This window comes from Meiothermus sp. (assembly GCF_026004075.1).
Classification (GTDB): Bacteria; Deinococcota; Deinococci; order Deinococcales; family Thermaceae; genus Meiothermus.
The window spans coordinates 2387622-2438930 of record NZ_BPIK01000001.1; the positions used below are offsets into that span (position 1 = coordinate 2387622).

At 62.9% G+C, this 51309-nt stretch carries 74 protein-coding genes (2 of these 74 running past the window's edge); 13 read left to right on the forward strand and 61 right to left on the reverse strand.

The window, feature by feature from the left end; translation table 11 throughout:
- From Q0X18_RS11545 to Q0X18_RS11605, 13 genes are all read right to left on the reverse strand, one after another.
- Positions 1-255, reverse strand: the 5' portion of a protein-coding gene (locus Q0X18_RS11545) for a hypothetical protein (protein ID WP_036198178.1). 30 nt of this gene lie to the left of the window's left edge; 255 of the gene's 285 nt are visible here — the first part of the coding sequence; its start codon is at positions 253-255; its stop codon lies off the left edge, out of view.
- A gap of 10 nt (positions 256-265) precedes the next feature.
- Positions 266-592, reverse strand: a complete 327-nt coding sequence (locus Q0X18_RS11550; protein ID WP_049626888.1) for a hypothetical protein — start codon at positions 590-592, stop codon at positions 266-268.
- Between the two features lie 2 nt (positions 593-594).
- A complete protein-coding gene (locus Q0X18_RS11555; protein WP_147075234.1) occupies positions 595-1032 on the reverse strand; it encodes a hypothetical protein in 438 nt (145 codons plus the stop codon).
- A 9-nt stretch (positions 1033-1041) separates the two neighbouring features.
- Positions 1042-1398, reverse strand: a complete 357-nt coding sequence (locus tag Q0X18_RS11560; protein WP_297562599.1) for a hypothetical protein — start codon at positions 1396-1398, stop codon at positions 1042-1044.
- A gap of 11 nt (positions 1399-1409) precedes the next feature.
- A complete protein-coding gene (locus tag Q0X18_RS11565) occupies positions 1410-1640 on the reverse strand; it encodes a hypothetical protein (protein WP_024049851.1) in 231 nt (76 codons plus the stop codon).
- 58 nt (positions 1641-1698) lie between these two features.
- Positions 1699-2169, reverse strand: coding sequence for a hypothetical protein (locus tag Q0X18_RS11570; RefSeq protein WP_297562604.1), 471 nt, complete (start codon positions 2167-2169; stop codon positions 1699-1701).
- Positions 2156-2554 (reverse strand): DUF6788 family protein, encoded by a 399-nt coding sequence (locus Q0X18_RS11575; protein WP_297562606.1) that lies wholly within the window; start codon positions 2552-2554, stop codon positions 2156-2158. The genes Q0X18_RS11570 and Q0X18_RS11575 overlap by 14 nt, the downstream gene beginning before the upstream one ends.
- Before the next feature lie 23 nt (positions 2555-2577).
- The gene (locus Q0X18_RS11580) at positions 2578-2757 is read right to left on the reverse strand and encodes a peptidylprolyl isomerase (protein WP_297562608.1); all 180 of its coding nucleotides are present in this window, start codon (positions 2755-2757) and stop codon (positions 2578-2580) included.
- 52 nt (positions 2758-2809) lie between these two features.
- Entirely contained in the window at positions 2810-2944 is a 135-nt protein-coding gene (locus Q0X18_RS11585) for a hypothetical protein (protein WP_268766464.1), read from the reverse strand.
- 49 nt (positions 2945-2993) lie between these two features.
- A complete protein-coding gene (locus tag Q0X18_RS11590; protein WP_297562612.1) occupies positions 2994-3200 on the reverse strand; it encodes a peptidylprolyl isomerase in 207 nt (68 codons plus the stop codon).
- Between the two features lie 438 nt (positions 3201-3638).
- Positions 3639-4307 carry an IS630 family transposase gene (locus Q0X18_RS11595; RefSeq protein ID WP_297563079.1) on the reverse strand — a complete coding sequence of 223 codons (669 nt, stop codon included), beginning with the start codon at positions 4305-4307 and terminating at the stop codon, positions 3639-3641.
- Positions 4277-4579 carry a helix-turn-helix domain-containing protein gene (locus Q0X18_RS11600; protein ID WP_297562614.1) on the reverse strand — a complete coding sequence of 101 codons (303 nt, stop codon included), beginning with the start codon at positions 4577-4579 and terminating at the stop codon, positions 4277-4279. Before Q0X18_RS11600 ends, Q0X18_RS11595 begins: the two co-directional genes overlap by 31 nt.
- Entirely contained in the window at positions 4524-4796 is a 273-nt protein-coding gene (locus tag Q0X18_RS11605; protein WP_297562617.1) for a hypothetical protein, read from the reverse strand. Before Q0X18_RS11605 ends, Q0X18_RS11600 begins: the two co-directional genes overlap by 56 nt.
- A gap of 1083 nt (positions 4797-5879) precedes the next feature.
- Here Q0X18_RS11605 and Q0X18_RS11610 point away from each other — a divergent pair.
- From Q0X18_RS11610 to Q0X18_RS11650, 9 genes are all read left to right on the forward strand, one after another.
- Entirely contained in the window at positions 5880-6239 is a 360-nt protein-coding gene (locus Q0X18_RS11610) for a hypothetical protein (RefSeq protein ID WP_297562619.1), read from the forward strand.
- A gap of 35 nt (positions 6240-6274) precedes the next feature.
- Positions 6275-7213 (forward strand): transposase, encoded by a 939-nt coding sequence (locus tag Q0X18_RS11615; protein ID WP_297557551.1) that lies wholly within the window; start codon positions 6275-6277, stop codon positions 7211-7213.
- Positions 7214-7410: 197 nt separating this feature from the next.
- A complete protein-coding gene (locus Q0X18_RS11620; protein WP_297562622.1) occupies positions 7411-7620 on the forward strand; it encodes a hypothetical protein in 210 nt (69 codons plus the stop codon).
- Positions 7621-7648: 28 nt separating this feature from the next.
- Entirely contained in the window at positions 7649-7786 is a 138-nt protein-coding gene (locus Q0X18_RS11625) for a hypothetical protein (protein WP_297562624.1), read from the forward strand.
- Positions 7787-8166: 380 nt separating this feature from the next.
- Complete coding sequence (locus Q0X18_RS11630) at positions 8167-8406, forward strand: hypothetical protein (RefSeq protein WP_211247175.1); 240 nt, start codon at positions 8167-8169, stop codon at positions 8404-8406.
- Complete coding sequence (locus tag Q0X18_RS11635; RefSeq protein WP_297557391.1) at positions 8375-9439, forward strand: hypothetical protein; 1065 nt, start codon at positions 8375-8377, stop codon at positions 9437-9439. The genes Q0X18_RS11630 and Q0X18_RS11635 overlap by 32 nt, the downstream gene beginning before the upstream one ends.
- Positions 9440-9928: 489 nt before the next feature.
- Positions 9929-11530, forward strand: a complete 1602-nt coding sequence (locus Q0X18_RS11640; RefSeq protein WP_297562626.1) for a lipopolysaccharide assembly protein LapB — start codon at positions 9929-9931, stop codon at positions 11528-11530.
- Entirely contained in the window at positions 11527-12546 is a 1020-nt protein-coding gene (locus Q0X18_RS11645; RefSeq protein WP_297562629.1) for a hypothetical protein, read from the forward strand. The genes Q0X18_RS11640 and Q0X18_RS11645 overlap by 4 nt, the downstream gene beginning before the upstream one ends.
- Before the next feature lie 44 nt (positions 12547-12590).
- Complete coding sequence (locus tag Q0X18_RS11650) at positions 12591-13769, forward strand: MFS transporter (RefSeq protein ID WP_297562631.1); 1179 nt, start codon at positions 12591-12593, stop codon at positions 13767-13769.
- Between the two features lie 395 nt (positions 13770-14164).
- On the opposite strand, the gene Q0X18_RS11655 is transcribed toward Q0X18_RS11650, so the two are convergent.
- The 26 genes from Q0X18_RS11655 to Q0X18_RS16195 all read right to left on the reverse strand — a co-directional run bounded on the left by Q0X18_RS11655 (position 14165) and on the right by Q0X18_RS16195 (position 33129).
- On the reverse strand, positions 14165-14383 hold the full coding sequence (locus Q0X18_RS11655) for a hypothetical protein (protein ID WP_297562633.1): 219 nt from the start codon (positions 14381-14383) through the stop codon (positions 14165-14167).
- An 82-nt stretch (positions 14384-14465) separates the two neighbouring features.
- Positions 14466-16229: a DUF262 domain-containing protein gene (locus Q0X18_RS11660; protein ID WP_297562635.1), complete on the reverse strand. Its 1764-nt coding sequence runs from the start codon at positions 16227-16229 to the stop codon at positions 14466-14468.
- Between the two features lie 631 nt (positions 16230-16860).
- Entirely contained in the window at positions 16861-17166 is a 306-nt protein-coding gene (locus Q0X18_RS11665) for a hypothetical protein (protein WP_297562637.1), read from the reverse strand.
- 23 nt (positions 17167-17189) lie between these two features.
- Positions 17190-17336: a hypothetical protein gene (locus Q0X18_RS11670; protein WP_297562639.1), complete on the reverse strand. Its 147-nt coding sequence runs from the start codon at positions 17334-17336 to the stop codon at positions 17190-17192.
- Positions 17337-17341: 5 nt separating this feature from the next.
- Positions 17342-18199, reverse strand: coding sequence for an ArdC-like ssDNA-binding domain-containing protein (locus Q0X18_RS11675; RefSeq protein WP_297562641.1), 858 nt, complete (start codon positions 18197-18199; stop codon positions 17342-17344).
- Between the two features lie 67 nt (positions 18200-18266).
- On the reverse strand, positions 18267-18716 hold the full coding sequence (locus Q0X18_RS11680) for a hypothetical protein (protein WP_129865573.1): 450 nt from the start codon (positions 18714-18716) through the stop codon (positions 18267-18269).
- A 69-nt stretch (positions 18717-18785) separates the two neighbouring features.
- Positions 18786-19961, reverse strand: coding sequence for a hypothetical protein (locus Q0X18_RS11685; RefSeq protein WP_297562645.1), 1176 nt, complete (start codon positions 19959-19961; stop codon positions 18786-18788).
- A 97-nt stretch (positions 19962-20058) separates the two neighbouring features.
- On the reverse strand, positions 20059-20472 hold the full coding sequence (locus Q0X18_RS11690; RefSeq protein ID WP_297562647.1) for a type II toxin-antitoxin system VapC family toxin: 414 nt from the start codon (positions 20470-20472) through the stop codon (positions 20059-20061).
- Positions 20469-20690 carry a CopG family transcriptional regulator gene (locus tag Q0X18_RS11695; protein ID WP_297562650.1) on the reverse strand — a complete coding sequence of 74 codons (222 nt, stop codon included), beginning with the start codon at positions 20688-20690 and terminating at the stop codon, positions 20469-20471. The genes Q0X18_RS11690 and Q0X18_RS11695 overlap by 4 nt, the downstream gene beginning before the upstream one ends.
- 22 nt (positions 20691-20712) lie before the next feature.
- Positions 20713-20934 (reverse strand): hypothetical protein, encoded by a 222-nt coding sequence (locus Q0X18_RS11700; protein ID WP_297562652.1) that lies wholly within the window; start codon positions 20932-20934, stop codon positions 20713-20715.
- Positions 20935-20971: 37 nt separating this feature from the next.
- Positions 20972-21499 (reverse strand): hypothetical protein, encoded by a 528-nt coding sequence (locus tag Q0X18_RS11705; protein ID WP_013012852.1) that lies wholly within the window; start codon positions 21497-21499, stop codon positions 20972-20974.
- Between the two features lie 318 nt (positions 21500-21817).
- Positions 21818-22633, reverse strand: coding sequence for a transposase (locus tag Q0X18_RS11710; RefSeq protein ID WP_015586370.1), 816 nt, complete (start codon positions 22631-22633; stop codon positions 21818-21820).
- Between the two features lie 148 nt (positions 22634-22781).
- Complete coding sequence (locus tag Q0X18_RS11715) at positions 22782-22919, reverse strand: hypothetical protein (RefSeq protein WP_156941926.1); 138 nt, start codon at positions 22917-22919, stop codon at positions 22782-22784.
- A 52-nt stretch (positions 22920-22971) separates the two neighbouring features.
- Entirely contained in the window at positions 22972-23382 is a 411-nt protein-coding gene (locus Q0X18_RS11720; protein ID WP_018465403.1) for an IS5/IS1182 family transposase, read from the reverse strand.
- 217 nt (positions 23383-23599) lie between these two features.
- Entirely contained in the window at positions 23600-24025 is a 426-nt protein-coding gene (locus Q0X18_RS16190; RefSeq protein WP_015586368.1) for an IS5 family transposase, read from the reverse strand.
- Positions 24026-24150: 125 nt separating this feature from the next.
- The gene (locus tag Q0X18_RS11725; RefSeq protein ID WP_157413565.1) at positions 24151-24948 is read right to left on the reverse strand and encodes a cytochrome P450; all 798 of its coding nucleotides are present in this window, start codon (positions 24946-24948) and stop codon (positions 24151-24153) included.
- A gap of 453 nt (positions 24949-25401) precedes the next feature.
- Positions 25402-25896, reverse strand: a complete 495-nt coding sequence (locus Q0X18_RS11730) for a hypothetical protein (protein WP_013012849.1) — start codon at positions 25894-25896, stop codon at positions 25402-25404.
- Between the two features lie 18 nt (positions 25897-25914).
- Complete coding sequence (locus tag Q0X18_RS11735; RefSeq protein ID WP_013012848.1) at positions 25915-26742, reverse strand: kanamycin nucleotidyltransferase C-terminal domain-containing protein; 828 nt, start codon at positions 26740-26742, stop codon at positions 25915-25917.
- A gap of 33 nt (positions 26743-26775) precedes the next feature.
- Complete coding sequence (locus tag Q0X18_RS11740) at positions 26776-27750, reverse strand: aldo/keto reductase (RefSeq protein ID WP_013012847.1); 975 nt, start codon at positions 27748-27750, stop codon at positions 26776-26778.
- A gap of 35 nt (positions 27751-27785) precedes the next feature.
- Positions 27786-28583 carry an ABC transporter permease gene (locus tag Q0X18_RS11745; protein ID WP_013012846.1) on the reverse strand — a complete coding sequence of 266 codons (798 nt, stop codon included), beginning with the start codon at positions 28581-28583 and terminating at the stop codon, positions 27786-27788.
- Complete coding sequence (locus Q0X18_RS11750) at positions 28584-29375, reverse strand: ABC-2 family transporter protein (RefSeq protein WP_013012845.1); 792 nt, start codon at positions 29373-29375, stop codon at positions 28584-28586.
- Between the two features lie 2 nt (positions 29376-29377).
- Positions 29378-30364, reverse strand: a complete 987-nt coding sequence (locus Q0X18_RS11755) for an ATP-binding cassette domain-containing protein (RefSeq protein ID WP_013012844.1) — start codon at positions 30362-30364, stop codon at positions 29378-29380.
- Between the two features lie 63 nt (positions 30365-30427).
- On the reverse strand, positions 30428-31060 hold the full coding sequence (locus Q0X18_RS11760) for a DUF6423 family protein (protein WP_244403988.1): 633 nt from the start codon (positions 31058-31060) through the stop codon (positions 30428-30430).
- Between the two features lie 70 nt (positions 31061-31130).
- Positions 31131-31526, reverse strand: a complete 396-nt coding sequence (locus Q0X18_RS11765) for a hypothetical protein (protein WP_297562679.1) — start codon at positions 31524-31526, stop codon at positions 31131-31133.
- Between the two features lie 62 nt (positions 31527-31588).
- Positions 31589-32989, reverse strand: a complete 1401-nt coding sequence (locus Q0X18_RS11770; RefSeq protein WP_013012841.1) for an FAD-dependent oxidoreductase — start codon at positions 32987-32989, stop codon at positions 31589-31591.
- Complete coding sequence (locus tag Q0X18_RS16195; protein WP_374707531.1) at positions 32893-33129, reverse strand: RRXRR domain-containing protein; 237 nt, start codon at positions 33127-33129, stop codon at positions 32893-32895. The genes Q0X18_RS11770 and Q0X18_RS16195 overlap by 97 nt, the downstream gene beginning before the upstream one ends.
- Positions 33130-33412: 283 nt before the next feature.
- Here Q0X18_RS16195 and Q0X18_RS11775 point away from each other — a divergent pair, with 283 nt between their 5' ends.
- Genes Q0X18_RS11775 through Q0X18_RS11785 form a run of 3 tightly spaced genes read left to right on the forward strand, consistent with a single transcriptional unit; the run spans position 33413 to position 34574 of the window.
- The gene (locus Q0X18_RS11775; protein WP_013012840.1) at positions 33413-33646 is read left to right on the forward strand and encodes a hypothetical protein; all 234 of its coding nucleotides are present in this window, start codon (positions 33413-33415) and stop codon (positions 33644-33646) included.
- Between the two features lie 23 nt (positions 33647-33669).
- Entirely contained in the window at positions 33670-34077 is a 408-nt protein-coding gene (locus Q0X18_RS11780) for an antitoxin Xre/MbcA/ParS toxin-binding domain-containing protein (RefSeq protein WP_013012839.1), read from the forward strand.
- Entirely contained in the window at positions 34074-34574 is a 501-nt protein-coding gene (locus tag Q0X18_RS11785; RefSeq protein ID WP_297562685.1) for an RES family NAD+ phosphorylase, read from the forward strand. The genes Q0X18_RS11780 and Q0X18_RS11785 overlap by 4 nt, the downstream gene beginning before the upstream one ends.
- A gap of 60 nt (positions 34575-34634) precedes the next feature.
- Here the strand turns inward: Q0X18_RS11785 and Q0X18_RS11790 are convergent, their stop codons facing one another.
- Positions 34635-34850, reverse strand: a complete 216-nt coding sequence (locus tag Q0X18_RS11790) for a hypothetical protein (RefSeq protein WP_110528498.1) — start codon at positions 34848-34850, stop codon at positions 34635-34637.
- Between the two features lie 148 nt (positions 34851-34998).
- On the opposite strand from Q0X18_RS11790, the gene Q0X18_RS11795 reads away from it, so the two are divergent.
- Positions 34999-35259, forward strand: a complete 261-nt coding sequence (locus Q0X18_RS11795) for a hypothetical protein (RefSeq protein ID WP_013012836.1) — start codon at positions 34999-35001, stop codon at positions 35257-35259.
- 66 nt (positions 35260-35325) lie between these two features.
- Here Q0X18_RS11795 and Q0X18_RS11800 read toward each other — a convergent pair whose 3' ends face one another.
- The 21 genes from Q0X18_RS11800 to Q0X18_RS11900 form a co-directional block, all read right to left on the reverse strand.
- Positions 35326-36045, reverse strand: coding sequence for a sigma-70 domain-containing protein (locus Q0X18_RS11800; RefSeq protein WP_297562692.1), 720 nt, complete (start codon positions 36043-36045; stop codon positions 35326-35328).
- Positions 36046-36244: 199 nt separating this feature from the next.
- Entirely contained in the window at positions 36245-36382 is a 138-nt protein-coding gene (locus Q0X18_RS11805; protein WP_297562694.1) for a hypothetical protein, read from the reverse strand.
- Positions 36379-36810, reverse strand: coding sequence for a hypothetical protein (locus tag Q0X18_RS11810; RefSeq protein WP_297562697.1), 432 nt, complete (start codon positions 36808-36810; stop codon positions 36379-36381). The genes Q0X18_RS11805 and Q0X18_RS11810 overlap by 4 nt, the downstream gene beginning before the upstream one ends.
- Positions 36807-38120 (reverse strand): hypothetical protein, encoded by a 1314-nt coding sequence (locus tag Q0X18_RS11815; RefSeq protein ID WP_297562699.1) that lies wholly within the window; start codon positions 38118-38120, stop codon positions 36807-36809. The genes Q0X18_RS11810 and Q0X18_RS11815 overlap by 4 nt, the downstream gene beginning before the upstream one ends.
- A 164-nt stretch (positions 38121-38284) precedes the next feature.
- Entirely contained in the window at positions 38285-38680 is a 396-nt protein-coding gene (locus Q0X18_RS11820; protein WP_013012830.1) for a hypothetical protein, read from the reverse strand.
- Complete coding sequence (locus Q0X18_RS11825; protein WP_013012829.1) at positions 38677-39303, reverse strand: hypothetical protein; 627 nt, start codon at positions 39301-39303, stop codon at positions 38677-38679. Before Q0X18_RS11825 ends, Q0X18_RS11820 begins: the two co-directional genes overlap by 4 nt.
- 9 nt (positions 39304-39312) lie before the next feature.
- Positions 39313-40713, reverse strand: a complete 1401-nt coding sequence (locus Q0X18_RS11830; RefSeq protein ID WP_013012828.1) for an S-layer homology domain-containing protein — start codon at positions 40711-40713, stop codon at positions 39313-39315.
- 12 nt (positions 40714-40725) lie between these two features.
- Complete coding sequence (locus tag Q0X18_RS11835; protein ID WP_013012827.1) at positions 40726-41940, reverse strand: hypothetical protein; 1215 nt, start codon at positions 41938-41940, stop codon at positions 40726-40728.
- Positions 41937-42812 carry a hypothetical protein gene (locus Q0X18_RS11840; RefSeq protein WP_013012826.1) on the reverse strand — a complete coding sequence of 292 codons (876 nt, stop codon included), beginning with the start codon at positions 42810-42812 and terminating at the stop codon, positions 41937-41939. Before Q0X18_RS11840 ends, Q0X18_RS11835 begins: the two co-directional genes overlap by 4 nt.
- Entirely contained in the window at positions 42809-43210 is a 402-nt protein-coding gene (locus tag Q0X18_RS11845; protein WP_013012825.1) for a hypothetical protein, read from the reverse strand. The genes Q0X18_RS11840 and Q0X18_RS11845 overlap by 4 nt, the downstream gene beginning before the upstream one ends.
- Positions 43207-43797: a hypothetical protein gene (locus Q0X18_RS11850; RefSeq protein ID WP_013012824.1), complete on the reverse strand. Its 591-nt coding sequence runs from the start codon at positions 43795-43797 to the stop codon at positions 43207-43209. Before Q0X18_RS11850 ends, Q0X18_RS11845 begins: the two co-directional genes overlap by 4 nt.
- Positions 43798-43800: 3 nt before the next feature.
- Entirely contained in the window at positions 43801-45429 is a 1629-nt protein-coding gene (locus Q0X18_RS11855; protein ID WP_013012823.1) for a hypothetical protein, read from the reverse strand.
- Positions 45429-46397: an ATPase AAA gene (locus Q0X18_RS11860; protein WP_043956394.1), complete on the reverse strand. Its 969-nt coding sequence runs from the start codon at positions 46395-46397 to the stop codon at positions 45429-45431. Before Q0X18_RS11860 ends, Q0X18_RS11855 begins: the two co-directional genes overlap by 1 nt.
- A complete protein-coding gene (locus tag Q0X18_RS11865) occupies positions 46358-46825 on the reverse strand; it encodes a lytic transglycosylase domain-containing protein (protein WP_013012821.1) in 468 nt (155 codons plus the stop codon). Before Q0X18_RS11865 ends, Q0X18_RS11860 begins: the two co-directional genes overlap by 40 nt.
- Positions 46810-47361, reverse strand: a complete 552-nt coding sequence (locus Q0X18_RS11870) for an HD-GYP domain-containing protein (RefSeq protein WP_013012820.1) — start codon at positions 47359-47361, stop codon at positions 46810-46812. The genes Q0X18_RS11865 and Q0X18_RS11870 overlap by 16 nt, the downstream gene beginning before the upstream one ends.
- Positions 47342-47668 carry a hypothetical protein gene (locus tag Q0X18_RS11875; RefSeq protein WP_013012819.1) on the reverse strand — a complete coding sequence of 109 codons (327 nt, stop codon included), beginning with the start codon at positions 47666-47668 and terminating at the stop codon, positions 47342-47344. Before Q0X18_RS11875 ends, Q0X18_RS11870 begins: the two co-directional genes overlap by 20 nt.
- Positions 47669-47670: 2 nt before the next feature.
- Positions 47671-48162, reverse strand: coding sequence for a hypothetical protein (locus Q0X18_RS11880; RefSeq protein ID WP_297562719.1), 492 nt, complete (start codon positions 48160-48162; stop codon positions 47671-47673).
- On the reverse strand, positions 48152-48367 hold the full coding sequence (locus Q0X18_RS11885; protein ID WP_297562724.1) for a hypothetical protein: 216 nt from the start codon (positions 48365-48367) through the stop codon (positions 48152-48154). Before Q0X18_RS11885 ends, Q0X18_RS11880 begins: the two co-directional genes overlap by 11 nt.
- Positions 48348-50642, reverse strand: a complete 2295-nt coding sequence (locus Q0X18_RS11890) for a type IV secretory system conjugative DNA transfer family protein (RefSeq protein WP_297562727.1) — start codon at positions 50640-50642, stop codon at positions 48348-48350. Before Q0X18_RS11890 ends, Q0X18_RS11885 begins: the two co-directional genes overlap by 20 nt.
- Complete coding sequence (locus Q0X18_RS11895) at positions 50639-50863, reverse strand: hypothetical protein (RefSeq protein ID WP_013012815.1); 225 nt, start codon at positions 50861-50863, stop codon at positions 50639-50641. Before Q0X18_RS11895 ends, Q0X18_RS11890 begins: the two co-directional genes overlap by 4 nt.
- Before the next feature lie 12 nt (positions 50864-50875).
- On the reverse strand, positions 50876-51309 hold the 3' portion of the coding sequence (locus tag Q0X18_RS11900; protein ID WP_013012814.1) for a hypothetical protein. The gene runs 1024 nt beyond the window's last position; the window shows 434 of its 1458 coding nt (coding positions 1025-1458); its start codon lies beyond the right edge, outside the window; it ends in the stop codon at positions 50876-50878.

Below are 51309 nucleotides of genomic sequence, written 5' to 3' on the forward strand. Positions count from 1 at the left end.
GATTTCCCGCTCCTCCGGGGTGAGCGGCAGGTCATCCAGGGACTTCAGGCGGGGGCGGGCTGGTTCAGGCTTGGTTCGAGGGGGTTGCGCCGCCCTTGCACCAAAGGCAGCCAGGGCCGCCTCGACGGCCTTTCGCTGGGCCCGGATGCCCCTCGAGGCCAGCAGCAGCCGGGCCTGGGCCACGGTCAGGTGGGTGCCATTGGACAGCCGGGCCAGGCAGTCCCGTAGAGCTATAGGGTCGTTGATCCGTCGCATCAAACCTCCTTCAAGCGAGGGCGTAGTACAGTTCCCACTGGTAGCGGTCTTGGGCGAAGACCTTGCTGTAGGCCAGGCCGATGTGATCGGGGTAGTCGGGGTCGCTGTCCGCAACTTTGAACCAGCGGACGAGCGGGCGGTAGTAGCTCTCTCCGAATCGGCTTTCGCACAGGGCAGCCTGCTCGTCGTACCCTGCCTTCAACCCCCGTGCGGCCTCGATGGCCGTGGGCGTGTCGATCCCACTCAGGCGCATGAGTTGCCGTAGCAGGGCCCGCAAGCTGCCGGTTGCCACGGCAGTTCCGTCAACCCTTATCCAGAGCGATTCTTTTGTTTGCATCGCTATTCCCCCAGCACGAAGAAGGGATCTACCGGGTAGCCCAGCTCCCGCTCCACCAGGCGGCAGGCGTCCGCCCATTCCGCAACCGTGCCGTCCGAACGCACCTCTATCGCCCTCTCGGCGTGCCAGCGGGCCAGGGTCAGGGCCGCCTTCACCGCCAGGTCGTAAGGCAGTCTGCGGGTCTTGCAGAAGCCGAACAGGCCGCTCGACGTGTGTATGTAGTTGCTGCGCCGGGCGTCCAGGATGAAGCTCTCGCAGTCCTCCGGGCTGATCCCGTTGAGGTAGAGGCCTCGGGGCCCGATGCTTGCCTCCCCCTTCCCCATCGGCCCAGCCAGGTGGGGCAGTTGGGGCCTGAGCGCCTCCAGATCGGCGGCAATCTGGGGTAGGGATTGCTCCAGCCCGTCCAGGTCTCTCACTGTCCAGTAGTGCGTGTATCCCATGTGCTCCTCCTACGAGCGGTAGCGCAGCCAGGCCGACTCGGTGCCCACGAGCGGCAGGCCGCTGTGCCGGATGGCCAGGGCATGGGTGGGGCTCAGCGGTCGGCCCAGCGCCTCCGGGCCGAACACCTCGAGCACCGCGGCGAGCAGGGCCTCGGTCTCCCACTCCTCCTCTTCCCCCGCCGCCTCCGCAAAGGAGGTCACGGTGGGGGTGGCGTCCACCGCCTCCACCTTCAGATCCAGCCGTTCCAGCAAGGCCAGGATGAAATTCTCCCAGGCTTCCGTGGCACTCCAGCGGGCTATGGGGCGGTTCTGCCGGAAGATCAGGTACTCCGGCTCGTCGAAGCAGGTGAGCTTGATCAGCAGCATGGTTTCTCCTTTCAGTCCAGCAGCTTGCGGATGGCCTCGGCGCTGTACTCCTCCGGTCGAAGGCTTTGCGACGAAAGCCGATTGACGATGTTCAGCGCCCGGGCCAAAGCGTTGTAAAGCTCGGCCACCTCGCTGGTGTTGGGGGTGTAGCCGAACCGTTGTTGGCGCTGGTGGATCTGCTTGAGCGTGTAATCCAGGATGCCCACCGCCTCACGTGACTCGCGCAGAAGATCTCTTTTCATGGCTGCCTCCTCGAAAAGACAAGCGGGGCGGCCTCTGCCGCCCCCTGGTGCTGCTTGCCTACTTGCGGTACAGCCGCACCGCTCCCGAGACCTCGGCCAGGGTTGCCTCCAGCACCCCCCACACCGCCTCGGGCGACAGCCCGCCCAGCCCGATGCCGGGGAAGGCCAGGTGGACAACAACGCCGGGATGCTCCACCAACCACAGGCGCAGCCGCTCGGCGCTGAAGCGGACGAGCTCGAGGTCGCTCCCCCGGCGGAAGTCCAGCTTGCTCTGGAAGGCCCCGTAGAGGCGGTCTTCGAGCCGCACCGCCACGAAGCCGTAGCGCCAGAAGCGGCCCACCCGCACCCCCTCCCGCTCGATCCGACGGGCCAGGGCTTGCCGCAGGGCAGGGCGGTGCCGCGCCAAGGCCAAGGCGGCCCCGGCCCCCATCACCAGGCCCGCTGGCGCAATGACCCCGTTGGTGGGGGCGGCCACCAGGCCCCCTTCGTCGCCTAGTCCCTTGAGGAAGTCGCCCCTAACGATGTCCATACAGGACCTCCACCGCCCGGTCCAACCGCTCGAGTAGCCGCTCCAGCCGTTTGCGCCGGGCCTGAAACTCGCCCATCAGCCTCCGATACCGTTCTGGTGTCACCATTCCCTCCGGGGGGCTCCAACCCTTGCCCAGGTAGCGCTCGATCTTCCGGCCCTCCCTGTGCTCGATGAGATACGGGTAGGGGCCGTGCAAAGCGCCCCGCGTGCAGCGGCACCCCGCCTTCCCGCAGGTCTTCCGCTTCCACACCACCCGCAAGGGTAGCAGGCCCTCCAGCCGGGCCTGGGCCTGCCGGAGATCCCGCTCGGCCTCCTCGATCAGGGCCAGCAGGTTGTCCAGCGCTCTCACAGCCCGCGCCCGTTCTTGCCCCAGATCCAAACCCATACCCACCTCCACGGGGGCAAGAATCAGGCCGCTTTGGCCTGACCCCCTTTGAGGCGCCGGTAGAGCTCCCTGAGCGTGGCCGAGACCTGCCCGCTCGAGACCACCTCAAACTCCCCGTCCTGCTCGATCCAGCCGTAGTAGAGGTGCTCTTTGAGGAGTTCCAGCAGGGCCTTGACTTCCTTTTCGCTGAGTTCGATCTGCATAGCGATCACCTCATCGAAAGAAACGGGGCGGCGGGAGGCCGCCCCCTGGTTCTTACTCGTCCCGCAAGGCCTCCCGCCGCCGAGCTCCCCGAGTCTTCATCCTTTTCTGCCGCTTATCGCCGTGGGTCTGGGTACTGCGGCCCATTCCCCAGGCATGGCCTCGAGCAAAACGCACGCGCTTTTTCATATATCCGCCTCGGAAAAGGAAAAAGGGCGGTCTCTGCCGCCCCCTGGCTTCAGCCGTTGGAATCGGGCCTCTGCCTCCGGGCCTCCCGCAGCCGCCGGTAAACCGAGCGCAGGGCTTCGGAGACGACCCCGCTGGCCGCCAGGTCGAACTCCCCCTCCAGCTCCACCCACCCGAAGTAGAGGTGGTCGCCGAGAAGACGCTCGAGAGCCCCGGCCTCTTTGGGGTCGAGGTCGAGGGTAAGCGCGAGTGCTGGCATATCTTCCTCACTTTGCATGCAAAGAAGCGGGGCGGCCTCTGCCGCCCCCTGGGACTGTCGGAATACTTGGTTACTCTGGCTAGTGGTATGGTAACTAAATTTCCGAAGTTATGTACCGCACACCGAATACATCGTTGTAGAGATTCCATCCCACCTCGGCCCCCGAGATGGCCTAAAAACGCCCTCCCTACCGCGTAGGGAGGGTGGGGGAGGGTATTAGGCAAGGCCCCCAATCGGCTGCGTGAAGGGCCAGGTCAGCCACCCCACCTGGCCTCCCCTACGCAGTAGGGGAGGGAAGGGGCGAAGCGGGGTGGGGTGCTTTTTGCATGACCGTACAGGCAAGGCACCGAAGGCCCCGGTTTACGCGACACGGCGCGTTCTGAAGGCTAAACCCCATACTGCGTATTTTGTTACCAGACCACTTAGTGCTCTGGTAACTTAATTGTCGTTACATCTTTTAGGGTAAAGCCTGGCCAGCTTGATCCGTGCATCGGCGGTAGTGAAGCGCCATTGAATGGTGACCCGCTGCTGATTGCGCTGAAGGGCCCAGGCTTGGGTTTCGGCTCGGAGGGTTTGCAGGTCGGGGATGCGTCGGTTCAAACACTGACGCTCAAGCACCGAAAGTTCGATCTCAGCCATGTTCAACCACGAACCGTGCTCCGGGGTGTAGTGCCACTCTATTCGTTGGGCCAGGCGGAAGGCTTCCTCGGGAGGAAAGGCTTTGTACAGGGCAGCAGGGGTGTGGTAAGAAGCGTTATCGGTGACCAGGACGATCTTGCGGGCCTGGGGGTAGTGCTGCTCCACGATCTCTTGGATGAGCTGGGCAAAGCTCAGACTGTCGGCGGTCTCCTCAGCATGGAGGCCACACTTACCTGTGAGTGGTTCGTTCCATAAAAGGATGGAGGCACTCCCCTGGCGGGTGTATTCGTAGTCCTCTCGTCGAGGTTGATTCGGCCCCAGGGGTAGGGCCCCGTTGGGGGTATCGCGCAGTTCCTTGCGCTTCTCGTCCAGGCAGATTTGTGGGTACTCAGGGTTGTAAGGACGGGCATAGACCTCCAGCACATCCTCCATCTTGGCTACGAAGGCCGCGCTGGCTTGAGGTGGGATGCACCAACTCTGGACTTGCCAGGGCTTGAGTTCGTTTTTTTCAGCCGCTTCATCACTGCCACATGGCTGATGGTATCCACCAACCCCAGTTCTACCAAGCGATCCGCCAGCATCCGCAGCGTCCAGCGGGCCTGCCCTTTTCGACCCGTTCCCTCCTCCACTGTTTCACAAGCCAGAGCAATCAGCTTGGCCTCCACTTCCCCGCTGATCTTGGGTTTACGCCCCGGTCGGGGCTTCTCCTCCAGCGCCGCTGTCACTCCCCCCCCCCACATAGCGCTGGGCAATCTTGCTCACCGTGTGGGGCCGTAAACCCACGGTTTGTGCCACCGCCCTCCCGCTGCGCTCTTCCCCCTGGCTCCGATCCAGCAGCAGCAAGGTACGGGCTCGTTTATATTTGCGCTCCCCGCACTCCATCTTCTTGACCATTTGCGTCAAGGTTTGGCGTTCCTCGGCACTCAAGTAGACCTTGGTGGTATTGTTCGCTTTCATGGGTAAAGTGTGACATAAAGAAAGTTACCAGACCACTCAGATATCCTTTCGCTCAAAAATAAGCAAGGCCAGCGCTGAGAAGCCTAAGGTATATGAAAGCAGCAGCCCCCTGGAGAGGGCCTCGAGCCCTCCCGGGCCCTGGGCCTGCTGGTGCTGGCTTACGACCTCCTGGTGATGGGGCTGGCGGTGGCCCTGGGCGTATCTGTTGGAAGGCTTCTTGCTGCCTGCGGTGCTCCTGAACCCCCTGGAACCCTTTCGGGTGGGGCTTCTGCACGCCCTAGGGCCCCGTATTGACTCGGTTTGTGGGGCGCCGCCTGGCGCTTTGGGAGACGGGATAGATAATCACCGGTGCTGGTTGAAAAGTAGTTGGAGAAAGGAGCAGGATCCGGTGTATGCAGCCAGACCCGAGTTGCATTCTATCGCTGGAGGACGTAGCTTTGGTGATGTACGTTGGGGTAGACGATGCTCTAAGTTTGAAGGCTGAACAGCGGAAACATCGACAAACCAAGCTCTGCCTTAGCGAGTTGGTAACCATCGGACTGATGTTCAGCCTCAAAGGCAGTTCATTCCGTCGCTCCTACCTGTGGCTGATCGCCAACCTGGGTGACTGCTTCCCCCATCTACCTGAACGCACCCGTTTGCAGCGACGACTACTCCAATACCAAACTTTGGTCGTCCATTTTCTGGCCGAGGGTGCATCTCAAAAAAGGTGGATAAGTGTAGAGTAGGGCATGAACACATGGGAAGCCAAAGCCAGGGCAATCTTTAATCGGTACAGAGAGGATTTGAAGCAAGCAATCGAACCCGGGAGTGGCCTGGCAGGGATAGAAGCGGTCATGATGTAGCTGAGTCCACCGATGCTGGGAAGGGTGATGGAGAGCCTCAGCGAGTGCTAAAAGGCGATTTCCTCCCCGGGAGATACCCAAAGGGTGGATCCAAAACGGACAGCGCTGGCGAAGCATCCAAAGCGGGTACGAGGCAGTGCGGGTCAAAGTACAGCGGCTTGAGGAATAAAGCTGGGGATAGCCGGATTGCTACGAGGACAGCACCCAGGATGGGAGTGGGTGGAGCCTGGAGCGGTTGTTGGATCTGGCGGCCCGGTTGCCTTATGAAGAGGCGGCGGTGGTAGCTCAGGGCTTTGGCCTGGCGGTAAGTCGAGCGGATTTGGAGCGGTTGTGTGCAGGCCATGCCCAGGCAGTGAAAGGGGAGATGGAGCAACAACTGCTGGCCCAGGCCCTGGAACCCTTAGCGACAGCCATTCCAGGAGATGAGACATCGGATGCAAGGGTGATGGTGTTGCAGATGGATGGGGTACGGATCGTGGGTCGAGCCGACCCCCAGCAGCAACTGTGCAGCGGGGTGGAAATCAAATGCCTTCGTGTGCTACTTGACACCTGTGTTTGGATGAGACTCAAGTTACGCAAGGAAGAAAAAAGGCGATAGAATAGGGGTCTTCTGGTGCAACAGGAGACCCCAAGATGAGTATAACCCCGTTGGCGACGTACTTGGAAGCGATGCTGGTGTCAGTAGATAACCAAAGTTGTAGCGGTTTAGCAGACGGCTTCGATAGCGAATCAATCTCCCACGATTGGTTCCAACGAACACTCAAAGACAGTAAGGTGTGCTCGTTGTACCAAGACTTGGTCAACAAGTTGGGTTTAGAGGGGGGATACTTGCTCCTAGATGACACCATCTTGGAGAAACACACCCTCGGGATAGAAGGCATCTGCAAGCTGCTGGACACCAAAACGGGTGGATTCATCTTGGGGTTGAGTGTAGTCTTGTTGTGCTGGAGTGATGGAAAGAAGACCATCCCACTGGCTTTTCTGCCCTACACCAAAGGCAAGAGCAAGCACGATCTAGCGGTTGAGTTACTCGGGCAAGCCAAGGAATGGGGTCTAACTCCGAAGTACACCTTGTTTGATGCCTGGTATGCCAGCCAGAAAGTCCTCAAGACGGTGATACGTTTGGGATGGCACTTTGTCACCCGGCTTAGGAAGAATCGCTATCTGGATGGCAAGCAGCTCAAGACCCGCTGTCGTCACCCCCACTGGCACACCATCGGCAAGCTCAAAGGCGGAATCGAGGTCAAGGTTTTTCGCAGGGGTAGTAAGTTCTATGCCACCAGCGATACCTCACTGGAGTGGAAGACCGTCAAAAAGCTCTACAAGATACGGGCTGAGATCGAGGAGGTTTTCCGAGTGCTCAAGCAGGAGTGTGGCTGGCAGGGGGTACAACAACGCAACATCAACACCTACAGCCACCACCTGACCTTCGGCCTATTGGCCTACCACTACCTCCAAAGGCTCAAGCTTCAGACCCGTTCTGGAGTCTTTGTACTCCGTCGCAGGCTCATTTCTCGCAAGTTGACCCTCAATCGAGATGACCTCATCGCCTTCCTGGACACCGCTGCTTGAGTCTTGCGTAACTTGAGTGAGAAAAAGAGGGGGTGCTATGACTCCAGACCGTGAGCACCTCCTTTATTATCTTGACGCAAAAACCCTTCTGGTGTTCATCTAGATCTGGGTGGACGACACCCTCAAGGCCCGCCAAGCCCAAGGCGTTAAGCTCCCCAAACCCCGCCCTCCAAGGCCGGAACCTCGCCAAAGGCCACATGGCCGCCAAACTCTCAAACCCCTACCCCCTGGCCTACGGCCACCGCATCCACACCCTCTCCTTCCCCCACGCAGCCATCGGAGCAGGCCCCCTCGGAGCTTTTGCGGGTCATGTCCTGGTAGCGATGATGAACGAGCGGGGCCTCTTTTTCCGCTTCGCCCTTCTGCCGGGGAATGGTCGGGAGAAGAGGATTGGATGGGACGGGTGAGAAACGGGATTGAGACACGGTTTAGTGTTTGGTGCGTTCGCTTGGGTTCTACCGGATAGAGGCCCGGTCTTGGTGGGGTTTGGTGGCGCGGGTGAACCTGCTTCTGGTGGCCCACAACCTCATCCGGAGCCGGGTGCTGTTGAAGATGGCGGGGATGAAGGTTTGAGGGTAGCTAGCACACGAAGGCATGTGCTCTGATCTATCCCCAGAACGGTCGCAGTCAGCGCACCCGTTGGGCGGGGTCAGGGAAGCCGGGGCCTATCTGGCCTTGGTATCGGGCCTGCTGCGTCAAGCCGGGGTCAAGACCGGCGAAACCCTGGTTGCGGCCTCGGACGAGGCTGTTTGGATCGAGAACCTGTGCCAATCCCTGGGGATTCCCCAGGTGATAGACGTATTCTATACCACCCAGTACATGTTCTTTTACGAATTGGAGTTTCATACACAAACTTCGTTGGCAGAACCCAAAGCACAGGTTATAGCTATTCTTGTACTTGGTAAAACAATACTTTGGGTGCATCTCTAAAAATCCGTATGCCAGAATAAGGCATGAAAGAGTGGAAAACGAAAGCACGCCAAGCCTTTGAGCGGTACATGGAAGACCTGGAACTAAGCCTGGAAGCGGGGAGTGGACTGGCGGAGATCGAACGGGCCATGCTGCGACATAACCCGGAACTCCTCAGGACGCTGATGCAAGGCCTGGTGGAAGAGACCCAGGCGCCTTCCCCCCCTGGAGCTACCGAAGGGGTGGAGGAGGGTGGGACAACGCACCAGCCAGGTACGCGGTAGCTGGGGGTTTATCCAGGTCAGGGTACATCGGCTGCGGGACGAGGCGGGACGGGAACACAGCTACCGGCTGGATGGGAGCCTGGACGGCAGTGGGTATACCCCCTGGGTGCTGGAGCGGCTGCTGGAGCTGGCTGGCCGACTGCCGTATGAGGAGGCAGCGGAGCTGGGCCGCGCCTTCGGCCTGGAGGTGAGCGCAGCGGGGCTGGCCCGGCTGCATGCGACCTACGGCAAAGCGTTAGAGGAGACGCTCTGTGCCAGCCTGCAGGAGCGGGCCTGGGCGGCTTTGGCCGAGGGGGAGGGACGGGTGATGGTGCTGGAGGTGGATGGGGTGCGGGTAGCGGGACAACCCCATCCCAGCACCCATCGCTGTGAAGGTATCGAGGTCAAAACCGCCCTGGTTTATCCGCAGCGGGCTCCTGGTGCGCGCACCCGTATGGCGGGGGTGATGAAGCCCGAGCAACTGCTGCCCCAGCTCTCGGGGCTGCTGCGGGCGGCGGGGGTACAGAGACAGGATGAAGTGATTGGGGTCTCAGATGGGGCGGTCTGGATCGAACAGCTCTACCAAACCCTGGGCATCCCCCAGGTGATAGACGTGTTCCATGCCAGTCAGTATCTCGAACAGGTCATGCTGGAGCTGGGCTGGTCGGAGGAGGAACGGGCGGAGGAACGTAGGCGCTGGCTGAGGGGGGAGGTGGCGGGTGGGGAGTGGCTAGGCACCTACTGCCCACCCCCTACCGCTCCTGAGCGGCAGAGCTGGTCGGAAGAGGCCCGCAGCGCAATCCAGTACCTGGAGCAAAGGGCCGATCGGATGGACTACCCGGCCTATAAAGCCCGGGGCTGGCCCATCGGTTCAGGCCAGGTGGAGGGGATGAACAAGCATGTTATCGGTGCCCGCATGAAACGCTCGGGGATGCAGTGGAGTCGCCCTGGGGCTTCGCGCACAGCAGCCCACCGCGCCCAGCTATGTAGTTCCCATCCGCTGGTGGCCTTCGAGGCCCTGAGGTGGAGGGCTTTCCCTGTACGGAATTGCTGAGATGCACCCCAATACTTTTGGCAAATTGACAAATAGATTTTTTTGGAGTATGCTGAATCAGTTTCAACATAAAGGAGGTGATCGTAATCATGGCTAAGGTCGTAATGATTAATGCGATTCGCAGGCCGAGATCTTGGATCTACTGGTAGTGCGCATTGAAACCGAGGAGTGGGCCTGGAGCCGAGTATAGCTCCAGGCCTTTTGGAAAGGAATTTTGTGAATAATCCAGAATTTCGCGCTTTCTGCCTAATTCATGGTGGAAACCCCACGGCCAGGAAACAGGCCGCGAATTTTAATTCAGGTTCAGGCCGCACTCGAGCCTTAACGTTGTCGTTTGGAATCTCCCCCGTAGGCGGACCTGCACAACTCGCGCGAACTTCCCTTGAGCGCATAGGCTCGCATATACCTCCACATCTGGCATATCAACACGCGACCACCTTGAGGGATCTCTGGACGAACCTCCCAACTTACGGAGCATTGATTCCACTGATGGATCAAATCAAGTGGCGTCAGCCATTCCGATATCACCCCAGAGAGTACATGTACTGGGTGGTTGCAGATGCAGCCGATCTTTTCTGGAGCAGCCTCCGTGTAGGTCAGCTGAGAGCGCTACCGCAAGTCATCATCCATGACCTCGATCGTGCAGACGCGTTGTCTCAGCGATTTGCAGCGACCCTGGTTCGGTATGAACCTTCTCAGGTTACCGTTATCGCAACGCATAAGGCGGCGATAACGGAATTCTTACTTTACGTCCGCGACGTCCCAGTCAGAGAAGTGTATTTGGGCCAGCCTATTCCAGAGCTTGAAGCTCATACCCCAACCCCATTAACCCATCACGAAGACTCGAGCACCCTGGATACACGGCGGCAAATCCCGCGCCGCTTAGCGCAGGCCCGATCGAAACGCAAGCCTCAAATGCTGCTCCGCGAGTTACAGCAAGCTGCCTCTATCTACACTATCGGGGGTTTTTATGAAGCAGCAGAGCATTGCTTAGACGAAGGCATCCCCCTAGCAGAACAACTGAAGGATCATGGCGGCTTATTTAAGCTATGGGCTAATCGCTTCCTTATAGCGTTTGCATCGCGCGATGGCCGGGAGGCAGCTAGGGCCGTTGCAAAGCTTTGTGAGATTCTCCCCAAAAGCCGTGCACCTCGTCATGAAGCATGGGTCTGCTATTTCCAAGCGATGCTTTGGCTGCGACTTAGCCAACCAACAGAACCGGCAGCCGCCAATAAGCGTCTTCGGCACGCCCTCTCCCTGACGAAGAAGATTAATGACACGTTGCTCCAGGCATTCCTCTACAACGCCCAGGGTCTTGCTTATCATCAGCTTGGAGACGTGCAAAAGGCCGAGGCAGCCTGTCGAGAGGCCATTCGGCTAATCTCCAACGATATGATGAACCCCCGAGCGAGAATCGAGTACGCCACCTTTCTATACAACCTAGGCCAGCTAGAGCTTTCTAGAGGAAACATAGAATCGGCACTGCGCTACCTAGATGAGGTTCAAGCCATCGAAGGGGATCTGCCCTATTACCACGGTGAACGTGGACGTTTCCTTATGCTGGCCGGCGATATGGAGCAAGCCGAACGCTCCCTGGTTCAGGCCATAAGCTCAGGAGTGCCTAGCCCTGAGCTTCTTTGCAATCTGGCCCTAGTCCAGGCTGCGCTGGCTAAGCGTCAGGAGGCGCTCTCGACGCTGGAAATGCTGCGGGTTCGGTTTCCCGATTACCCGGAGGGCTTTGTCAATGCCGCTGCGATCTACCTCGAGGACGGTAACTTTGAGGCTGCAGCCAGCCTACTGACTCAAGGCCGGATGTGGCACAACGATAATCCAGAACTGCTCTGTAACCTAGGTTACCTGGCCTACTGCTCAGACCAGCTTAAGCAGGCAGAAGAAATCTACAACGAAGTGTTGCAACTTTCTCCTACACTGTCGGATGCTTGGGTCAACCTAGCTGCGGTTCAACTTGACAGGGGAAACCTCGTCGGAGCTAAAAATTCACTCATCCAAGCTTTGCAGCTTAGACCCAACGATGTTGATATTCTCGACAAGCTCGCTTATCTAGAGGAAAGGATTACTCTGGCGACATGAAGTCGACACTTACCCATGTTCGTTTTGCCCGGCCTCACGAGGGTAAAATCCACGACTCAATCCCAATTACCCACACCACCTACTACCGCTGCGTTGGCGTGCCGGTGGTGGCCCATACCAACAGCCCGGACGTTCTACCGCTGCTGGAATTTTACCTTGGCAAGCCCTTGTCTAACCTACCCAAGGATCATGCTGAAGCCATCACAGTTCGTGTTTACGTTCAGGTGGAGGATTCCACGAAACCCCTTTCCCAACCAGTTTCGCACCTTCAGGACGACCAGTTCGTAATCGTACTGAACCCGTCGGTTGGAATCGCTCAGGGGGCAACAGGAAACATAACCCTTTACCTTGCACCGTCTCACCTGACCAATCCACTATCCGCTGGGCGCATGACTTTTGAACGTCTGTTCAACTATGTCCTGGTACGACACCCCTACCTCTACCCCTTGCACGCCGCAGCCGTAGGGATTGGTTCGCGCATGGCGGTGCTTGTGGGAGAACGAAACGTGGGAAAATCCACGTTAGCCTATGCCTGTCTACGCCGAGGTATGCACTTCCTCTCTGACGATCTCGTGGTGCGGCACGCCAACGATGGGCCGTTTGCAATCCGTGGTCAGGGGAGGTGGGTTTACCTCGAGCCAAAACTTAGCCAGTGTTTCCCCGAGCTAGAAGAAGATCGTCTTCGCTTTCCCAAGTGGCGAAAGTTTAGAGTTGATGTTCACAGGCTCTACACCTCACAGAGTAGAAGCGAGGGCACTCTAGCGGCCTTTGTCTTATTGCGCCAAGGCAGCCGGGAGCGCCCATCTGCCCATCACACACTTGGGGATGAAGTGGTGGCTTCGCTTAAAACCCATGCCACGCTCTTCCGAAGGCCGAATGAGCAAGGCTGGATCGAAGCCACCCTGGCCGACCTTGAGCGACTGAGCGGTACACTTCCCAGCTATACCCTTGAGCTTTCTAATGATCATGAACGTAACGCTGCCCTAGTCCAAGAGCTTTTGGAAGGAGTTAGGTGAACACCTCCAGCCCACCAGCACCACCTGATTACGAGCCCTCGCCTGTGCGAGGGGTTTCTCGCACCACGTTCTTGGTAAGCACCGCCAGCACTCTCAATGACACCGCCAACAACATGGTAGCTCCCGTCCTACCGCTGTTTCTAACGAATGTCCTAGGTGCTTCACCGGCTATCGTGGGCCTGATCGAAGGCATTGCCGGGGCGGTCTCGAGCATCCTTACCCTAGCTTCCGGTATATGGTCTGACCGAGTACAGCGCCATGCCCCCTTCGTGGTCGGCGGTTACCTTTTAAGTACCGTCAGTCGCACCCTGATGTTCGTAGCCTTTTCCTGGTGGTTTGTCCTGCTATTGCGGGGGTTGGATCGCTTTGGGCGCTCAATACGCTCAGCAGCCAGGGATGCAATGATCGCTGGGAGCGTGCCCCAGCACCTTCAGGGCCGGAACTTTGGCTTCTACAACTCAGCTGACCATCTGGGGGCCATGGTAGGTCCTCTTCTGACCTCGGTGGTTCTGTTGCTGTTCCCCGAGCAGCTGCGGATGGTGTTTATAGCAGCTATCATTCCTTCACTCCTGACGTTATTCCTTCTTCTGAAACTACGCGACAAGACCACAACAGAGCAACGCCCTCGCAGGCCGATATCATTTAGCCAATTCCGCAAACTCCCTCAACCATTTTTCCTCCTCATGCTAGTAATGACAATTTTTGGCTTGGCCAACTCGAGCGACTCCTTCCTCATTCTTCGAGCCGAGCAGATAGGAACGCCCACCCCCTTGATCCCTCTAGCGGTATCGCTGGTCAGCTTGGTCGCCATGCTGGTGGCATACCCTGCGGGAATCCTTGCGGATCGTATTGGTTTCGCCAATACCACGGCACTCGGCATCGCCTGCTATGCCTTGACCTATCTGGGCTTTGCACACGTTCATCATGCTCCGGTGATGATCTGGCCACTGTTCCTGCTCTACGGGGGTACAGGAGCCATCGCCGGGGCCATGAAGCCTCTCGTCATGAGCAGCGTACCGAAGGACAGACGCTCTACCGCCAGCGGACTGATGGCCCTCTCGGGAGGGCTAGCCGTTCTTCTAGGCAACGTGATCGCGGGCATTCTTTGGAGTTGGTATGGCCCAACAGCGACCTTTATGCTTGGGTTCGGGCTGGCGATGACTGCTCTGTACGTGTTGCTGCTAATCCAGAAACAAATCACGCCTCCTCAGAGGCCGTCATGAAAATCAAGTCGGAAGTTAGAGCATGAGGCGAGTCGTAACGATAAGTCCAGCCCTCAGTGGTCTGGTAACAAAATACGCAGTATGGGGTTTAGCCTTCAGAACGCGCCGTGTCGCGTAAACCGGGGCCTTCGGTGCCTTGCCTGTACGGTCATGCAAAAAGCACCCCACCCCGCTTCGCCCCTTCCCTCCCCTACTGCGTAGGGGAGGCCAGGTGGGGTGGCTGACCTGGCCCTTCACGCAGCCGATTGGGGGCCTTGCCTAATACCCTCCCCCACCCTCCCTACGCGGTAGGGAGGGCGTTTTTAGGCCATCTCGGGGGCCGAGGTGGGATGGAATCTCTACAACGATGTATTCGGTGTGCGGTACATAACTTCGGAAATTTAGTTACCATACCACTAGCTTCGAGGCGATACCGTTTCTGCGCTCGCATCAAGACCCACCAGGGCCAGGAAGCCTTCCTCGCCGGGTGGGTGCTTCCGGATTTGGGTGGCCTGCCCGCCCACGGCTACCGGTACTGCCCGGTGGCGCTCGCGGTCGGGGAAGATGTGACTGCGCTCGGAAGCGTCGAAGCCCTCGTCGGCCTGCCTGACGTCTTCCAGCAATCGCGGCTGCATCCGTAGCCCAGCAAATGGTTGAGCCAGGCCAGCAGGGTCAGGCAATATTCGAGTTTCTGGTATTGTTGATTGGCCCCATTGTTCATGCGCCTTCTCGCAGCTTTTCAAAAGCGGCTTTGATGACCAGAGCGATGCGTTTTCTGCGTTCGCCAATAAAGGTTGGGTAGTCCAGTTCGTACCATCGTTCGGGCAGCCCATGCCATGTATACATTTGTTGAAGCTCGCTCGCATTAAAACGCTGTTCCATTCCCGGCACGTAGGTGTTCGGCGCTTTGTCGGAAATCTTGATATTGTCGCTCCACTCCACCAAAGCGTAATTTGCCACCTGGTTGATGAGGCGCTTTTCTTTAACCCCAATGCGTTGCAAGTATTTGCGTGGGAACAGATGGTGCCTCTCCAGCGCAGATTTTTTAGCTTTCGATGAGGGATCGAGCAATTCAGATGCCTTCATCCTTGAATACAGAACGGGCGCTCCCAGCAAGCAAAGCGCCGCGTAATAGGCGAATTGTCCAGTGCTCCGCGCCGCGGCGGTTTCCAGTTCCTTCGGAAGTGTGACTTCCCAGTAATCTCTGGTCAAGACAGCATTGATCTGTTCGTCGAGAATGCCGATAAAATCAGCAGCAGTACTTGCTCCGCGTAGCACCACCATGTCCTGTTCAAAGCGTGTTTCGGGGGAACCGGTATATCGAGCGGTGAGGGTTGCCATGAAGAACCAGCGCGCCATGATTTCGCGCAGCGCGTATAAATCCACCTTGAAATCCCGTTTGCCAATTAACCACAGCGCATATGTATATAAAACCGCTATCTGCGAAGAGATGATTTGATCGGATGGATAACCGGCCCTTTTCAACACTTTGAAGAATTCATGCCAATTCTGGAGGTCTAGCGTGTATGTCTGAGCCTCACGTAATAGGGCGAATTGTTTTTCGCGCCGTTCCTTAGAGAATTGTCGGGTTTCCAAATCTTTCCCACGAAGCAGAGAATACACATGCTCAAGCCGTGCGCGACGGAAGCCCAACGCCACACTGACGCGAAGTAGCTGGTCGGGGTTCGGACGCAAGTAATGATTGAACGGCGAAGGTGCGCCATCGGCTGATGGTCTTTTGCTGCGCTCACAAAAATGTTCCAGTTCTTTACGCCCGTCATCCCAAAAAACCGACATTAGCGTCAGAATAAAATTGGCCTGGTTGAGCGGCGTTCCCTGGCTGTTGATACGCACAAAGATCTCTGAGACCTTGTCTTCATCAACGGAGGATGAGATTTCCAAAGCAGTGAGGGGAAATTCATCGAGTTTGAGCAAGCGGTCAATCTTTTCGTGAATTTTATCTTCCTCTTCCGACGTCAATGGACGCCGCACGGCTAATCGCTCCAGAAATCCTTTCTTGAAAGCGTGCGGTCTTGTATCAGGAAGCCATAGTTTGCTGATGTCTGGAATCCATTCCGGATCTTTTTCAATGGCAGCGTTAAAAACCTCGAATTTTTCCCCAAGCGGATGGAAGGCGATTCTAATTCCCTGCTTCTTAAAATCTTTCGTTGCAACCGGCGCAGCTTTCATCACGGCATACAGTGAGGTCAAACGCTGCTGCCCATCTACGATGAGAAGCCGAGGCGCTCTTTGTTTTTGGCTAGCTCCGATCGTTCGATGCGCATCGGGATAACCGTTTTCCCAAAAAAGGAGATAGCCGATGGGAAAGCCGCGATACATCGAGTCAAACAAGTCGCGCACCTTGGCCATCGGCCAGACAAAAGGACGCTGAATGTCGGGTAAACCTATCTCCCCCATGGAGATATCCTCAATGAGTTTTTTCAGGGTGTAATCAACTTTTTTGAAAAGGACATCTGCCATGCCTACCCCTCCACGTCTGCAAACATGCGCGCCCTGAAAACGCCCTCCAGCGCCTGCGCACCGAGGATGAAGGAATCGCCGTCGACATCAACCAGTCTAAGAATAACCCAAGTTGCTACCTATTCAGACGATGTAGAACAATGAAGGCCACTATGAACTGGACCGTTCTAGTGGCCTTCTGCATTGTAGACGCTCTGCTCAAAGCTCCCAAGCTTAGCCCTCCGGGCTGACCGGACACAAGGACGACCCCCAGAGCAAGACCCCCGCCAGCGTCGTCCTCACCCTCTGGATACTGGCCGCCCTCTTCTCCGGCAAGCACAAACATGCCCTGGCCTACTGCAAAGAACACGCTTTGTTCACTGTTCAGTTTTATTCCTTCCAGAAGTCGGTTCTGCCGCCGCCTGCACAGCCTGTCCCACGGGATACCCCACCTGCTCCCCCTGTGCCAATCCTTGTGGCAGCATCTCTCCTCCGCCCAGCACTACGTCCTCGACACCTTCCCCCTCCCGGGGTTACATCCCCAGCAAGCGGGTCTACTTTCACGGTCTGAAGCTGCACCTGGTCTGCACCGACCAGCAGTTCATCACCGAGGTGCGGTGCACCCCTGGGTCTTTTATGGTGTTCTTCCCCCTCAGCGACCGCCCCGCAGCCGCTCCATGATCTCCCGCTCCCTGGGGGTGAGCGGCAGGTCATCCAGGGGCTTCAGGCGGGGCCGGGGATTGGGCTTGGGTCGAGGGGCGAGGGAGGCCTTGGGGTCTGCCGCCAGGAGCTTCAGGGCCGCCTCGAGCACCCTCTGACGGATCCGGATGCCCCTCGAGGCCAGCAGCAGCCGGGCCTGGGCCTGCTCGAGGTCGCGCCGGGCCTCCGCGATGCCGGAGAGGAGTTCGTCCAGCGCCCGCACGGCCCGCGCCCGCTCTTGCCCCAGGTCTATGCTCATATTCCCTCCCACGGGGGCAAGAATCAGTACCCCTCGTCCCTGAGCGCCCTTCTGAGCCGGGCCCCACGGGTGCCTATCCGCCTGTGCCGTCTGTCCTTGTGGGTCTGGGTGGCCCGTCCCAGGCCCCACTCGTGTCCACGGGCAAACCTGAGCCGCTGCTTCTTCGCCATGCGCATCACCTCGCAAGCAGGAAGGGGGCGGCTCCTGCCGCCCCCTGGTCTTTCCCCTCTATGCTGCCCCCCCTCTCGGGCTGTGCAGGGAGGGCTTCGAGGATCTCCCGTGCCCCACGCATGATGCGCTCCAGGGCCCCCTCCAGCCCCTCCACCGTGCCCTGCCAGTGGAGGATGTAGTCGCGGCTGCTCTCCATCGTGAGGCCGAGCTGCCGCCCCGCCGCGTAGGCCGTGGCCTCGGCCTCGAGCTCCTTCACCCGCGCCTCGCGTCGGGCCCCGTCGAAGTGCAGCAGCACGTGGGCCCACTCGTGCAACAGGGTCTCGGCTTTGTGGGCAGGGCTCAGGTCGGCGGCCAGCACGATCCGCTTCCCATCGGTTTTCCCCACCATCCCGGCCCTCAGCAGCCCCTCCTCCACCGGCACCGGGCAGGCGGCCGCCAGCTGCGCGTACAGCAGCGCATCCTCGCTCGCCGGGACCCTGGCCGGCTCCAGCGGGGCCCCTTCGGTCTGCGAGACGTCGAAGACATAGGCGGTGTGGAAGCCGACGATCTGGCGTTCTTCCCGCACCTCGCCGGTCTCCTCGTCCACCACCTCCACCCGCTTCAGGGTGGGCGCGAGGATGGCGATGGCCCGCTCGCCCTTCCTCACCCGCCTTCCCAGCTCATTCCAGCGCTTCATCCCGGCCACCAGGGTGGCGTCGGGCCGCTGCAGGAGGATGAGCAGGGTGTTGCGGGCGCTGTAGCGGGGGAAGCGGCCCATCTTTTCCAGGAACCCCACGAAGCCCTGGGTGTGCCCCTCCCGGAGTTCGGCGGCCAGTTGCTTCAACCAGGTCTCGATGCTCTGCATGAGCGCGTCGGCTTTCATGGCTACCTCCTCGCGCAAAGGAGGGGGGCGGCTCCTGCCGCCCCCTGGTTCGCCCCGCCGGTCCCCCCTAGTCGGGCCGTCTCCGGGCGGGCTCGTCGCGGGTCTCCTCCCACTCCTCGACCCGCAGCGCCCCCTCACGGATCCACTCCTCGAGCGGATCGGGAGCCTCAAAGCCCTCCAGGATTCGGGCGAACTCCTCCGGGGGGAGGTACTGCCAGCAGGGGCCCTCGAGGGCTTCCGGGTCGCGGAATTCCACCCGGCTGGCGATTTTGTCCACCCGGCTCCATTCGATCCAGCGGGTCTCCAGCCCCGCCAGCCCGGCAGGCTCCAGCAACTCCTGCCGCACCTTGCGAGCCACCCGCTCCAAGGCGTTGGTCAGGCTGGTGCCGCCGTGATCGTTCTGGTCGCGCAGCACCACCAGCACCTCCCGGCCCAGCCGGTACACGTCCACGTCGCACCAGGCGTAGCCGCGCCAGAGATTGGGATAGGGGAACCTGGGATAAGAGAGAACCTTCATCGCCACCTCCAAAAAAAGAACCCCTCAGAGAAAAGGACATTCCCTGAGAGGCAGAGAAGGACGCTTACCTTAGCCGTAAACCGGCGCGGTGTAGACGACTTCCCCGCTCGAGTCGCGGTAAGCGACGGCCCGAACGGGTGCAAACCCGGCACGATGCAGTTCCGCCTTCAAGAGGCGGAGGGCGGCGATCTCCTGCAAGAGACCGAAGAGCCGCCTGGCATCAGCCGGTGGTAGGGCTTTGGCCAGTTCCCTCAGGCGCTCGCGCACCTCGCTCACCGACCAGCCCTCCCCCTGGAGCATCTCCGCCAGAACCGCGTGGGCCATCTGCGCTTCGACGAGCGCTGCAAAGCTCTCACGCCCTGCGTCGGGAGCGACTTTCGTCTCCCACAAGCCCGGCTTGCGGAAGCCGACGGCCTTGCCGTCACGGGTTCTGAGGATAGCGATCCCCAGGACGCCCTCCTTGAACTTCTCTTCCCGGGCGGCGAGGGAATCCACCGAAGCCAGTCCCTCAAGAGCGTTGTAGGGGTCTACCGCAATACCCACCTTCGCCAGCCGCTCCACCGTCTCTTGCGAGACGAGGCCTTCGGAGAAGTGCGGGTTGCCCGCGAGTTCCTCCTCCCGCTCCAGGCGGCTCAGGCTGCGAACCTCCTCCCTGGAGGAGAGGAAGCGCTCGAGCGCACCTTTCGCGTCGGCTACCCGGCGGTCGGGCTGGGCTGCGTACTTGTCCAGGAGCATCCTCTTGGTAGCTTTCAGAGCGAGCTTCTTACGGCCCGCCTTGAAGCCCACGGTGACGGCGTTGCCGTTCACCTCGAGGACGGTTCCCTGGCCGTACTGGGGGTGCTGGATTTGAGTTCCCTTACGCACTGCGGTACGCAAGTCCCACGGGAACACTTCATAGACCCGATCCGGGCCTTTCCACGTACCCACGGGCTTGACCCCTTTGACCTCCTCCTTCACCGAGTCGTCCTTGCGAACGACCAGGGTGGAGGGAGTCCCATGGCCGAGGTGCTTGCGGGCCTTCTCCAGGGCCTCCTTCAGGGCCGCCCAGACGATGAGGGCCACCTGGTCGCCCTTGGGGAAGCGCTCGAAGCGCCACCCCTCGCGGGCCGCCCTGAAGAACTCCTCCTTGCTCACCCCGTCCCTCCTGAGGACCTGCCGGAGACCCTCGAGGGCCTCCTGCACGCTCCGAGGCTCACGCCCCAGAGCCGCCTGAATCCGGCTGCTCCATATAGCCGTGCTGATCATGGTTTTACCTCCTGGGAACAGGATACTACAGATAGGCAATACAGTGCGGCCCTTGCCTCCCTGTCAGGGCGAGGGGCGGAGGGGCAAGAAGCCCCCCTCAGCCTGCCCAGAACGACAGCTCCCTGAACACCCCCAGGTCGCGGTAGTTCAGCGTCCACACCGGGGCTTTGGACCGCAGGGCCAGGAGCACCACGCTGGCGTCCTCCAGGGTGCCCCTCCACTCCGGCCTCGAGGCCAGCAGGATTTGGATGGCCTTGAGGTCTTCCAGCCCGAGCGGAACGACCTCCAACGCCTCCACCATCCCCTCCAGGGCCCGCCGGGCCACCGCCGCACCCCCCTCGAAGAGCAGCCACTTGTACACCTCGAACACCACCGGCAGGGGGGTGATCAGGCGGCTATTCCCCTCCGCCAGCGCGCGGAACCCGCGCACCGCCGCCTCGTGGTCGGGGTCGGCGGCGTGGAAGAGCGCGATCAGCGGCCCCGCGTCCAGAACCAGCCTCTGCGGGGTCATCGCTCCTGGCGGTACAGACGGTCCTCAGCCCCCTCCCCGGCGTTTACCGAGGCCTTCTCGACGACCCCAGCCAGCTCCAAAAGGGCCGCCGGGTTGCGGCGCAACCTGGCCTCCAGCGCCTCCTGCACCAGGGCCGAGAGGCTGGTCTCGGGGTGCTCCTTCAGGTAAGCCTCCACCACCCGGGCGAGGTCGTTGGGCAGGTAGATGGTGGTTCGCATGGCTTTATCATACCATGTAATACTACTCCACCTTCAGCCACCGCCCCCGGTCGTGGGCCTGGAGGGTCTGGTACAGCGTCCGCATCTGCTCCAGGCCCCCCTCCTTCCAGGGCCGCCACTCCCACACCCGCTCGCTCCCCTTGAGGCCGAGCTCGAGGCGCACCCGCCCCTCCTCATCCTGCCGCAGCCGGTAGGCATAGACCTGATTCCTGAAGACCCCGATGGTGATCGCTAGCGTTTTCATGCCCACCGGAGGGGGGCGGCTCCTGCCGCCCCCTGGTTCAACCCTTGACCAGCCGAGCTATCTTCTCCAACGCGTCCTCTCTTTTGAGGTTGACCACGGGCACGCCCCACCTCGAGGCCAGCCGGATCGCCTGCCCCGTGCCACCAGTTTCCGGCCCGCATTCTTGCTCCGACTCGGCCCCGTCCGGTGTCCAGCAGAGGACGAAGGCCACCGGGTCGTTCAGGTCGAGCCCCAAGATCTGGTGGGAGTTCCGGGCCATCAACCGCTGTACCGCCGGTGACAGACGCCCCCAGGCCGGATGCAATGCTGCCGCCAGCCGCACCGCCTCCGGGCTCGGGGCTTTCAGCGCCCCTTCCCGGTAGCCGTTGTATCCCGGCCACGGCAGAAACACCTCAACTGCTCCACCGCCCGCACGGGCCCCCCGCTCAAACGCCCGGTCAGCCCCTTCTGCCCCACCCGTTCGCAGCGCCCAGCCCCGCTCCGCCAGCCGCCGGGCAATCTTCCCCATCAGCTTTAGCACATCCTCGGGCGCACGCCTGCTTCCTACCCCAGCATAGGTTTTCATACCCCGTGCGCTGGGGCGTCCTGCCGGGCAACACCGGGGAGATCTGGGCCCGGGGCCGGGTGGAAGATTCGGGCTTGGGCCCGGTCCTGGGGGACCGGGGGTTCCGCTAGGTGGAGGGAGTGGATGGGGAGAAACTGGATAGAGGTGCGCTTTGGCGTCCTGGTCAGGTCTTTCCGGCTTCGCCAAGTAGAGAGCAAGAGCTTCGGGGGCCTCGTAGCCCGGATAAACCTCCTCATCCTAGCCCACAATCTGGTTCGCAGTCATGTCCTCCTCAGAATGGCTGGGGTGGGGCTATGCGGTAGCAAACGAAGGTATACCTTACGCGGTCAGTTGAGCTTTGATCTGCTGTAGTTCCTGAAAAGCAGCCCGACTGGCAACCAGATAGAGCTTGGCCTTGAGGGCGAAGTAGTTGATTTGGGTCTGGTGGGAGAGGAGTTCCAGCTTGACAAAGGCCCACATAGCCGCAAAGAAATGGTTGGCCTGGGTGGTCAGGGTCTTGGTAGGCGACTTGGCCAGGGCAGCGTTTTGTCGGATGGATTGATGAAAGCGCTCGATCTCCCATCGTTTTTGATAGAGCTCGATCATCCGTTCAAAGTCCAGGGTGGTATCGCTGCTACACAAATACAACACCCCCTGGCTCCCATCTTCGTGGGTGAAGACTTGCCGAACCCGCAGCAGGGGGAAGGGAACCCCTTCCAGATATACCTGCCGGGGGGTGGGGTCTTGGTAGTCCAGACCCTCCACTCCTGTCCATTGACCCCTTTGCTGTTGTTCTTGGCTCATAGGGGGTGCGCACAGCGCATACCGGCGGTGCCGATAACCTGGCGCTACCTTGCGATTGCTTTTGAGCGGCATCACAAAGTGCTTCTTCATGTCCAGCACGATAAATCGCATGTTCGCCGCCGAGGCAAGCCAGACGTCGTTGAGCACGTGCTGGAAGGGAATCTGGTTATGCACTGCGGTTTGCAGCAGGTAGCGGGCGTGTTCATTCTTGCTCACCTGGCTGCGGCGTTTGCGCTGGCCACTTTTCTGATCTACATAGACTTCCGTCTTCTCCACCAGCACGTAGCCTACCGGCAAGGTCAGCCCCTGGCTGTGATACAACAGGCTCACAAAGTTGATCCCCTTGACCATCCGCTCTTTGCTATTGCCAGGCCACTATATCGTTCTCGTCCGTGTAGGGTTTCTCCAAAATGCTATCATCCAGAATCAGCACCCCTTCCTCACGCTGTATCTTTCGCACCGTGGCTTTGACCTTGCGCCACAACTGCACCGAGCCTTGTCAATCTCCCCCCAGCATGCGGGTGATCTGGTCGTGGCTTATGGCTCCATCCACCATCCGCGACAATCCTGTGGCCGTCGCCGCTCCAAAGCTGCTCAACAAGTAATCGGTGTACAAATCCAGGGGCTGGGGATTCACCTTTTCAATCTATGCCATTTCAGAAACTGTTGTAAAAGTCCCCTCCTCCAGCTTAAGCGGCCCTGGCCAGCCGCTTCACCAGCAAGCGTATCATGCCTAAATACATCCAGGCTTCCGTTACCTCAGGGGGGTACTCGTAATCTTTCCCCAGCCGTCGGTTTCGCCCCATCCAGGCAAAGGTCCGCTCCACCACCCACCGCTTGGGCAGGGGCTTGAACCCACCCTCCCGCGGGATCTCCGGCACCTCCTCCCCCTCCCGCACCCAGACCCCCCGCACCCCCGCGTAAGGACGGGCCACCACCTCCAGCTCCAGTCCCAGCCCCCTAGCCACCTCCCGCAAACCCCGGTAGCCCCAGTCCACAAAGAGCTTGCGCACCCGGGGCCACAAGGAGAGGTCCATCCCCAAAAGCAACGCCTGCCCACCCCACTTGTCGTGCTCATTGGCCGGGTGGACAAAGGCCATGAACTACTCGCAACCAACTTTGGTTGGAGTTTCGCGCGACCATCCTCACAGGCTCAAACGTGTGTAGGACACTCGCCTGCGGCTCCCTTTACGCGCATCCCCGTTCCGGGGACGACCTACAAAAACAGTATACAGGACTTTGTCCTGGCGGGGCTATCCTTCCCCGACCAACCGAACTGCGGTCTGGTCGGGGACTGCCGCCCCACACCCCTTCCGTTCAAGAGACGGCCCCCCGTGTTCTGCCGCTTTCTCCCTTTGACCTTCTTCGCCCCGTCGTGTCCCCGGGGCCCCCTTTTTCCGTGGTCTTGACGGACTGACTATCCATGACAAGAGCGCTGGGGCAAGCCTGCCTTCCTTCTCGCTCCCGATCCCACCGGACCAGGGCCTGGGCCACCCGCTCCCAGACCCCCTCCTTCTGCCACTTGCGGAAGTAGTGGTAGACCGTAGACCAGTGGGGTAAGTCATGGGGCATGGCCCGCCACTTGATGCCGTTTTCCAGGACGTAAAGTATGGCGCTGACGATCTCCCTCCTCGGCACCTTTGCGGGTCGGCCACCGGGCTTGGGGGCGGGGATCAACGGCTCCAGGATGGCCCACTCCGCGTCCGACAGGTCGCTGGGGTAAGATCTCCGTGTAGAAGCCACCCTTCAAGTATAGCGGACTTTTACGACAGTCTCTCAGCTTTGCCGCGTAAGGTGAGTTACTGAATCACCGGCTCGGCTTCCGACGAAAAGTGTGGCTCGAATCTTCTGAAATACGCATGCTGCCATTACCATGATACCCTCAGCTCAGTAAGCCCACGAAACCCGAACGCGGGCCGCCATATAAGCCTGCTGGTCTGCAAAGACAAGCTGCCTTTCCACTGTAGAAGAATCTCTAGAGCTTTTCCCCCTATCAGGCGGGCTAGCGGGGCACCTAGGCAATAGTGGGTTCCTCCGCCAAAGGCTGCTGTACGGTCCAGCTTCCTTTTTAAGTCAAGCCGGTCCGGATCGCTCACCCAGCTGGGATCACGGTTAGCCGAGCCCAGGACTAGGTACACGACTTGGCCCCGCTCGATCCCTTTACCCTGAAAAACGAAGCTCTCAGTTGCCCAGCGGCCAACGATCTGCACTGGGCTTTCGAAGCGCAAGAGTTCCTGGACTGCGTAGCCCAGCAACTGCGGGTCCTCCCTGAGAAGCTTGAGCTGGTCCTGGTGGCTCAAGAGTACCAACACGCTGTTCGTAATGAAGTCAGCGGTGGTCTGGGTACCAGCGTCGAGCAAGGCCAGCAGGTTCGCGACGAATTCTGTTTGGCTGACCTGTCCTAATTCCCGCGCAGCTAACATGCCAGCCAGCACGGTTCCCTGGGGGCTCCCCCCAGCCTCCCCCGCGAGTCCTTCTACCAGCTGGCCATACTCGGCCACCGCCCGGTTGGCTCTTAGAAGCTCTTCCTTGGGAGAGGAAGAGCTCACACTGGAGATCACCCCGATCCAGGCGCGCAACTCCTCGAACGAACTCTCCGGAACGCCCTGCAATTCCGCCAACACCCTGAGTACCAGCGGAAGAGCATACTCGTTGAGTACATCCATGGAATGCTGGTCCTCGATGTCCTGTAGCAGCTTGCGGGCGACCCACTCGACTCGCGGGACTACACCAGCGACTGCACGCGGAGACAAAAGCGGCCCCATCACCGCCCGCAGACGAGCGTGACCAACAGTATTCTGAAATCCCACCTGTTGAGCCATCATCCGCAAAAAGCCACGGTATGGCTCGGAAATGGGTCTTCCAGAGGGGACTCCCCTCCCAGTAGCCGGTCGTCGTCGCGACAACCGCGGATCCCTGAGGAGGCTCGCGATGTCGGCGTGGCGGAATACATACCACGCTCCGGCGCGCGTGTGGGGAATCCCCCAGTGCACAGGGTCCGACATACGCAGGCGCGCGTACGCTGGATAGGGGTCGGCAAGGACCTCCGGCGACAGGGGGTCAAAGGGTGGGACTGGGGCCGTTGGGGGCATAGCTCTGGACTTCACCACCTTCTAAAGTTACGGAGCCTCCTTGTCCACTTTTGGTGCCCTTTCCGCTCGCAACTGGGAAACGCCGGGCGTCGAGGCCCGGGGTTTCTTGTTAGGGCGTGCCAGTTCGATCCCGACGACTCGTCCGTCCGGAAGAACCCTTACACCAACCAGCAGGTCATAGTTCTGGGCTCGCTTCAGTTCAGCCTCCCAGGCCGGGTTGCGCAGGTCGAAGATGGCGCCCTCTCTCCAGGCAGGTCGGCGCTCATCAGAGCAGTCGTGCAGCAGTTTAAGTGTGGCAAACTGGAAGCGACCCTGGAGGTCGGTCCGAAGGGCGATGACCCTGGCGTAGCAACATGTCGTGTCCATCCAAGGGCCAAAGTCCGGCAACTCGCCGCCATCAGCAGCACCGGCATTCCCCGGACCTCCAATACGCTGGGCATCCATTTGGACGAAGAGCTTCGTCACCACCGCCTGTAGTTCCTCTATCCTTTCCTCGAGTGTTCGGGTGTCCTTATTAGCCATCCTCCTCCTCCACAACGCTTATCGTTTCGATCCGGGCCCACCTCCCCCGATCTGCTCCCGGGGAGGTCCTGCCAGGGACGGTTCGACTTGGACGTGGACGCCAAGGGTTGCCACATGTTGCACAACCCCCCTCACTGCGGCTTCGCAACAACGATGGAGCCCCTTGGCGCTGCGCAGATCGCCGTTGCGGAACTTCTCCACGAGGCTCTTAACCGCGGGCAGCAGCGACGGCAGTCGGAGGATCTCGTCGGGTGTGCGCGACCAAGAGGTGAAGTATGCCCGGTTCATGAGGGCGGAGATCATGGCCACATCCCACGCGAGGTTCCAGGCGATCCATCGCATTGCAGGGGCGTCGTCGCGTTTTCGGGCATTCTCCAGCTTGGCGAAGTTCTCCAACAATTCCCCCACGATCCCCTCGCGAATGGCTTGCACGAACGATCCGGACGGCAGCTGATCAACGAGCAGCTTTAGCTTGGGCCAGTGCCCCTCCGGGTCGTACAGGGATAAGACCGAGACAAACTGGTCTACGCACAAGGGCCAGGTCAGGTCTACCCGCTGCAGGCGCCGGTAGACCGACCCCACGGTGTGGAATTCGACGCTGATTTTGAGCCCTTGCACGTAGCGCTCGTCCCTGCCGGGGGTGGGTGAGCTTCGCATGAGGACCGACATCTCCAGGTCGGAGTAGGGCTCGTCGGAGCCCCGTGCGGTGGACCCATAGATTCCGATGGCCACAACCGCGTCCGAGTAATGGCCCAGGATCCAATCTGCGATGTGCCGGGCCCTCTCGAGGCGTTCCCGGCGGGTAGTTGCTCGGAGGATCGGGAGAGGTTTGTCCCGTGCGTGCATACCGTCGCCAACTCCGATAAGGACAGTAGGTGGTCAAGTGGTGCTCGCGGTTGAGCTTTTGCCACCTATAATCCGCTCGATCTGTGCCACGGCCTCGGGTGCGAGCACTACCCCGGCCGCACCAAGGTTTTCCTGAAGCTGCCCTATCCCGGTGGCTCCCACGATGGCGCATGAAAGCTCCTTGCGTCGCAAAACCCAAGCTAGCGCGAGCTGAGCCCGGGTCATTCCGTGCTCGGCAGCGACCGCCGCCAATTCCCGCACACGAGCGAGGTTGTGAGGCGTCAGCAGAGCTTCCTTCAGCACCTTATGCCGGGCCAACCGGCTACCGGGGGGGATCCCGTCGTCGTACTTCCCGGTGAGCACCCCCATCGCCAACGGGCTCGTGGCCATCAAGCCCAATCCGAGCGGCTCCGCCTCCGGCGCCAGGGTGTTTTCCCACCGCTTCCTGTAAAGGATCGAGTAGTCAACCTGCTCGCAGATAGGTGGATGCAGCCCATTCGCCCTGGCAAACTCGCATGCACCCGCCAGCCGTGCGACAGGCCACTCGCTGGTTCCCCAGTAGAGGATAAGCCCCTGATCAACGAACGCGCTCATGGTCGTGACAATCTCCTCGAGGGGTACATCCGGGTCGTGGCGGTGAGCAAAGTAGATATCCAGATAATCCGTTCGTAGCCTTTGAAGGCTGGCCTGCAGAGAGGCGCGCAGGTGCTTGCGGGAGAGGCCCTGGCTATTGGGACACCCGGACACAGGCCATCCCGCCTTCGAGGCGAGGACGAGGGTGCTGCGTGGGTACTCGGCGAGCACGCTGCCCATGAGTTCTTCAGCGCATCCGTTCGCATAGGTGTCCGCGTTATCGAAGAAGTTGACGCCGGACTCGTAGGCCAGACACACGATCTTCTTGACCTCGCCCACATCCTTCACGCAATCTCCGAAGCTGGCCCAGGCACCCAGGGCGATCTCGGAGACCTGAAGGCCCCACTTACCGACCTTGCGATACCTCATGCCCATTAAGCACCCCCACCGCTATCGCCGCAGGTTGGCTCTCAGTTCCCAGTCCCCTCATAAGCGCGGAGGGCCCACGACCACGCCAGCAGGCACAAGCCGAAGAACGCGCCGGCAGCGACCAAAGCCTCGGCAAGGGCGATGGTGCCTGCTGTGCGTGTGTGCTCGTCGAGCAGGAGAGCGGCAGGAACATAGCCGGTCAGCGCCAGCGGGACGACGAACGTCAGGAGAAAGGCCCCGGTTCGACCGAAGATGGGAAGCGGGTACTTGGCGAACTCGGTTAAGCTCCACAAGGTCGTGATGGCGTCCAAACTGCCGATGACCCGCATGGCTACGGCAGCCCCCAGGATCATGAGCCCGAGATAGATGAACGCGCCCAGGAGAACAAATAAGAGGACCGTGGCAACCTTACCGGCAGTCCATTCCACCCCGGCCGCGGACGCTCCATGGAGGACCAGGATCAGCCCGGTCAGGCATCCTGAAATCCGCTCGAAGTGGATCCGCTCAGTGAGGAGCTGGAAGAGTACCCCGAGCGGACGGAGCTTGTAGAGCAGCAGGCTGCCGTCCTGGGCGTAGCTGCCGACCCACCATAGGCTCTCCCCCAGAGTGTCGGCAAGGCCGAGCGCCATTCGGTTCAACCCGTAAAGCACGAGCATCTCGGGGAAGGTCCAGCCGCGGACTTGCGGCACGTGTGTGAAGATGACGGAGAAAAGCACCAGGGTCAGGGCCTGCTCCAGGAGCACGGTGAGCACGCCAGCGGTATAGTCCACCCGGTACTGCTTCCAGGTCGCGAATTGCAGCCTCAGGGCGGCCAGCGCGAGGGCGAGGTAGTGGGTCATTTATCCTCCTTGCACGTTGAACCGCTGGCGTACTCGTCCGAGGAGGAAGCGGGAGCTTGCAGCAAGCACCAGGAGCCAGAACAGCTGCACCGCCAGTCCGCGGAAGATCTCGCTCTCCGGCATGGACGGCTGCAGCATGCGCGCAGGAAGGTAGATAAAGGCCTGGAAAGGCAGCAGACTGGCTAGAAGGGCGTAGCGATCCGGCAGCAGGTCAATGGGGAAAAATGCCCCGCTCAGGAGCGCCACGACCAGGGCCTTGGCTTCGTTGATCCCCTGCTGCGCGCTAGTGTAGAAAGCCGAGAGGCTCATCAAGAACTCGAAAAAGTAGGCACAGGCAAAACCCACCACCAGGCTCAGGAAGAACCACCCCAACCGCCACTCGCCAGCGCTCCAGGCCCCGGAGACGAACGCTGCGGTGGCGTAGGCCGGCAGCGCCATGACCAACTGTCCGGCCTTCTGCCCTAACCACCGGGCTAGGAGGGCATACTCCAGTTCGACCGGCTGTACCAAGTCGTACACAACGGTTCCCACACGGACGCGCTGGGCAAAGAACCCCCAGGCAGGCCCGCCGGTGAATCGCGCTGCGAGTCGCGCGGTCAATAAGTACAAGTAGAAAGCAGCGAAGTCCCGATCCGCAAATGACCCTGCGGGTACGGAAAGGAAAACCGCGCGCCACAAAAAGTAAAATGCCACCAGGAGCGCCAGCTCTCCGACGACCCAGACCGCGGCCGCTCTACGGTATGCGAGGGCCAGCTGAAATCCGACACGGAGGTTGGCGGTATAAGGGATCATCTCTACCTTGCTCCCCGGTAGACCCGCCGGAGTACCTCCTCGATCGAGGGTTCGTGGGTGGTCATCTCCCTGACCGGGGTTTGTGGAAGAAGGCGCGCAAGCACAGCCGCAGGGGCTCCTCCCCCCTCATGGGCGACGCACACCCAGCCGTCGTGGGTGTAGACCTCCCGTACTCCGCCCAGCCCCTCAAGCCAAGCGCGCACCTGATCCGCCCCGGCTTCGAGCCTTAGCCGGAGCTCGGGGAGTACGCCGTGCTGGGCTCGGAGTTGTCGGAGGGTTCCGTCGTAGAGGACTCGGCCCTCGTCGAGCAGGACGATACGATCGCTCAAGGCTTCAACATCGTCCAAGTCGTGCGACGTCAGGATGACGGTCGTCTGTAGATCAGAGGCCACCTGACGGATAGCGGACCGCAGCAACGCCTTGCTGTCGAAGTCCAGGCCGATGGTAGGCTCATCGAGCAGGAGCACCCTGGGGTGGTGGAGGAAGGCGAGGGCCAAGTCGCACCGGACGCGCTGTCCAAGGCTCAGCTGGCGTACCGGCTGCGAGAGCAACCCCTCGATGCCGAATTGCCGGGCCATGGCACCGATGCGCTGATCCAATCCACTCTGGCTGAGGCGATACACCTTGGCGTGGTAGCGGAGCGACTCCAGCACCGGCAGGTCCCAGAAAAGCCGGGTGCGGTGGCCCATCACCACCCCGAGTTCCAGCTGGTGGGCGGTGCGCTGGCGGAACGGGTCTCGGCCCGCCACAACAACCCGACCCGCCGAGGGGCGGACGATCCCCGCGATGATCTTGATGGTTGTGGACTTGCCTGCCCCGTTGGGTCCGATGTAGCCGACCACCTGCCCCTGCGGGACGGTGAGGCTGATGTTGTCCAGGGCGGTAATTTCCCGGTAACGCGGCTTCACCAGGCTCCGCACGAAGCCCCCGAGGCCACGCCCGGGCTCGAGCACCCGGTAGCGTTTGGAAACCCCCTCCAGGACAATCATAAGCCGGCTGATCCTACAAAAGCGGAGGCCATAAGGCCTCCTCTGAACGGCACCAGCACTCCTTCAGGCTCGCTCCCGCGGCCGGATGCCGCCCGAATGGGCTTGGGGGAGGTTCGTGAAGGAGAGGATGTCGATTTCCCCAGGCTGCACGATCCTTACCGGTGTTTCGACCTCAATCTTGGGCAGATCGTCACCGAAGCCGTGCCTCGTGATGTGCTCGTAGTAGCGGTCCAAGGCCCCGGGCAGGTCGATCCGCGGGGTGTCCTGCTCAAGCCCGGTATCGTCGGACTCGTCCTCGTCTTCGTCAAAGATGCCGTCGGTTAACCCCCCGCGGTTATGCGACAGGATCATGTAGTTGCCGGAGATGTTCAGCCGCGCCATCTTGAAGATGGCGTCGCCCGGACGGACCTCGCCATCCCAGAAAAGGATCGCGCCCCGGTCCGCCAGGTACTTGGCCTTGCGGAATTGGCGCGAAAGCAGCAGATTCGTAGGGTTTTGCAGCGGGAGCGAAACCCCTTCTCCGAGGGTGATCTGCCAGCACAGCCAGGGCTCATCGGTCAGGTTGGTCTCCGCCTTGACCAGCGTGTATTCCCCGGGCTCCGGGATCGGCACCCGCATGACGATAGTGACCCGGTTGACATCAATCGCCCCTGAGACCATGATGGTGCGGCTCTCCATGTCGATGGTAGCCGCCATGTGCAAGTCCTTCGACCTCAGCATCTTTCCCTCCGTCGTGTCTGCAAGGAAACCTAGACCCTAACTCCTCTCAACCCGCACAGCGGCAGAGTTTTCCCAAGTCTGATCTCGCAAGCACTACCGCTGCCAGGAGTACCCAAGATCGATCTACGGCTCTCACCCCCTTTTCGTCTAAGCATAAGTAGTTGTAAATGAGGCGGGAAAGCTCTTGAACCAGGCGGCGGGGATCGCCGAGCCCATCCGTCACACGGCGCCTGCAGTAGCCCCATTCCTCACAGATTGCGGACTTCAAGAGCTGGATCAGGCTGTCGGCCTCGCGCTGCCCCTCTGCCTCCAGATCCTCCAACAGCTCAGCAGCCCGCTCGCTATGGCTTGCGCGTTCGATCCAGCACAGCTGTGCGGTCAGATCCTGGGCGACGTGGCAGAGCCCGAAGACCGCGTGGAGCTCGGACGTTCCGTAGCGCATGAGTACCATGGCGCGCTCCAACTCTTCCTCGGGGAGGTAGTAAGCGCCTGACCGGTGCTGGGTCATCGCACACCTGCCTTCAGCGGGAAACTGACGGCGAAATTCCCCCGAACCGTGAAGGAAGCTGGACGGCTGCCACTGAATTTTTCGATGAGTGCCGGGATGATCACTTGTGCGGCCAGCCTAGCCCCATCCACGTTCTTGGCGGCGGGACCAAGCGTCAAAGAGGCCAGTGGCCCGGCTGCGAAGAGGCCTGGGTGGCCGCTGACCTCAAGCGTGCCGTCCTCCAGGACCGGGTAACGATCGGCGAGGAGCTCGACCTCATCCGGCAGAAGCTGCGTGTCAGGGGATAGGCCGGTCGCCAAAATCACCAAGTCCACATGCTCATCGGCGCCCGATGACAGGTTGAGTTCGAGGCGGCCGCTGGCTGATGCTCGGACAGCCAACACCGTGGCATGACGGTGAACCCGTAAGACGCCCGCTTCTTCTAGGCTGCCCAGCCGCGGCAGGAACTCCAGCATGATGCTGCCACGGGATTCCTCCAGCAACGTACCGACCTTCCGGGCCAGGCTAGGCAGCCGCCGGAACCGCGCAATACCCTCCGTTCGGAAATAAGCCGTGTCGAAATCGGCACACCGGTAACGCTCCTCGCGGCGTAGGATCCACACGGGCCGTGCTCCGGCCTCGAGCGCCCGGAGGATGGTGTGGGCCGCGCTGAGCCCACTACCGACGACGGCGATCGTCTGGCCCGGGTTGAGCGCTGGCTTCGCGTATACCGAACACACCTGCGCGGGATAGCGGCGGGCAGCCTCCGAGAAAACCTGCGGCCACACAGCCTCGCGGTTGCCCGCTGCCAGGATGACTGTCTTGGCCCGGATGACCGGCCCCTCGGCGGTAGCGATCAGATATCCGTCCCGCCCCGGGTCAGGTCTAACCGAGATTACCCGCGCGCGGTAGGCGATCTTGCGGAGCTGATGTACCCCGATCATGTGGGTCGAGTGGCCGATGAACACGTCGAGCGGGACTACGGCGCGCTGGCCCGAGAGGCCCAGCCAGACCTGCTCGCGCTCGAGCGACGTCAACTGGTCGAGGTGAAGACGAGCGAAGTCTAGCATCTGCATGTCGCCGTCCGGGGCGATGTGGTGCTCGTAGGGGCTGCGCATGACCCTTTGCCCGGTGGCGTTCATGGCCTGGAAGAACTGCCCAGCGAGGAAGGAGTGTTTCTCCAGCAGGATCATCCGGCGCCGCAGGCTGGGTACGTGCCAGAGGTGGCAGGCTATGCCGCTGCCAATAATCCCGCCTCCAATAATCACGATATCTGCTGAAGTTGGGGGTAGGTCGGGGCGAACCGCCCGGAGTGAATGATTCACGCCCGGAAAAACACGACCGACTGGACTATCAAGAAGCTCAGGGTCATGCCTGAGCTCTTCGATGCTGTTGCATCGGCGGTTAACTTCCAGCATAGCCTCGAATTTAGATGACTCGGGACTCTTAACAATATAGGTAGAACTACAAACGCCCGGCCTCGGGTGAGCAGGAACCGAGCACGCTTCTCGCTGCAAGGCATGAGCGGCTTTTTTCTTCTGTCCAGCACGAAAACCATGTTTTCTCCTTCCCTTTCGGGACCCCTTACGGGGCTGGTGACGGATATGGGCGGACGCTCCCGTACCGCTCCCCTCGGCCATGTTGCGAACCGGTGCACGTCCCGATCCGTTTCGCGCACACCCCAAAGCTTGTCTGCAACCGGGACTGCCAGGGTCCGGGGCTGGGGAAGCACCCCGGAGTGGGTCTTGAACCTGTTCGCAACGTAGCGACATCAGCGCCTTGTCCATGGGCTCCATCGCTTGGCCTCGTCATAGACGGGCTCCAAGCCCCTGGCTTCAGCCATGGGGTCTACGACCTGCCTGTGCGCCGCGCAGTCAGGACTTACGGGTTGGTTGTCTTTCGATGGGGAGGCGGCCACCGCCTTCCTGCACTTCAGCGCGGACTACTTCCGGGTGCTGGCGAAGCGCTACGGGGAAGACGCCCGCTTCCGCCGGGGGCGGGACTACCTCGAGGCCGATCTCTCCCAGGCCCCCCGCACCCTGCGGGCGGCGAGGAGGCTGGGGCTGGAGCGTTGACTTGTTCAAGGTGGAACGCCATAATGTCCCATATGGGAACAGTGCTCCCCCTCCGCTTCGACGGCTCACCCACTGACGTGGCGAGCGTCCGGGAGGGGTTGCCGGTCGAACTCATCACCGAGGTGGCCCGGCACTACGGCCTCAGCCAGCACGACGTGCTGGAAGCCGCCGGCATCCCCCGCAGCAGCGTCCACCGCTACAAGGGCCTGGGACGCCTGAACCGGGAGCAGTCCAACCGCCTGTACCGGGTGATCTACCTGCTGCGCCGTGCCGAGGAGCTCTTCGGCTCGCCCCAGCTGGCGGCCTCCTGGATGAACAGCCCCAAGGTGTTCCTGCACGGCTCGAGCCCCCTCGCGTACCTGGACACTGAACCTGGCTTCCAGGCGGTGGAGCACCTCCTGGGCCGCCTGGAGGACGGCCTGGTGACGTGAGGGCCTGGCGCATCGCCTCGCGCAGCTACGCCCACACCGCCTTCACCGGGGAAGGGGCAGCCAAGAGCCCCGGACGCTGGAACCGCCTCGGGGTCCCCCTGGGTGTACGCTCGCAGAGCGTCCCGAAGGGGATCGTCCCGGTGGTGTACCTGGCCGAACACCTCTCCACCGGCATCCTGGAGGTGCTGGTTCACGTGGACGACCGGGCTCACCTGGCCGCGTTCGTGGCCATCGAGGTGGAGATCCCCGATCCCCACGTCGAGGAGCTGAGCGAACTGCCCCCCGACTGGCGGCAGTTGCCCGAGCCCTACCCCGAGTCCACCCAGAGGCTGGGCAGCGAGTGGGCCCTGAGCCTGCGCTCCCTGGCCCTGCGTGTCCCCTCGGCGGTGGTCCCCAGCGAGTTCAACCTGCTGCTCAACCCCCGCCACCCCGCGATGAGCGAGGTGAGGGTCGGCCAGCCCCAGCCGCTCTTCCTCGACCCACGCCTGCTGCGCTAGGCAAAAAAGAACCCCCTGAGGAAAAGGACGATCCCCAGAAGGCAAAGAAGGACGGAAGGGTCAGTCAAGGATGACGACCGAAGGGAAGAGAGCCCTCACAAACTCCACAAAACCCCGTTGAAGGGCTTCACTGCGGAAAGTGATCCTATAGGCGGGCTTGAGCCAACCCTGGTCTCCTTCCCATTCGACGAGTCCACCTGCTTTGAAGCCCAGGTAGAGCAACTCCGCAAGCTTCTCGCCGGTGCGCAGATCTGGACAGACAAAAACCTTTTCCATTTTTACCTCCTGACGACAATATTGTATTGTTCAATCTTGACCGCTTCAATCCCCCTCGAGTACCATAAAAAGTGGAAGGGGAAGCCTTTTCCCCTCCTGACCGCAGATGCGCCGGGCTTTCCCGGCCATTTTGCGTTAAGATGGAGCTATGCCTAAAGCAATTCACGAAGGAACCCGAGTTCGCTTCGTTGACACCGATCACCCGGAGGACCTGGCCTGCTTTCTGCGCCACATGGCTGCGTCACTCGGGGAAGAGCCTCTGCTTGATGTTTCAGGCGATACGGTGGTTATCGAATGCCAGACTGCCCCACGGATGCTCGAGTTCCTCGAGGGGTGTCTCAACGGGCGTCTGGTGCCGGTATGGGACAGCAACGGGGCTTACTTCCGCGAGCGCGGCCCGATGAACTAGCCACCAGCCCAAAAAAGAACCTCCCGAAGACAAGGACTATCCTCGGAAGGCAAAAAGGCTTGCCTGCTATGCGACCATGCGGGCCTTGAGCGTCGCCGCCAGGGCGTCCAGATTGGCCTGGGAGACCTCCTCTCCCGCCAGGAAGCGGTCGAGGGTAGAGAGTTCCGCCGCCCCGAGCCCCAGTCGGGCTTTCTCCAGGGCTTCCTCAAGCTCCTCGAGCACGTCTTCCTCTTCGGTTGACGCAACCATCTCCTCCAGCCGTGTGCCGGTCTCCGGGTGTGGAGCCGATAGGCTGAGAATGCGGTTTGCCTCCTCCACAGCGAGAAGGCGCTCGAGGGTCTCCTCATCGACCCCGAGGGCCTGCGCCAGCTCGGGGTGGGTGGGGGCGCGTCCCTTTTCCCCTTCCAGCTCCAGCCGCACCGCCACCAGCTTCTTGAGAAGCCGGTTCTCGCGGTACGTGCCCACGCCGTCCTGGGTCAGCCGCTCCCGGACCTTGCGGTCGAGGGCCACGTTCACCCAGAAGGTGAGGTTCTTGGAGCCGGAGGGGAGGGGCTTCTTCAGCACCTCCACCACTTCACAGAGGAGTTCCTGGGCCAGGTCACGGGCCTCGTCGCCGAGGCGGTGGAACAGCCGGAAGGCCTTCTCGAAGGCCAGGTAGCCGTAGTGCGCCACCAGGGCCTCGAAAGCCTGGCCATCCCCGTGCTTGTAAGCGATGTAGTTCCGCATGACCATCTCCCGCGACAAAAGCCCGAGGCCGCCGACCATCAGCCGGATGCTGTCGTACATGGTTTTACCTCCTGGGAACAGATTACCATGTACGATCAATAAAGTGCAGTGCGTTGTATACTGAGCCTGCCTGCGAAGGCACCAGACAGCCTAGCTGTCGTGGTTTTACTTCCTGCACCAAAGCCCCCCGCAAGGGGGGTTAGGTGCTTAAGGGAAAACAAAAAAGGGGGCCGTAGCCCCCTGTATTTCTATGTGTGCCCTAGCGGTATCTCCGCCCCGCCCACCGGCCCCACAGCCAGGCCAGCAGCAGGCCCACCGCAATTCCCACCCCCACCCCGGCCTTGAAGCCGAAGCCCACCCCGTTCTGCCAGACTAAAGCGACGTGCTCGAGGGTCATCGGGAGATGCTCCAGATCACCACCTGCGCCGTGGAGGGGTCAACCTCACCCGCCGCCAGGTAGTAGCCGCGCGAAGGGTTCAGGGTATCCACGAAGGACGCCACGAAGATTCCCTCCACCTCGTAGGCAGCAACCAGGCGCACAGGCGTGGCCGGAAGGCTAAGCGCCCACCCGCTCGCGAGTTGATTGACCAGGGTGTCGCCCTTTCTCCGGGAGAAGCTGTAGCAACCCACATCCTTTGGCCCCGCGCCCACAAGCTTGACGGCGCGATCCAGCAACCCCTTGCACGCGCCCTCTGCCAGGGGCTTGGCAAAGGGTAGGGGGATGCCCGGCGGGGCTACATGGAAAGCCCTATCGCTGCTCTGCGCCAGACCCAAACCCGTACCCATTGCCGCGATCACCAGTCCGATCAAAATAGGCTTTCTCATCTTCCGAACAGTCCTCCTTTCTTACCCATTCCAAGATACCGGCTCACCCGCCGCACCCACGACTCCAGCGCCGCGATGCGGCTCTCCGTCGAGCGCCGCATGAGCTCCTCGGCTTCCTCCAGCCGGTTCTCCACCTCCAGCAGTATCCGCCCCCGCTCCTCGTCCATCCGTGCCCGGAGCTCCCGTATCTCCTTCTTGCCCGGAGGCGCGGACTTTTCCTCGGAAGAGGAAGCAGGCGCGAGGGTGTCTACCCTATGGCTCACCTTCAGGGCCAGGTCGCGGGCCTCCCGTGCGGCCTCCCGCAACGCCCGAAGCCCTGGGGCCATCCCCCCCAGCCGGGTCTCGGTGCGGTGCAGGCCCGCCTCCAGCCGGGCCACTGCCCGGCGAAGCTCCTCGACCTCGGCCTCGAGGCGTCCGATCTTCATCAGCGCCGCCCCCAGGGTCAGGGCCTCCTCGCTCGGCAGGGGGAGGTACGCGGTCCCACCCAACTCCGGTTCCTCGTCCGGTTCGTCCGTCCGGTGTACGGGGCGTGAACCCCGTCCCACCAGGGGATCGTCCGGCCCCAGGACCTCCGTGAGCTCCCTCGTCCGACCGGCGGCTTCCTCTTCGGACGCCCGGACGGCCTCGAGGGCCTGCCGCCGTCCGACCGAACGTTCGGGGTCATAGAAGTTCATGGCCGCCCGTATCCGGGCCTCGGCTAGTGCCCCGTCCGGTTCCTCCCCGAACACCGTCCGGTAAGCCTCCATCCACTTCTTCCGAATACGGTTCTGAGAATCCTCGGAAGAGGAAGTCAGGCTGTCCGCCCGGTCATCCGGGCTTGGGGGGGCACTCTTGCCCCCTTGTTCCTGTTCGCCCTCCGGTTCAGGTGGCAAGACGCGCCCGACCTCCACCAGCCGACCCCCCGGCCCCTCGATCAGGGGATCGGACTCGTGGTCCGGGTTCCAGGGGCGCACCGCCTCCAGCGCTTCCACCCGGCTCCTGGCCTCACCCCGCTCCATCAAGCCCATCGCCCGGCGCACCCGCGCCTCGAAGAGGCCATCCACCCCCCCAAACACCTTCCGGTACGCCTCCTTCCAGCGTGTCCGGGTCTTGCCGGACAGGGGGGTGTCCACCCTGTCCTTTGGGGGTGTCCCACCCTGTCCCTCCACCCTGTCCCTACCCTGTCCACCCTGTCCTTCAGGGGTGTCCACGGACAGGACAGGGGGGGTGTCCAGGGGGTGTCCATCCTGTCCCTCCACCCTGTCCATCACAGGGGGTTCAGCGCCTTTTTCTCTCGCCTGCACGTCTTTTTCGCTATCTTCGCTGGACATTTTCGACTCACCGCCATCTGTGATTTTTCTCGTCCTCAAGCGGTTTGGACAGGGGGTGTCCGGGGGGTGGGGAAGTCTGTAATACATAGGCACATTTCAGCAGTTTCGGGTGTCCAGCCCCGACCTGTCCTCCAGGGTGTCCACCCTGACCTGTCCGGGGTGTCCTATCGGGACACCCCCCACCAGATTCCAGCCACATAGCCCACCACCATCCCGATGATCCAGCCCCACCGTTCGCTCCGGCCAGCGGCCAGGGCCAGCAGTTGCGAGGCCAGCAACAGGCCGACCAGGGTGTACGCGCTCAGGGTGAGGGCGAGCCCGCCCAGGAACCAGCCCACGCCGATCCCTACCCCAATGAGCATCCTGTCCGGCAGCAACCGCAGGGCGGGCAGCAGGGCCAGCCCCACGGTCACCGGCAGGGTGGGCGCTTCCATCGCCGCCATCACCACATACCCCAGGTAGACCAGGCCCGCCAGTACCCACAGCGTCCATTCGCTCGTCCGTACAACCAGGACCGGGACTCGCTTGCCCGCCTCTATCCGCTCCTGTTCCTCCTTCACAGCACCACCACCTTCCCGTCCGCCTCCAGGCGGCTGACCCTCGTGATCCCTTGCGCCTCTCCCTGCACCAGCCGGAAGGCCACGTCCCGTCCGGTGGGCACGGAGAGGGTGGCCCATCCCTGGGCCACCACTTCACGGGCCACCAGCACCCGCCCTTCCAGGCTCGCTGGCGGGGGGTCGGCGTAGGTGGGCACCCCCACCGCCTCCTGGGGCAGCATCCACGCCTCGGCCAGACCGCCCTTCGCCGGGTCGAGCCAGGCCGCCGTGACTTCTACGCTCACCCGCTTGCGGGAGAGGGCCAGGGCTGTCCGTCCACCCTTCTTCAGACTGGCCTCCGTCCGGCCCTCCTGGTAGACCAGCCCATCCCGTCCGGCCTGTCCGACCAGGATGATCGCCCCGTCCGGCAGGTCCACCCGGAAGCTGTACGGCTCCGTACAGCCCGTCCAGCTTCCCGCCGTCCGGTTGTCCTTGATGGCCTCGAGTCGGACACAGGCCCCCTCGAGCGCCCCCGTCACCTCCACCAGGGCGGCAGGCTGGAACTCCCCGGCCACCCCTGAGATCACGTCGCATCCAGAGACCAAGAGGGCCAGCAAGGCCCCCCCGAGAAGCACAGACTTTTTCACCGCTGCCTCCTAGAACTCCAGCCTGTACCCCACCCGCACCGTGAAGTCCGTCCGGCTGGCCGTGGCGTTCTGGTAGCGGAAGCTGAAGCTGCCCGGCTCACCGGCCACCAGCCCTTCCGTACCCCGCACCCCGAGTTCCACGAAGGGGTTGGAGCTCGAGGTGAAGCGCACCCCCCACTCGCTGCCCCTGTTTCCGCTTCCGGGGAAGGCCACCAGCCGGTAGTACCCCCCGAGGCTGCCGAAGTCGGCCCCCCAGTCCAGCCGCCCTTCCAGCAGGCTGTAGGGCTCCTCCCCCTGGTAACGGTAGTAGCCCACGCTGGGGGTCACCGCCCCGAAGCGGTAGCCCGCCCGGACAAACAGCAGGTTGCGGGAGAGGTTGCCCTCGTGAAACCCGGCCCCCACCCCGGCCTCCGCCACCACGCCGGGGATCAGGCCCCCGTCCGGCTCGTGCACGATCCGCACCACCCCGAAGGCCGAGTCGCCGTACCCCAACTCCAGCCCCAGGGCCACCCCCTCGAACAGCCGATACCCGGCCCGGCTCTCCGACAGCCCGCCCTGGGCGCGGTGCTCGAGGGTGAGGCCGCCCTGTTCAGCCCGCACCTGCACCCCGTCCGAGGTCAGCCGACCGTCCAGCCGGACGCCGTTCGCCTCACCCCGGACGAACACCTCCCCGTCCGGCTCGCCGTTCGAGAGTCCGACCGAACCCCCCACGGTGAGCTTCGGACGGCTCTTCCCCTGCTTCTCCAGGGCGTCCACCCGTCCGCCAAGGTCGAAGACTTTCTTGTTCAACTCCCCCTGGGCGGCCTGGGAGCGCTGCTCGAGGTCGCGCACCACCTGCTCCAGGGCGTTCACCCGGGCGGTCAGGGCCCGCAGCCCATCCTCGCCCCGCTTGATGAGGTTCTCCAGAGCTCCTACCGAGCCGATGATCTCGCCAATCTCCTCCCGGGTCACCATCTGGCTGGACACCTGAGCCAGTTCCTCCGCCAGCCCCTCCACGTTCTTGCGGGTCTCCTCCAGGTTGGCCTTGACCTCGGGGTAGTCCCCCATCGCCTCCTGCACAATCCGCAGGCCCTCCCGCAAGTCCTCGATGGCGGCCAGGGCCTCCTCCAGCCGGGCCTGGGCGTCCTGGTTCAGCGCCTCCCGTACCCGCCGCGCCACGTCGTCGGCGAAGGCCAGGTACGTGCGGTAGAGCATGGCGGCAACCTGGTAGCGGGTCATGTACTCCCTCCCCCTGAACGTGCCGTCGGGGTAGCCCTGCACGATGCCCTTCTGGTAAAGAAAACGGATGTCCTCCAGGGTGGGAGGAACATCCTTGAAGGGGGCCTGCTGCGCCAGGGCCAGCCCTAGACTGGCACTCCAAACAGAAACAGCGGTTTTTGCCAACAACCAACGTTTTTCTCGCAAAGGCATAGCAATAACATATTACCTCATTTTTGTACAATATTCCTGCAAGTCCACCACCTGCCCCCGGTAGACCTCGCCGCCCATGATGCCGCTGGCCTGGGCCAGGTAGCTCACGTAGGGCTCCCCCCGCATCCACTCGATGCCCACTCCCTGAGGCCTCCTGCCGTAACCCTCCAGCCCCGGAATCTGGTAGGCCGTCCCGTTCACCCGCACAAAGCCCCCCGGCTCCACCGGGAAGGTGCCCTGGGGCTGCCACACGGTGCGCTCGAGCCAGGGCCGGATGCGGGCGGTGACCTCCTCGCCCGTCTTGCGGATCTCGAACAGTCGGGGAGAGATGCTGGCCTCGGTGCACCAGTTCCACCCGCACTGCGTCCCCGAACCGCTCCCCCGGTAGCGGCCTTGCAGGTCGTAGATGTAGTACCCCCGCCAGCCGCAACCGAACCACCCGCAAGTGGCGGCGTACTCCACCGAGCGGAAGGTCTCCGTCCCCGTGCCGGGGTCGAAGCTGAAGGTGTGGTTGTTGCCCAGCGTGCCGGTGTACCGCCCTGTCCGGCTGGTGTCCACCCCCACCTCCACCGTGGTAGTGATGGAGCGCAGCGTGCAATCCCCCCGCACCGTCCCGCTCCCCTCCACCAAAGAGAGGGTCTCCCCGTTGTAGATGCGGTAGGGGTCATACCCCTGCGCCCGCACGTCCTGTACCTGGCCGTTCCAGACGTGGTTGAACAGGTAGCTGCCGCTCTGGGGGTCGCCCAGGTAGCGCTCGGTGACCTGGAACTCCACCCGTGCGCTGAGGCTGCCCGTCCAGCTTCCCTCTACCCAGGTGCGCCCCGTCCTCGGCCCCGAGAGGCCCATCCACAGGGCGATGTGGTCGTTCTCGGCCCACCCTGGATCGTATATGAGCCCCAACCCCCGCAGGGCGATGCCCTCCAGGCTTCCCCCCTGTCCCACGATGAAGCCCACCGGCTGCTTCACGCTGCCGGGGAGTACCCGGATGGGGACATTGGCGCTGCCGCAGTATTTGCGGGCCTCCTCCTGGGGGATGTAGAAGGTCGTGGCCCCGGCGGTACGCCACTCCCGCAGCCTGAGCGCCCAGGGGGTGATCTGGGGCACCACCAGGTGCAGTTCCCCCGGTGCGTTCAGCACGCCCCTCAGTCCGGCCAGGTCGTTCAGGCTGCCGCCGGTGGTCTGGGCCAGGCCCACCCCCAGCAGCGGGATCAACCACCATCCTCTCATGGCATCACCTCCCGCGCCCCCTGCTGCAAGGCGTTGAGGGAAAGCGCCTTGCGGAAAAGCTCACTGCCCCCCTTGGGCATCTCCACCACCGTGATCTCCGCATCGCTGAAATCGCCCCGGGCCGACAGCAGGATGTAGTCGTGCCGGTAGCCCCGCACGATGAGCACCCCGGCGACCCCTTTCGTCCCGAGCTCATAGGAGCGGCTGTCCCGCAGGCCGCCGTAGAGGCCCAGCCCGGCCCATCCCTGCTGGAACAGCCCGCCCACCCCCTGCACCGCATAGAGCCGCATCTGCACCGGCGCAATGGCGTAGCAGAGGCCCGAGCACGCCGGGGGGTAGCGCTGATCCCGGTTGAGGTAGCCCTTCACCAGGTAATCCCGCAAGATGGCCCGCACCGGCTCGGCCAGGCCGGTGACCAGGCCCTCGATGAACATGGGCTGGCCCCCGTTCACGTCGTTGGCCAACCCCTTGATGTAGTTGGTGGCCTCCGCCTCCCGCCACAGCAACCAGCCCAGCGCCCCACCCCCGATTGTCCAGGGGATCATCACCGTGAAACGGCTCTGGGCGATGGCCGGCTGGCCGCACAGGTCGGCGCTGGCGGTCAGGATGTACTGACCGTTCATGGAAAAGTTCACCGGCAGGCTCACGCTGCCCGTGCTGGTCTGGCTCCATTGCCAGGAAGTGACCCAATCCCCCCACCGGCCCTCCTGCTTCAGCGACAGGGTGAGTCGTTCCGCTGTGGCCCCGGCCCGCACGGTAATCGTCACGGTTGTGGGGCCGGTCACCCCGCCCTGGGGATTGGTCTCGATGCTGAGGGTGCAGGCCCACCCCAGCCCCCAGAAAGCCACCGCCGCCAATGCCAGACGTCTCATGTGCGGCCTCCCAGATTCCAGAGTTGCTCGAGGTAGTACGCCACCTGCATCCCGATCTCCGGGCTGGCGAGTACCGTCCACAAACCCTTGCTGTTCACCACAAAGTACCTCCGGTCAATCAGGAGCATTCCCCGGCCCCGCAAGCCCTTGAGATAGCGCACCTCCATCCCGGTACGCACCCACCCCGGCAGGCTCCCGCTCACCAGGACTCGAGTCCGGCTGGGCAGGACACGGGCAAAGGCGGGGTCGGGCAGGTCGCCGATCACCAGGGCGTCTTGCCCCCCTACGCTGCCTACCCATCCCACCGCCTGGGCAAGACTGGGGGTCTGGAAGAGGATCTGCTGTTGCTGCTGGGCCAGCCCCATCCCCAGAAGAAGAAGCAGTGCGAGCAGCCTCACTTGACCTCCCCCCTGCGCTGGTTGGCCGACCTGATCTGATCCACCAGCAACCGCCCCCAGGTGAGCACCTGGCGCAACGTCGGGCCCTCAAGCTGCCACCAGGTGGGCATATAGACCGCCTGGTTATCCAGGATCACCAGGGGCAGCCCGGTGCGCCCCACCACCCCCAGCGGCTCGTTCTCGTTGCTGCTTGCCACCACCTTCACGAAGCTGGCGAGCTCGGGGTTCGTCGTCCACCCCCGGAACCACACCATCTGCTCCTGCGGCACGACGGCGAAGATCTGCGGGCGGTTCTGCTTGCGGGTGGGGTCGCTGGTTCTGAGCCAGCCGTCCAGGTAGCCGATGACCGGCTGCAACGACTGCACGTCCCCGATCAGGAGCACCTCCCTCGAGCGCGACAGCCGGGCCTCCACGTCGTTCTGCCAGTCTGCCGGGTAGATCATGTCCTTTGGCAGCAGGCAGGTGATCTTGAGGCTGCACAGCCCGTTCCGCAACAGGTCGTAGGCGGTCTTGAAGTCCTTCGCATCAATCGCCAGACTTCCTCCTCCGAGGAAGAGGCAGAGCACGGGTAGGTAGATCCAGCGCATCGTTCACCTCAGCAGGATGTTGTAGACCTCCGGCCCGAAGCCGGGGATGCTGACCCCGCTCACCCCCAGCCCCGGCGTTCCCCTGACCCTGGGAATCTCGTAGCCCTCGGGCACGCTCACCCAGCCCCAATAGGTGCGCTCGCCTGCGAAGGGGAGCACGTAGGGCGCTACCGGGATGGGCCGGGGCCAGTCCAGCGCCCCCGAGAGGGAGATGAAGGGCGGGGTGGGCAGCAGGCTGACCTTGATCCGCACCGGCACCCACCAGTAGAAAAGGGCCCGCATCCCCAGGGAGGCTGCCACCCCCAGCGGATTGCGGTCGGCACGGAAGTCCGGCACCGTGCTCACCTCGGCCCGGTTCCACACCTGGAAGAAGCTCAGGTAGCCGAAGCGCTCGTAGATGTAGGGATTGGAAGGGGGGAACCACCGCTTGAGCTCCTCCAGCCGCCAGGCCCCCGGGGCGTTCTTGCTGTTGATGAAGAGGTCACGTCCGACCAGCTTGCTCCCCTCGTCGGCGGCGGCCAGGGCCAGCAGGGCCCGCTCCATCACCTGCTCGTCCATCCCGCCGATCAGCCCGGAAAGCTGGTTGCTCACCGGGGCCAGGAAGGGCAGCCGGGCCAGGCCTCGCACCGCCTGGTAGTAGTACGCCGTCCCCGCCAGCCGTTCGGCCTCCGGGAGGCGGGGCAGGGCTTGCCGTAAGGTGCTCACGATGCCCTGGGCCTCGCTCACGAGGTTCTGGGGGGTGAGCCCGTCCAGCGTTCGCATCACCGGCGTCACCACCGCGCCCCCCTCGAGGACGTGCGCCTGCCAGGGCATGGGGGCAAAGACCCTGAGCTTTGTGGGGTTAGACAGGTCGGTGGGTACTCGAGGCCGCAACGCGGTGAGCACATCCTTCTGGTAGTCCGGGTAGTAGGCGCTCACCGCGTGGGCGATGCCGTCCGAGACCCGCTTCTGCGCCTCGGCGTCGTTGAACCACAGGGGCTCACCCCCCTCGTACCCCGGCGTGCACCAGGAGAAGCCGATAGCGTCAATGTCAATGCAGAAGCCGGGGACGTACATCAGGGGCAGGATTTGCAGGCTGAGGTCGTCGCAAAACTCCTCGTTGTCTAGCTGCGGAATGGGCCAGTAGGCATCCAGCATGTGCTGGCCCTGGGCGGCGGGCTGCGGCCACCCCAGGCCGGGATCAAACCCCTGAGGCACAATCCCCGAGGGCGTGTCCACCCGCACCTCCGGCAGAGGCGGGTTGAGGTCAGGCCCCTTGAGCCCGGCCCAGCAGTACACCGCGTAGAGCGCGGGGTTGTTGAGCCGGGTGATGGCGTGCCAGTAGTAGCGCTCCTCGAACCTCTGCCAGGCCCTCCGTAGGTCGCGGGCCACCTCCTGGGTGGTGGCGAGGTCGCTCATCGGCAAGCGCCACTCGTGGGCCACCGCCGGTTTGCCCCCCTCCTTCGCGGCCTGGTGCTCCTTCCAGCGGTCGGCCCGGATGACCTCTATGAAGGGCCACTTGAGCAGGGTGAGTCGGTCCAGCCGGTAGTCCGGTGCGCTCACCAGATAGCGCGTGGTCTCGGGGTAGCGCGGGTCCTGGGCCAAAGCAGACCCCAACCCCAGAAGAATGAAAACGGCCAGCATCCATCGCATCAATCCCACCTCCCCAGTCGCAAGCCCTCGGGTTCACCTCCCGCGAGCAGGGTGTCCAGGGCCTCGGCAAAGTCGGGGTACAGCACGAACTTCCCCTTGCCCCGCACCTCCAGGCACATGGCGAAGGACGGGCGGCTTCTGCGCTTCCCCTCCACCGGGTCGCCCAAAATGGGCAGCAGCACCGGGTTCTCCAGCAGGTCCAGGATGGTCTCGCCGTGGGCGGTGGCCACCACCCGCACCCCCCGGCGGCTCGCGGTAAGGCACTGGAAAACGTCCTCGTTGTAGCCGATTTCGTCGGCCACCACCACCTCGGGTGAGTGGTTGGCGATGGCCTGGTAGATGACCCAGCCCTGGTTCTTGGAGGGCGGGTCGGGCACCTGCAAGCGCCGGGCAGGGGAGATGCCGGGGTGGGTGAGCTTGCCGTCCCCCCCGATCTCGTTGCTGGTGTCCACCACCGCCACCCGTGGCCCGTAGCGCCCGGCCAGGATACGCACGATGTCCCGCAGCAGGGTGGTCTTGCCGGTGCGGGGCGGCCCCACCACCAGCAGGGAGCCGGTCTGCTCGAGCCAGGGCCGCAGGGCCTCGGCCACCCCCATCACGAAGCGCCCGATGCGGATGGTCACCCCTACCGTCTCCCCATAGGCGTCCTGGATGCGGGAAATGCGGTGCAGGGTGCCCTCCAGGCCCGCCCGGTTGTTCTCCTTGAACCCCCCCAGCCGGTGGGTCAGGTAGGAGAGGTCGTCCTTGCTCACCGTGCGCCCCTCCAGGACGTAGACCTGATCCGCTGCGGTGTAGATGAGGGGCTTGCCCAGATCCAGCACGATCTCGTCCAGGCTGTCCCGGTGCCCCTCCACCTCCACCCGCACCCACGGCGGCAGGCGTTCCATCAGGCGGGCGAACTCCTCGGGGAAGCGCTCGTGTACCCGCACTAGGCTTTTCTGTTCTGCTTCAACCACCGGTACACCCATAGCACGTCCCTCACATACTTCTGCGTCTCGGGGTAGGGAGGAATGCCCCTGTACCTACGCACCGCCCCCGACCCGGCGTTGTAGGCCGCCAGCGCCAGCCGCCAGTCCCGGAAGCTGTCCCATAGCTGCCGCAGGTGCCGCGCCGCTCCCCACAGGTTCCACTGGGGGTGCGAAAGCCGCTCCCTCGAGATGCCAATCGCCCTGCCCGTCGCGGGCATAATCTGCCCCAGCCCCACCGCCCCGTCGGGAGAGACCGCATCCGGGCAGAAGCGGCTCTCCACCCACACCAGGGCGACGAGCAAATCCGGGTCCAGCCCGTACCCCCTGGCGTAGTAGGCCGCCCACCCCGCCAGGTCAGGGGGGATGCGACCGCAAGCCAGCCCCCACGAGCACGAGGCCAGAACCAACAGGGCTAGCAGTCGGGCCATTCCACCTCCAGGTACTCCAGGAACAGCCCCGCTATTTGAGGGTCAAATTGCGTCCCGGCCCCCTGCCGGATTTCACGGCGGGCCTCCACCGGGCTCAATGCCTCCCGGTAAGGCCGCCCGGATCGCATGGCATCGTAGGCGTCCAGCACCGCCATGACCCGCGCGGAAAGGGGGATTTCCTCTTTTCCCCTTCCGAGGATGTACCCTTTCCCGTCCCAGCGCTCGTGATGCATCAGGGCTACGTCCTGCGCCGTCCGGCTGTATCCGTTCTTCGAGGCATGTTGCCAGGACAGGGCGACGTGAGAGCGCAGCACCTCCAGTTCGGACGCCTTGAGCGGACGCCGCAGCAGGTCGTAGCGGGGCAGGTACAGCTTGCCCGCGTCGTGAATCTGTGCCGCGTCTACGAACTCGCCCCACAGGCCGAAGCGGGTCGCCGCCCAGGAAGCCAACCACAGCAGCCGCTCGGAGTGGCCGCAGTTTTCCAGGGTGATCTCTCCTTGAGGGATGATGTAGCCCCTACCGGTTTGCAGCAGCATCGTTCTCCTCTTCCGCCACTATCCCGTAGCTGCCGGTCACATCTCCCGGAACCATGCGGTAGCCGGATATCTGGGTTGCGTCGTTCGAGCTCATCCGCTGCATCAGCAGCACCATCCGGGATAGCGCCGCTCGGGTAGCCCGTAGCTCCTCCAAAGCAGCGGCCTGCCAGAGCACCAGCACCCCCAGCAGCAAGAGCACCATGCCGAACTCGATCATGCTCCCCCGCAGGAGAAACGCCCCCGGCACCACGCCCGAGAGCCCCACGATCACCCCGACCCAACCTGCAATGCGTACAAATCGCTCCATACTCACCTCAAAAACCGTGCGCCGAGGCGCTGCACCAGCCCGTCAATGCGGTAGGGGCGGCCCACCGCGTAGGCGTCCACGAACTGCCGCACCAGGGCGGCTACCTGGGCAGGGTTCTCCTCCAGCCGGTAGACCGGCAACCCCATCCGCACCTCACGGATCAGCGCCACCCGGCGATCCACCACGGCGTAGTCGCCACGTGTGTAGGCTATCAATCTTGCCCCCGTCCCCTGGAGGATGGAAGCCCAGGGGAGGTAAGAGGCCCCGATCTCGGCGGTGTCCCCCCGGGTGAGGATGTAGCCCCTGGCCCCCCGCTCCGCCACCGCCACCCGGTAGCCCTCGGCTATTGAGCGGTCGTCAAAGACCGCCATCTCCAGCAGCACCTCGCTGCGGGCGGTGGCGACCAGGCGGGTCACCTCGGCTTCCGATAGCACGGGCTCGCCCTGGGCAACCACCAGGGCGAAAAAGAGCAGGACTCCCAGGCTACGCCGCATCCGCCACCCCCACCGCCCGCGCGATCCGCTCGGCTTCCTCGCCCTCGGCCAGAAGGGTCACCCACTCCCTCCCGTAGCGGTACAGGCGGTAGCCCTCCCCGGCCACTCCGACCAGACAGTGCTGCAACATCTCGTCCCACACCACCCAGGTGGCGTTCTCCAGGAGCCGCCAGAACTCCCGTGCCTCAAGCCCCTCGAGTCTCATCGCCCAGCGCCTCCAACGAAACCGCCACCCGCACCCGCCCCTCTTCCGTGGGGAGCCGCCTGGCGAACTCCCTGATCACGGTCTCGGCCTCCTCGGGGTTCATGAAGACCTCGGCCTGGCCGTCCACTCCCTGCCGCCGGGCCCACTCCCGCACCCGACACCAGCGCACCAGGGCCGCCACGAAGGGCTTCTCCAGCGCCTCCAGCCCCTTGCTGGTGAGGTTGAGGGAGAGCGCTTCTTTGCCTTTCACCTCCAGCCAGCCCTCCCGCACCCAGGCGGTCTCGGGCGGAGGGAAGCCCTCGGGCAGGACGAAGCGGAGGCCCGTGGTGGTCTTCTTGTGGTAGTAACGCTGGAAGACCGGCATCACAGAGGTCAGGCGGCGGATGTATGCCTCGAGGCTGCGCGGGTCGCTGGCCTCCTGGGCCTCTGGCAGAGGTTCGGTGACCTCAGGCTCAGGACGGCTCCTTGTGGGCGCTGCTTCCCCGGAAAAGGGAGCAGGCCGGGGCTGGGGTTCGGTGTAGGGGGCTGGGACCCTGCTCGTCTGCGTGGGGACCGTCCGCGTCGGGACGGCTTTGCGGGCCTTCTCGTACAGCCCGTGCAGGGGGTGTTTTTTCTCCCACATCCCCCCCAGGTAGGTTCGCACCGGCGGCTTGCCGTCGAGGATCACCACCGTCTCGCCCTTTTTGACCTCCCGCATCTCCTCGGCGGACAGCAGGAAGCGGGCCTCCTCCCGCTCGCCCTCCCCCTCGCTGCCCGAGAGGAAGCCGCTCTTGGAGGAGCTCCTGGAGTAGCCCACCACCGTCTCGTAACCCAGGGTGCGGGCCAGCCACTTGCGGTCTTCTTCCGAGAGCCGCTCGAGCAGATACACCTGCTGCCCGAACGTTCCCTGGATGCTCTCCCACACGTCCCGCCCGTACACCGAGCGCCCGTTGGCGAGGTTCTGGACGCTGATGTGGAAGGCCGCTCCCTTGGAGCGCATGGTTTTCAGGTTGTCTTCGATGCCGGGGAGCTTGCCAAAGGCGGTGAACTCGTCGAGGTAGACCGAGGTGAGGGTCTTGAGTGTTCCCCCGTTCCGGGCCGCTGCCCTGTGGATCTCCCGATCCAGGATGCGCTTCACCAACCACAGCAGGGCCGTGGCCTTGCCCCCTTCCAGGTGCTCCTGGGGAATCCCGATATACAGCAGGCTGGGCTCGCTGAAGAAGCGCTCCCAGGGAATCGCTCCCCTTCCCGGCAGGCTCGCGGCGTCCAGGTAATCGTTCTCAAAGAGGGCCAGCTTCCCCGCCAGCCCCGCCACCACCCCGGCGATGATGTCCTCGCGGGTCTGGAGCACCGCCCCGATGCGCTCCTTGAGGTGCGGGCGCACCTCGGCATAGGCCTTGATCTCCTCCTTGCCCTGGCGCAGCAGGTCGAGGATGTGCCGCAGGGAGTAGCGCCCTTCCTGCCCCTCAATCCAGATCAGCCCGGCCAGCAGCATCCGCTCGAGGTTGGCGTAGAACTCCGCCCCCCCGTCGGCCAGGCGGGGCACGATGATGTCCGCGATGTTGCTGGCTTCCTGGGGGTTCTCCGCACCTTCCAGCAGGGCAATGCGGGCCGAGCCCGGCGCGAAGGGCGTGTAGGCATACACCGCCCGCCCGAAGTGGCTGTAGTAGCGTATCGCCTCCATCAGCCCGCCCTCGTCGGGCCACTTCAGGTCAAACACGATGGCGCTCCAGCCGTCCCGCGCGTCGAGCAGCAAGTTGGGCTGGTAGTAGCCGGTCGTTTTGCCCCCGCCGGGCTTGCCCACCACCAGCGTCCCGGTGCGCCGCTCCATCGAGGGCACCCTGAGCGGCTTCCCCTCGAACAGCCCGTACCAGCCGGTGCCCTCCCCTAAGTAACCCTTCAGGTCGCTGGCGCTGGCCCACCGCCCCTGCCCCGGCAGCTTGCGCGGGCGGTGCGGGCGGATCAGGAAGGGGATCATCCCCAGGACAAACCCCCCGGCCACCACCATCCGCAGGGTGTCCAGGGGCAGGGCCTTCTGCCACAGGCCGTTCATGACCTCCGTGCAGTTGCCGGTCAGGTCACCGTAGCAGCGCAGGATCAGCTCGGCAGGGCTCGACGCCTTCAGCGCGGCTCCCCACCCCGCCCGCAGCATCCCCTGGGCCACCTCCAGCGCGGCCTGCCATCCAACCCCGAAGGCCAGGGCCAGGGTGGAGAGCATTACCAGACCTCCCAGAAACCGCAGGAGCTTCTGGGAGGTGGGCACTTCGAGCAACGACTGCCGCCGGGTCACGCTCATAGCCGCTCCGCCAACCTCCGGGTGGCCGCATCCAGGGTGCCGTAGACCCGCTCGAGCACCCGTCCATCCACCTCAAGCTGCCACAGGCCCACCTCCTTACCGGCCCGGCCCGGGCTCTCCAGCACCGCCTCCACCGCCCGCACCACGCAGTCGTGGTTCTGGTGGGTGAACCAACGTCCTACCAGTTGCTTTCCTTCGATCAAGTCCGATACGTTCAACATATCTCCCTCACGTTAGCTATCGCTGGACGCTGGAGGCAGACCCCGTGGCGAGGGGTTGGGCAGTTCCCGCACCGGCCTCCACTCGCCCTCAATCACGTCATCCCCGTAGCGCTGGATAGAAGAAGAATAGGGCTGCATCTCGTAGGCCGCCGGGCGGGGCAGCGATCCGCCTCCGGCGGGCAGGGCCCCAGGGCTTCCACCGGCGGGCAGGGCCCGTTCTCCTGGCAGTACAACGGTACGCTCCGTACCGGCTCCTCCACCGCCCCCTGCACGCCCGGCGTAGATCCGTCCGCCCAGGCTCGAGGTGCCGAGCATCTGGCGCACGCCGGTAGCAACGAAGCCCCCGACGAAGCTCATCGCCACCCGCTCGACGTTGAACAGGATGTAGGCCGCCGCCGCCATCCCTGCCAGCAGCAGGATGATCCCCAGCAGCCAGGCCGTGATCA

What these genes read in the sequence shown, in the direction of transcription:
- Q0X18_RS11550 (WP_049626888.1), bottom strand. Translation starts at nt 592, where the DNA reads ATGCAAACAAAAGAATCGCTCTGGATAAGGGTTGACGGAACTGCCGTG.
- Q0X18_RS11555 (WP_147075234.1), bottom strand. Translation starts at nt 1,032, where the DNA reads ATGGGATACACGCACTACTGGACAGTGAGAGACCTGGACGGGCTGGAG.
- Q0X18_RS11560 (WP_297562599.1), bottom strand. Translation starts at nt 1,398, where the DNA reads ATGCTGCTGATCAAGCTCACCTGCTTCGACGAGCCGGAGTACCTGATC.
- Q0X18_RS11565 (WP_024049851.1), bottom strand. Translation starts at nt 1,640, where the DNA reads ATGAAAAGAGATCTTCTGCGCGAGTCACGTGAGGCGGTGGGCATCCTG.
- Q0X18_RS11570 (WP_297562604.1), bottom strand. Translation starts at nt 2,169, where the DNA reads ATGGACATCGTTAGGGGCGACTTCCTCAAGGGACTAGGCGACGAAGGG.
- Q0X18_RS11575 (WP_297562606.1), bottom strand. Translation starts at nt 2,554, where the DNA reads ATGGGTTTGGATCTGGGGCAAGAACGGGCGCGGGCTGTGAGAGCGCTG.
- Q0X18_RS11580 (WP_297562608.1), bottom strand. Translation starts at nt 2,757, where the DNA reads ATGCAGATCGAACTCAGCGAAAAGGAAGTCAAGGCCCTGCTGGAACTC.
- Q0X18_RS11585 (WP_268766464.1), bottom strand. Translation starts at nt 2,944, where the DNA reads ATGAAAAAGCGCGTGCGTTTTGCTCGAGGCCATGCCTGGGGAATGGGC.
- Q0X18_RS11590 (WP_297562612.1), bottom strand. Translation starts at nt 3,200, where the DNA reads ATGCCAGCACTCGCGCTTACCCTCGACCTCGACCCCAAAGAGGCCGGG.
- Q0X18_RS11600 (WP_297562614.1), bottom strand. Translation starts at nt 4,579, where the DNA reads ATGTGGGGGGGGGGAGTGACAGCGGCGCTGGAGGAGAAGCCCCGACCG.
- Q0X18_RS11605 (WP_297562617.1), bottom strand. Translation starts at nt 4,796, where the DNA reads ATGAAAGCGAACAATACCACCAAGGTCTACTTGAGTGCCGAGGAACGC.
- Q0X18_RS11615 (WP_297557551.1), top strand. Translation starts at nt 6,275, where the DNA reads ATGAGTATAACCCCGTTGGCGACGTACTTGGAAGCGATGCTGGTGTCA.
- Q0X18_RS11620 (WP_297562622.1), top strand. Translation starts at nt 7,411, where the DNA reads ATGGCCGCCAAACTCTCAAACCCCTACCCCCTGGCCTACGGCCACCGC.
- Q0X18_RS11630 (WP_211247175.1), top strand. Translation starts at nt 8,167, where the DNA reads ATGAAAGAGTGGAAAACGAAAGCACGCCAAGCCTTTGAGCGGTACATG.
- Q0X18_RS11640 (WP_297562626.1), top strand. Translation starts at nt 9,929, where the DNA reads ATGGATCAAATCAAGTGGCGTCAGCCATTCCGATATCACCCCAGAGAG.
- Q0X18_RS11645 (WP_297562629.1), top strand. Translation starts at nt 11,527, where the DNA reads ATGAAGTCGACACTTACCCATGTTCGTTTTGCCCGGCCTCACGAGGGT.
- Q0X18_RS11655 (WP_297562633.1), bottom strand. Translation starts at nt 14,383, where the DNA reads ATGCAGCCGCGATTGCTGGAAGACGTCAGGCAGGCCGACGAGGGCTTC.
- Q0X18_RS11660 (WP_297562635.1), bottom strand. Translation starts at nt 16,229, where the DNA reads ATGGCAGATGTCCTTTTCAAAAAAGTTGATTACACCCTGAAAAAACTC.
- Q0X18_RS11665 (WP_297562637.1), bottom strand. Translation starts at nt 17,166, where the DNA reads ATGAGCATAGACCTGGGGCAAGAGCGGGCGCGGGCCGTGCGGGCGCTG.
- Q0X18_RS11670 (WP_297562639.1), bottom strand. Translation starts at nt 17,336, where the DNA reads ATGGCGAAGAAGCAGCGGCTCAGGTTTGCCCGTGGACACGAGTGGGGC.
- Q0X18_RS11675 (WP_297562641.1), bottom strand. Translation starts at nt 18,199, where the DNA reads ATGAAAGCCGACGCGCTCATGCAGAGCATCGAGACCTGGTTGAAGCAA.
- Q0X18_RS11680 (WP_129865573.1), bottom strand. Translation starts at nt 18,716, where the DNA reads ATGAAGGTTCTCTCTTATCCCAGGTTCCCCTATCCCAATCTCTGGCGC.
- Q0X18_RS11685 (WP_297562645.1), bottom strand. Translation starts at nt 19,961, where the DNA reads ATGATCAGCACGGCTATATGGAGCAGCCGGATTCAGGCGGCTCTGGGG.
- Q0X18_RS11690 (WP_297562647.1), bottom strand. Translation starts at nt 20,472, where the DNA reads ATGACCCCGCAGAGGCTGGTTCTGGACGCGGGGCCGCTGATCGCGCTC.
- Q0X18_RS11695 (WP_297562650.1), bottom strand. Translation starts at nt 20,690, where the DNA reads ATGCGAACCACCATCTACCTGCCCAACGACCTCGCCCGGGTGGTGGAG.
- Q0X18_RS11700 (WP_297562652.1), bottom strand. Translation starts at nt 20,934, where the DNA reads ATGAAAACGCTAGCGATCACCATCGGGGTCTTCAGGAATCAGGTCTAT.
- Q0X18_RS11705 (WP_013012852.1), bottom strand. Translation starts at nt 21,499, where the DNA reads ATGAAAACCTATGCTGGGGTAGGAAGCAGGCGTGCGCCCGAGGATGTG.
- Q0X18_RS11710 (WP_015586370.1), bottom strand. Translation starts at nt 22,633, where the DNA reads ATGGTCAAGGGGATCAACTTTGTGAGCCTGTTGTATCACAGCCAGGGG.
- Q0X18_RS11720 (WP_018465403.1), bottom strand. Translation starts at nt 23,382, where the DNA reads ATGGCCTTTGTCCACCCGGCCAATGAGCACGACAAGTGGGGTGGGCAG.
- Q0X18_RS11725 (WP_157413565.1), bottom strand. Translation starts at nt 24,948, where the DNA reads ATGGATGTACTCAACGAGTATGCTCTTCCGCTGGTACTCAGGGTGTTG.
- Q0X18_RS11730 (WP_013012849.1), bottom strand. Translation starts at nt 25,896, where the DNA reads ATGGCTAATAAGGACACCCGAACACTCGAGGAAAGGATAGAGGAACTA.
- Q0X18_RS11735 (WP_013012848.1), bottom strand. Translation starts at nt 26,742, where the DNA reads ATGCACGCACGGGACAAACCTCTCCCGATCCTCCGAGCAACTACCCGC.
- Q0X18_RS11740 (WP_013012847.1), bottom strand. Translation starts at nt 27,750, where the DNA reads ATGGGCATGAGGTATCGCAAGGTCGGTAAGTGGGGCCTTCAGGTCTCC.
- Q0X18_RS11745 (WP_013012846.1), bottom strand. Translation starts at nt 28,583, where the DNA reads ATGACCCACTACCTCGCCCTCGCGCTGGCCGCCCTGAGGCTGCAATTC.
- Q0X18_RS11750 (WP_013012845.1), bottom strand. Translation starts at nt 29,375, where the DNA reads ATGATCCCTTATACCGCCAACCTCCGTGTCGGATTTCAGCTGGCCCTC.
- Q0X18_RS11755 (WP_013012844.1), bottom strand. Translation starts at nt 30,364, where the DNA reads ATGATTGTCCTGGAGGGGGTTTCCAAACGCTACCGGGTGCTCGAGCCC.
- Q0X18_RS11760 (WP_244403988.1), bottom strand. Translation starts at nt 31,060, where the DNA reads ATGGCGGCTACCATCGACATGGAGAGCCGCACCATCATGGTCTCAGGG.
- Q0X18_RS11765 (WP_297562679.1), bottom strand. Translation starts at nt 31,526, where the DNA reads ATGCGCTACGGAACGTCCGAGCTCCACGCGGTCTTCGGGCTCTGCCAC.
- Q0X18_RS11770 (WP_013012841.1), bottom strand. Translation starts at nt 32,989, where the DNA reads ATGCTGGAAGTTAACCGCCGATGCAACAGCATCGAAGAGCTCAGGCAT.
- Q0X18_RS16195 (WP_374707531.1), bottom strand. Translation starts at nt 33,129, where the DNA reads ATGGTTTTCGTGCTGGACAGAAGAAAAAAGCCGCTCATGCCTTGCAGC.
- Q0X18_RS11775 (WP_013012840.1), top strand. Translation starts at nt 33,413, where the DNA reads ATGGGGTCTACGACCTGCCTGTGCGCCGCGCAGTCAGGACTTACGGGT.
- Q0X18_RS11780 (WP_013012839.1), top strand. Translation starts at nt 33,670, where the DNA reads ATGTCCCATATGGGAACAGTGCTCCCCCTCCGCTTCGACGGCTCACCC.
- Q0X18_RS11790 (WP_110528498.1), bottom strand. Translation starts at nt 34,850, where the DNA reads ATGGAAAAGGTTTTTGTCTGTCCAGATCTGCGCACCGGCGAGAAGCTT.
- Q0X18_RS11795 (WP_013012836.1), top strand. Translation starts at nt 34,999, where the DNA reads ATGCCTAAAGCAATTCACGAAGGAACCCGAGTTCGCTTCGTTGACACC.
- Q0X18_RS11800 (WP_297562692.1), bottom strand. Translation starts at nt 36,045, where the DNA reads ATGTACGACAGCATCCGGCTGATGGTCGGCGGCCTCGGGCTTTTGTCG.
- Q0X18_RS11805 (WP_297562694.1), bottom strand. Translation starts at nt 36,382, where the DNA reads ATGACCCTCGAGCACGTCGCTTTAGTCTGGCAGAACGGGGTGGGCTTC.
- Q0X18_RS11810 (WP_297562697.1), bottom strand. Translation starts at nt 36,810, where the DNA reads ATGAGAAAGCCTATTTTGATCGGACTGGTGATCGCGGCAATGGGTACG.
- Q0X18_RS11815 (WP_297562699.1), bottom strand. Translation starts at nt 38,120, where the DNA reads ATGTCCAGCGAAGATAGCGAAAAAGACGTGCAGGCGAGAGAAAAAGGC.
- Q0X18_RS11830 (WP_013012828.1), bottom strand. Translation starts at nt 40,713, where the DNA reads ATGCCTTTGCGAGAAAAACGTTGGTTGTTGGCAAAAACCGCTGTTTCT.
- Q0X18_RS11835 (WP_013012827.1), bottom strand. Translation starts at nt 41,940, where the DNA reads ATGAGAGGATGGTGGTTGATCCCGCTGCTGGGGGTGGGCCTGGCCCAG.
- Q0X18_RS11840 (WP_013012826.1), bottom strand. Translation starts at nt 42,812, where the DNA reads ATGAGACGTCTGGCATTGGCGGCGGTGGCTTTCTGGGGGCTGGGGTGG.
- Q0X18_RS11850 (WP_013012824.1), bottom strand. Translation starts at nt 43,797, where the DNA reads ATGCGCTGGATCTACCTACCCGTGCTCTGCCTCTTCCTCGGAGGAGGA.
- Q0X18_RS11855 (WP_013012823.1), bottom strand. Translation starts at nt 45,429, where the DNA reads ATGCGATGGATGCTGGCCGTTTTCATTCTTCTGGGGTTGGGGTCTGCT.
- Q0X18_RS11860 (WP_043956394.1), bottom strand. Translation starts at nt 46,397, where the DNA reads ATGGGTGTACCGGTGGTTGAAGCAGAACAGAAAAGCCTAGTGCGGGTA.
- Q0X18_RS11865 (WP_013012821.1), bottom strand. Translation starts at nt 46,825, where the DNA reads ATGGCCCGACTGCTAGCCCTGTTGGTTCTGGCCTCGTGCTCGTGGGGG.
- Q0X18_RS11870 (WP_013012820.1), bottom strand. Translation starts at nt 47,361, where the DNA reads ATGCTGCTGCAAACCGGTAGGGGCTACATCATCCCTCAAGGAGAGATC.
- Q0X18_RS11875 (WP_013012819.1), bottom strand. Translation starts at nt 47,668, where the DNA reads ATGGAGCGATTTGTACGCATTGCAGGTTGGGTCGGGGTGATCGTGGGG.
- Q0X18_RS11880 (WP_297562719.1), bottom strand. Translation starts at nt 48,162, where the DNA reads ATGCGGCGTAGCCTGGGAGTCCTGCTCTTTTTCGCCCTGGTGGTTGCC.
- Q0X18_RS11885 (WP_297562724.1), bottom strand. Translation starts at nt 48,367, where the DNA reads ATGAGACTCGAGGGGCTTGAGGCACGGGAGTTCTGGCGGCTCCTGGAG.
- Q0X18_RS11890 (WP_297562727.1), bottom strand. Translation starts at nt 50,642, where the DNA reads ATGAGCGTGACCCGGCGGCAGTCGTTGCTCGAAGTGCCCACCTCCCAG.
- Q0X18_RS11895 (WP_013012815.1), bottom strand. Translation starts at nt 50,863, where the DNA reads ATGTTGAACGTATCGGACTTGATCGAAGGAAAGCAACTGGTAGGACGT.